The sequence below is a fragment of the Pseudochrobactrum saccharolyticum genome (assembly GCF_008801715.1).
Lineage (GTDB): Bacteria > Pseudomonadota > Alphaproteobacteria > Rhizobiales > Rhizobiaceae > Pseudochrobactrum > Pseudochrobactrum saccharolyticum.
In genome coordinates, this window is record NZ_VZPG01000001.1 from 1207923 (window position 1) to 1265593 (window position 57671).

Genomic DNA, 57671 nt, shown 5'->3' on the forward strand with positions numbered 1-57671 from the left:
CAGAAAGCGCACCGGTTGCTCCGCAGGCTGCCAAGCCTGTTGAAGCCGCAGTTGCAAAACCTGTTGCACCTAAACCTGCAGCGCCTGCTGCTGCCCGTCCGGCAGCACCGGCTGCTACAACCCGTCCGGGTGCCCCTGCGGGCAATCGTCCGGCCGGTGGTGGCTATAACAAGCCGCAGGGTTCCCGTCCGGGTGGCCGCAATGAACAGCGCAACCGTTCCAATGACCGTCCGGGCATGGTGTTGAACACCCTGTCCTCTTCGGAAATGGATGCACGTCGCCGCGCCCTTCAGGATGCGGTAATCCGTGATGCGGAAGACCGCAAACGCGCAGAAGCAGAAGCTATCCGCCGCGCGGAAGAAGAAAAGCGCCGTGAAATCGAGCGTCTGGAATCTGAGCGCCGTCAGGCTGAAGAAGATGCACGCCGCAAGGCAGAAGCTGAAGCCAAGGCTAAAGCTGAAGCTGAAGCACGCAAGCGCGAACCGGCTGCACCTGTGCGTCCTGCTACTGCACGTCCAAGCGGCGATCGTCCTTCGGGTGATCGCTCTGGCGGCCAGAACCGTGGCCCTGCTGGTCAGAACCGTCCAAATCAGGGCGGCTACAACCGCACCGGCGGCGCACCTGCCCCGCGCGATATTAATGCTGAAGCACCGCTGGCCGACAAAAAGCCGACCCAGCAGGTTCTGAACCGCAAGCCGCAGAATGATGATGATGATGATCGTCGTGGTGGTGCAGGCGTACGTCGTAACGTACCTGCGAAGCCGGAAGTGCGCGCTACAAAGCCGACCAAGGCTGAAGAAGATCGCCGTCGCGGCAAACTGACCCTGAACAGCAATCTGGAAGACGAAGGCCGTTCGCGTTCGCTTTCGGCTATGCGTCGCCGTCAAGAAAAGTTCAAGCGCTCGCAGATGCAGGAAGTCCGTGAAAAGATCTCCCGTGAAGTGACTATTCCTGAAACCATTACCATTCAGGAACTGGCACAGCGTATGACGGAACGTGCCGTTGATATCATCAAATACCTGATGAAACAGGGTCAGATGATGAAGCCGGGCGATGTGATCGATTCCGATCTGGCACAGCTGATCGCGGAAGAATTCGGCCATACCGTTAAACGCGTTGCGGAATCTGACGTTGAAGAAGGTATCTTCAACGTGGAAGACAATCTCAGCGCAATGCTGCCGCGTCCGCCGGTTGTTACCATTATGGGTCACGTTGACCATGGTAAGACCTCGCTGCTCGATGCAATTCGTCAGGCAAATGTGGTCTCGGGTGAAGCCGGTGGTATTACCCAGCATATTGGTGCTTATCAGGTTGAACAGAACGGCCAGAAAATCACCTTTATCGATACGCCTGGTCACGCCGCCTTTACGCAGATGCGTGCCCGTGGTGCGCAGGCAACGGATATCGCCATTCTGGTAGTTGCCGCTGATGACAGCGTGATGCCGCAGACGATTGAATCGATCAACCACGCCAAAGCGGCCGGTGTTCCGATCATCGTGGCGATCAACAAGATCGATAAGCCGACCGCTGATCCGCAAAAAGTACGCAATGCCCTGCTGCAGCACGATGTGTTTGTGGAAACCATGGGCGGTGAAGTGCTTGATGTGGAAGTTTCTGCCAAGAACAAAATCAACCTCGACAAGCTGCTTGAAGCCGTTCTGTTGCAGGCTGAAATTCTTGATCTTAAAGCCGATCCTGAGCGTACAGCTGAAGGTGTGGTTATTGAAGCTCAGCTTGACCGCGGTCGCGGTGCGGTTGCAACCGTTCTGGTTCAGAAAGGTACATTGCATCCGGGCGAGATCATCATCGCCGGCAGTGCATGGGGTCGCGTTCGCGCCCTCGTCAATGACCATGGCGACCATGTGAAAGAAGCATCCCCTGCAATGCCGGTGGAAATTCTCGGTCTGTCCGGCACGCCGCAGGCTGGTGACCGCTTTGCGGTTGTTGCCAACGAAGCGAAAGCCCGTGAAATTTCTGAATACCGTCAGCGTCTTGCCCGCGATAAGGCCGTTGCCCGTCAGGCAGGCTCGCGCGGTTCTCTTGAGCAGATGATGTCTAATCTGCAGTCGAGCGGTCTCAAAGAGTTCCCGCTGGTTATCAAGGGTGACGTGCAGGGTTCGGTTGAAGCGATTATCGCTTCGCTCGACAAGCTCGGCACTGATGAAGTTCGCGCACGTATCGTTCATTCGGGTGCCGGTGGTATCACAGAGAGCGATATCTCGCTGGCTGAAGCATCCAATGCTGCCATCATCGGCTTCAACGTCCGCGCCAATAAACAGGCCCGTGATGCAGCCGAACAGCAGGGTATCGAAATCCGCTACTACAACATCATCTATGATCTGATTGATGATGTGAAAGCAGCGATGTCCGGTCTTCTGCCGCCAGAACGTCGTGAAACCTTCATCGGTAACGCTGAAATTCTCGAAGTCTTCAACATCACCAAAGTTGGTAAAGTTGCCGGTTGCCGTGTTGTTGACGGTAAAGTCGAGCGTGGCGCCGGTGTACGCCTTATCCGCGACAACGTGGTTATCCACGAAGGCAAGCTCAAGACACTCAAGCGCTTCAAGGACGAAGTTGCCGAAGTGCCGATGGGTCAGGAATGCGGTATGGCATTTGAAAACTACGAAGATGTACGCGCAGGCGACATCATCGAAGCGTTCCGCGTTGAGATGATCACGCGTACGCTGTAATCAGCAAAGCAGCGGCAGTTATCAGAACTGCCGCTGCTTCATTTCTCGGGCGGTTTACACTCATCTTCAGACATAGTGCCGCTCTGAATTTTTAATTGGCCGCATTGTCATAATTGTCAGGCTGTATCAGTCTGGTTGTGAATAGGATGAAAGCCGCGCAGGCTTTTCCGCAATCATGCAATTTGTACAGTTGCCGACCGATATTTGGCTCAGATTTTGGAGTCCCCATGTCCCGTTTTTCTTCCACAGGACCATCACAGCGTCAGCTGCGCGTCGGCGAGCAGGTTCGTCATGCCGTGGCTCAGGTGCTGTCACGCGGCGAAATCCGTGACGATGTTCTGAATAATACCGTTGTTTCCATCACCGAAGTGCGTATGTCGCCTGACTTGAAAATTGCGACCTGCTTTATCAGCATCGTCGGCAATACAGATGTGCAGACTGTGATTAAAGCACTGGCAAATAATGCGAAATTTCTGCGTGGCCGCGTTGCGCCGCAACTGCGCCAGATGAAATATATGCCGGAATTCCGTTTCCGTCCGGATACCAGTTTCGACAATTTTGCCAAGATCGATGCCTTGCTGCGCTCACCGGAAGTTGCGCGTGATCTGCAGCAGGATGACAGCGATGAATCCGACACAGAAACACATAAAGATAACGAGAATAACGGCTGATGGCACGCAGAGGTAAGAAAAAAGGCCGTCCGGTTTCCGGATGGGTGATTTTTGACAAGCCGAAAGGCATGGGCTCAACCGAGGCCGTTTCCAAAATCAAATGGCTTTTCAGTGCTGAAAAGGCCGGTCATGCCGGTACGCTTGATCCGCTTGCCTCCGGCATGTTGCCGATTGCTCTGGGCGAAGCCACCAAAACCGTACCTTACGTGATGGACGGCACGAAAATCTATTCCTTCACCGTGACCTGGGGCGAAGAACGCTCCACGGATGATCTGGAAGGACCTGTCACCAAAACCTCTGATAAGCGTCCTACAGAAGACGATATTCTGGCGCTTTTGCCAAATTATATCGGTACTATTCAGCAGACCCCGCCGCAATTCTCCGCCATTAAAATTGACGGTGAACGTGCCTATGATCTGGCACGCGGTGGTGAAACAGTTGCTATTCCTTCCCGTGAAGTTGAAATTTTTCAGCTTGAGCTGGTGGAGATCAACGAATCCGGACAGGCCGTGTTTGAAGTTGAATGCGGTAAAGGCACTTATGTGCGCTCGCTCGCCCGCGATATGGGGCGTGATCTCGGCTGCCTCGGTCATATTGCGGAGCTGCGCCGTCTGGAAGTTGCACCTTTCAACGAAGATGACTTCGTGACGCTTGCAGAGCTTGAAGCCGCATGGCCGCCGCTGCCGCCGAAATCTGATGATGAAGATGCGGAACCTGCACCTGCAGCGCCTCGTGATTTCTCTGCCCTTGATGATTTTATCATTGATACCGGTGCAGCACTGGAAGATCTGGTACAGGTTGCCTTGTCCGACGATCAGGCTCACCGTGTGCGCATGGGCAATCCGGTTATCTTACGTGGCCGTGATGCACCATTGGAATCCGATGAGGTCTGCGCCAATCACAAAAACCGTTTGCTGGCTATCGGTTACATTGAACAAGGTATGTTCAAGCCGAAACGCGTTTTCACTTATTAAACTAGAGCATTTCACAGTCAAGTTGGATCAACTTGACGTCGGGATAATGCGACAAACTAAAGAATCTAGAGCGAGCACTGCGATTCAACATAAACGTAAACCGCTCTAGCGATTACAGCTTAGCGCATTTTATTAAAAAGCCTGCATTGCAGGCTTTTTTGAAATGTGTCTGGAAATAAGCCACAGTTTCGATTATATGATCGTCAGGTTCCGTATAAGGCATTCGTCAATGCTGACTGTACAGAACTGAAGTAAACGGCCCCGGCTGGACGACATCTTGGCCACGGGCGACATTTCTCCTCTTAAACAAAAAGGACATTCCGATGTCGATTACTGCTGAACGCAAACAGGCTCTTATCAAAGAATATGCAACCAAAGAAGGCGATACCGGTTCTCCTGAAGTACAGGTAGCCGTTCTTTCGGAACGCATTTCCAACCTGACCGGTCACTTCAAAGGCCACAAGAATGACAACCATTCCCGTCGTGGTCTTCTGAAAATGGTTTCTCAGCGCCGCAACCTGCTCGACTACCTCAAAGGTGTTGACGAAGCGCGCTATCAGAACCTGATCGGCCGTCTCGGCCTGCGCCGCTAAGCGCATCATCCGGCGAAAACCTGTAACGGTTTTCGCCGGAATTTTTACCGGAGCAGGACTTTTCATTAAATCTCTCCGGCAACAGGGTATTTACGGCTCAACAGCCTGAAAACGCTCTGTATTATACAATAATGCATTCTCCGTGCGTGTAAGCGCCAAAACGGGAAAAATGCAGCAGGGCTTTAACAATACTGTCGTAAAAGCCCGATATGGAACTGTATTGAACAGGTTCCGCAGGCAGGATTGCAGGCAGCTCGTCCTTATCCGAGCTTCTTGTTGTCTTGCCCGCTCCCTGTTCCAAACCGGAATATTACATGCGCTGACATCAGCGCAGGACATAAATATTCCAAACCAAGGACAAGATATGTTCAACACTCATAAAGTTGAAATCGAATGGGGCGGCCGTCCGCTCATTCTCGAAACCGGCAAAGTCGCCCGTCAGGCAGACGGCGCGGTTATCGCCACTTACGGTGAAACAATGGTGCTGGCCACCGTCGTTTCGGCTAAAGAGCCAAAGCCGGGTCAGGACTTTTTTCCTCTGACTGTAAACTATCAGGAAAAAGCCTATGCAGCCGGTCGTATTCCTGGCGGTTATTTCAAGCGTGAAGGTCGTCCGAGCGAAAACGAAACTCTGGTTTCCCGCCTGATCGACCGTCCGATCCGCCCGCTGTTTGCTGACGGCTATAAGAACGACACACAGGTTGTAATCACCGTTATTCAGCACGATCTGGAAAACAATCCGGACGTATTGTCGATGGTTGCCGCTTCCGCTGCGCTCACTCTTTCCGGCGTACCTTTCATGGGGCCGATCGGTGGTTCGCGCGTTGGCTACATCAACGGCGAATATGTTCTGAACCCGCATCTCGACGAAATGGCTGAATCCAAACTGGATCTGGTTGTTGCCGGTACCAGCGATGCTGTTCTGATGGTTGAATCCGAAGCGCAGGAACTTTCTGAAGAAGTCATGCTCGGCGCTGTTGTTTTCGGTCAGAAAGGCTTCCAGCCTGTGATCGATGCAATCATCAGCCTTGCTGAAGTTGCTGCAAAAGAACCACGTGACTTCCAGCCGGAAGACCTGTCGGCTCCTGAAGCTGCAATGCTGGCAATCATTGAAGATGATCTGCGCGCAGCTTACAAAATCATCGACAAGCAGGCTCGTTATACCGCTGTTGATGCTGCCAAAGCTAAAGTTAAAGCGCACTTCCTGCCGGAAGATGCGGAAACAACCGAATATACTGCTGAGCAGATCGGTACTGTTTTCAAATCGCTGCAGGCGAAAATCGTTCGCTGGAACATTCTGGATACCGGCAGCCGCATCGACGGCCGCGATCTGGTAACCGTTCGTCAGATCGTATCCGAAGTTGGCGTTCTGCCACGCACACACGGTTCGGCTCTGTTTACTCGCGGTGAAACACAGGCAATCGTTGTTGCAACACTGGGTACCGGTGAAGATGAACAGTTCATCGACACTCTGGCTGGCCTGCAGAAAGAATCCTTCCTGCTGCACTACAACTTCCCGCCATATTCCGTTGGTGAAACCGGTCGTATGGGCTCACCAGGCCGTCGTGAAATCGGTCACGGCAAACTGGCATGGCGCGCAATCCATCCGATGCTGCCTGCCAAAGAACAGTTCCCGTACACTCTGCGTGCAGTTTCTGAAATCACTGAATCCAACGGTTCGTCCTCCATGGCAACCGTATGCGGCACCTCGCTGGCGCTGATGGATGCCGGTGTACCTTTGACCCGTCCTGTAGCCGGCATTGCTATGGGTCTGATCAAAGAAGGTGACCGTTTTGCAGTTCTTTCCGATATCCTTGGTGACGAAGATCACCTCGGCGATATGGACTTCAAGGTAGCCGGTACTGAAAACGGTATCACTGCTCTGCAGATGGACATCAAGATCGACGGTATTACCGAAGAGATCATGAAAACCGCTCTGGAACAGGCTAAAGACGGCCGCGTTCATATTCTCGGTGAAATGGCGAAAGCACTGTCCGGCGCCCGCGCTGAACTCGGTGAATTTGCACCACGCATCGAAGTGATGAACATTCCGACCGACAAAATCCGTGATGTTATCGGTTCCGGCGGTAAAGTTATCCGCGAAATCGTTGAAAAGACCGGTGCCAAAATTAACATCGAAGATGACGGCACAGTCAAAATTGCTTCTTCTTCCGCCAAGGAAATCGAAGCAGCGAAGAAATGGATCCACTCCATTGTTGCTGAACCGGAAATCGGCGAAATCTACGAAGGTACAGTTGTTAAAACTGCTGACTTCGGGGCATTCGTAAACTTCTTCGGCCCGCGCGATGGTCTGGTACATATCTCGCAGCTGGCTGCAGACCGCGTTGCCAAGACCACCGATGTGGTTAAGGAAGGCCAGAAGGTCTGGGTTAAACTGATGGGCTTTGATGAGCGCGGTAAAGTGCGCCTGTCGATGAAAGTCGTTGATCAGGAAACCGGCAAGGAAATCGTTGCCGAGAAGAAAGAAGAAACCGCAGCTGAATAAGCTGATTTCGAGTTTCAAAAAGCCCCGCATAGAAATATGCGGGGCTTTTCATTTAAAGCATGCAGTAATTACAGTCTCAGTTCAGGAGTGCGTTGTTTAAACCGGCTCAGCCTGAGTCTCAGGTTTTATGCCCTTTTGCAGCCAAGCCTCCTGATGGGCACAATCGGTAATTGCCTGTGCCTCACTGACAGCCATAGTCAGCAAATAGGCAAAGAAACTCTGTTTGCTTTTATGGGCCTGTGAAATCATCTCATTCAGTTGCAACAAGCGCGCCTGATGTTGTGGCAGACATGTTGCAAAACATTGCGGCTGACAACATTTACGCGCCATAGTACTACTCCCCTGCGAGCAACACAGCATTACAGATAGTTTGAAACTTTAACCGATAATAAGTTCAATATAATATCTGCCAGAAACCACCTACTGTCATCCTTCTCAGGTAGAAAAGACCAAAGAAATTTTATGATTACCGGCGCCCAAAACACCCTCTTTCTGCCCTTTGAGAATGAAACACTTGATCTGCCGCAGGCGGGAGAAAAATATCTCTGCTTCGGCATCAGTGCCGACACGACACTCAGCACAGAGTGGAAACAGGCGCTGCATTGTATTCAGCCATTGAGGCCGGAATGGCTGGCGCTCAATAAAGCCGGATTTCATGTCACGCCGCAGATCAGCGAAAATGAGACCTATGACGGCGGTATGATTTTGCTCGGCAAACATCGCGGCCGCAATGAGGAATGGCTGGCGACATTGCTGACCCAAGTCAAAGCCGGCGGCTTGATTATTATCGCCGGTGACAAGAAGCTTGGCATTGACAGTTTCCGCAAGCGCAGCGACCAGATTTCAGCCTCCATCGACCGCCTGTCCAAAAACCATGCTGTAGCCTACTGGCTGGCGCGCCCTGAGGCGATTGATGCCGGGATCACACAAAGCCTCATTCCGGAGCAAAAACGCGTAGACGGGCGCTTCTGGACGAAAGCAGGCATGTTCTCCCATGGCGAAGCCGACAAAGGTTCCGCTCTGCTGGTACCGCATCTCAAAAACATCGCCTTCGGTCATGTAGCGGATTTGGGGGCTGGCTGGGGTTATCTCAGCGCCGCCTGTCTCGACAATCCGGCCAAGATCAGCCGTATTGATCTTTATGAAGCGGATTTTGAGGCACTGGAAATTGCCAAAAGCAATCTGGCCGAACTCAACAGTTCAGTACCGCTGCACTACTACTGGCATGACGTCGCTTCCGAGCCGATGACAGAGATTTATGACACGGTCATCAGCAATCCGCCGTTTCATACCGGTCGCAACACTGATATTTCGCTTGGCCAAAGCTTTATTACGGCTGCTGCCAAACGTCTTAAATCCGGCGGGCGTTTCCTGATGGTGGCAAATCGCCAGCTCCCTTATGAAGCTGTCTTGAAACAGCATTTCCGGCAAGTGATGCCACTCACCGATAAAGACGGTTTCAAAGTCATCGAAGCACGAAAATAAAGCAGTTTCAGGAAAAGTGGGAACCGGTTTACCGTCCGAAACTGCGTTAAAATAAATCACAAAAAAGCCGCGCAATGCGCGGCTTTTTTCATATCATATGTAACAGGCTTATTCAGTGCCGGTTGCATCCGAGCTTTTCAGCTCTTCTAATGTCGGCATGGAGACGATGTTGTAACCTGAATCCACAAAGTGAACTTCACCGGTTACACCGCTCGACAGATCCGACAGCAGATAGACTGCGGATTTACCCACATCATCAATATCAACGGTACGGCGCAGCGGCGAATTGCGGCGCTGATACGAGAAGATCGCACGTGCATCACCGATACCGGCACCGGCCAGTGTACGCACAGGGCCAGCCGAAATTGCATTCACGCGGATATTCTGAGGGCCGTAATCGGCAGCCAGATAACGCACCATGGCTTCCAGAGCAGCCTTGGCAACACCCATCACATTATAGTTCGGGATGGTGCGGGTTGAGCCGCCATAGGTCAGTGTGAGGATCGAACCGCCGTCTTTCATCAGCTTCTCAGCACGCTGAGCAACTTCCGTGAAGGAATAAGCAGAGATCACCATTGTACGGCTGAAATTTTCACGGGTGGTGACATCCGCATAACGGCCTTTCAGCTCTGTTTTGTCGGAGAAACCAATAGCGTGAACGATAAAGTCGAGCTTGCCCCATTTTTTCTCGATCTCGTCAAAGACCGCATCAACGGTTGCAATATCTTCCACATCGCAAGGCAGTACGAAATCCGATCCGACCTGCTCCGCCAGCGGTTTCACGCGCTTGCCAAGAGCATCACCCTGATAGGTGAAAGCCAGCTCAGCACCCTGATCGGCAAGATGTTTGGCAATACCCCAAGCAAGAGAATGGTTGTTTGCAACACCCATAATCAGCCCGCGTTTGCCCTTCATTAAATCCTGCATACTCTCTCTCCGTCAGCCCTGATAGCGCTGGAAAACCAGCGTTGCGTTCGTTCCACCAAAACCGAAGGAGTTGGACAGTACCGTGTTAATTTCTGCATTATCGATGCGCTTGCGCACAATCGGCATATCCGCGAAATCCGGATCCAGTTCATCAATATGTGCGCTTTCGCAGATGAAATTATTATGCATCATCAAAAGCGAATAGATTGCTTCCTGAACGCCGGTTGCACCCAGCGAATGACCGGTCAGCGATTTGGTTGCCGCAATCGGCGGGCAGGCATCGCCTGAACCAAAGACTTTACGGATCGCTTCGATTTCCGGTGCATCGCCCGCAGGGGTCGATGTGGCATGCGGATTGATATAATCAATCTTGCCGTTCACGGTTGAAAGCGCCATGCGCATGCAGCGCTCTGCGCCTTCGCCCGACGGGGCAACCATATCGTAGCCATCAGATGTCGCACCATAGCCGACGACTTCACCATAAATCTTGGCACCGCGCGCCAGCGCAGTTTCCAGATCTTCCAGCACCAATACACCGGCGCCACCTGCAATTACAAAACCGTCGCGGTTTTTGTCATAGGCGCGGGATGCACGTTCCGGCGTATCATTATATTTCGAAGACATCGCGCCCATGGCGTCAAACAGTACCGAGAGGGTCCAGTCGAGGTCTTCACAGCCACCGGCAAACATACGGTCCTGTTTGCCATACTGGATCATCTCAACCGCATTGCCGATGCAATGGTTCGAGGTCGCGCAAGCCGAGGAGATCGAATAATTGATGCCCTTGATCTTGAAGAAAGTCGCCATCGTGGCTGATGCGGTCGAGCTCATGGCTTTCGGCACAGCGAAAGGACCAACGCGTTTAGGGCCTTTGTCGCGGGTAATATCAGCGGAATCCACGATTGTGCGGGTGGAAGGGCCGCCGGAGCCCATGATGATACCGGTGCGATCGTTGGAAACCTGTTCTTCGGTCAGGCCTGCATCGGCAATCGCCTGATCCATGGCCACATGGTTCCATGCGGTACCGCGACCGTGAAAACGCATTGCGCGGCGGTCAACCAGCGCTTCAACATCAATCTGCGGTGCGCCCGAGACCTGACAGCGAAAACCGAGTTCCGCCTGATCTTCAGCCCGCCGGATACCCGATCTGGCCTCAAACAAAGAGGTCAGCACCTCTTCGGTATTATTGCCAATCGAGGATACAATCCCCATTCCGGTAACGACAACACGCCGCATTGCGTTCTCCTTTGCACCTGTTCCCTGAATGACACCCTGTTTTTGCGGATGCCGCTACGCGGTTACATAAGTGCGACTTTTACATATTTTGAGAGCGGCCACATAAAAGCTTTCAATTAAATGTGGTCGCGCCCGTGGATAATACTCTTTTTGAGGCTATGCCCGTCGCGGTCTTTACGACTTACGACTCACTGTCTTTCGACAGGCCTACGCGCAGGTCAGTTGCCTTGTAAATTGTTTCACCGTCTGCCTTGAGCCAGCCGTCAGCTGTACCCAGAACCAGACGACCGCGCATCACGCGTTTGAAGTCGATACCATATTGCAGAAGCTTGGTATGAGGACGCACCATGCCTTTGAATTTTACTTCGCCGGTGGACAGCGCCATACCGCGACCCGGTTCACCGAGCCAGCCGAGGAAAAAGCCGGTCAGCTGCCACATGCCGTCAAGGCCGAGACAGCCAGGCATGATCGGATTGCCCTGAAAATGGCAAGGGAAATACCAGTCATCCGGGCTCACATCATATTCAGCGCGGATATAGCCTTTGTCGAACTCGCCACCGGTTTCGGAGATTTCAGTGATACGGTGTACCATCAGCATCGGCGGCAGAGGCAGCTGGGCATTGCCCGGACCAAACATTTCACCGCGAGCGCAGCTGAGAAGCTCCTCATATCCGTAACTTGACTTCTGCTCTGCCATTACCGACTCCAATCATTTATCTGTCTGTTGTCTGGACAGCCCGAAACGAACATATTCGTCAGGCTCAGACAAAATCTTTGCACACCCCTAACACAGAGTGTTTCCTGCTGTAAAACACCTGCAAGAAACTATTTGCCTGTCAAGATATACAGGAATAGCTATTGCCAGTCATTCGTTCAGCGCATATATCAATCTTGTGACAGGATGGGCAACAGCCCTCAAGCATTAATTTTGAACCAATTTGTTTCAAGCTTCTGACAGGTCAGTGATGAATATTCATTCCTCCCATGCCAGCAACGCTTCGATTGAGGAGCGCCTTCGGATCGCCGGTCTCAGACCGACGCGTCAGCGGGTTGCGCTTGCCAGCCTGATTTACGCCCATGGTGATCGCCATCTTTCCGCAGAAGAACTGCATGAAGAAGCTGTTTTTGCTTCCGTGCCGGTTTCTCTTGCCACCGTATATAATACGCTGCACCAGTTTACTGAAGCCGGTATGCTGCGGATTATTTCGGTCGAAGGATCGAAAACCTATTTCGACACCAATATTTCCGACCACCATCATTTTTTTGTCGAAGGCGAAAATATTGTCTTCGATATTCCTGATGGTGAAACCGGCCAGCCTGTCGTCAGCAATCTGCCGAAAGCTCCGGAAGGAATGGAAATCGTTAATGTCGATGTGATTGTGCGCTTACGTCGTAAAGACTGACACACCTGCTTAAAATAATCCGGAAATTTACTGATCTTCCGCTGACGGGGTGATTTCGCGCCCCATCAGTGAGCTTTGCAGCATTGTGGTCACGCGCTCTTCCATGATGCGTGCCAGTTCCTTGCGGCTGGTATCTGCAGACACGCGCATCGGCTCACCAAAGCGGATCTCAACATCAATCGCGCCTTCTTTGAGAATACCTTTGAGATGCGGCATCAGCTGCACTTCGCCCGGCCATGAGGCAATCGGACGGTGAAAACGCCCCATCGGCATTCCGTGAACGCCCGTATAGGCGATAGAAACCGGCTGTACGATCACCTGCTCCTCGCCTGCCTCACGGATGGCCGCATGGGCTGCGCCGAATAATGACGTTTTAAACGGCAGCACGCGGTTACCATCCGATGTTGTTCCTTCCGGAAACAGAACCATCGCATCACCGCCAGCCAGACGCAGGGCAATATCCGAAGCCTGCTGTGCTGTCCGGCCTTTTTTCTCACGTTCAACAAAGACAGTGCGCTGCAAAACCGCAAAAGTGCCGAAAACCGGCCATTTGCGCACTTCGGATTTGGCGATGAAACAGACATTGGCAACGGAAGATAAAACGACAATATCGCTCCATGACACATGATTGGCGACCAGCAGTAACGGGCGATCCTGCACGATCTCGCCTTTTACCTTCACGCGAAATCCCAGCAACCATGCAGCAATCCGATGGAAAAAACGCGGCAGCGATTGCTGCCAGCCCAGACGCGCTTTGACAAACAGATATTGAAACGGCACCAGCGAAATAACCAGACTGACAAACAAGCCGAGTATGACCGCAATGCGTATGGCACCGATCATGATACGCTCATCGCTTCCGGAAATTGCCGGCGCAAAACCAGCGCATTGCTGCGCCCGTGACCGGTTTCATAATAAGCGGGCCGCTGCCCGACCTGAATAAATCCGAGGCGCCGGTAAAGCGCCTGCGCTGCCACATTGCTCTCATCCACCTCAAGGAACAGACTTTCCGCCCGCTCATGATGCAAATGGCGCAAAACAGCTTCCATCAGATCCCGTCCGATGCCACGACGCTGAAAAGCTGATGACACTGCAATGGTCAGAATTTCCGCCTCGCCGGCGACCAGACGCGCCAGTACAAAACCGGCAGCCTGTTTTGGCTTTCCCACAGGACGGGCAATAAAACCGAAAATATTACCTTGCGAGAGCATGCCCGCAAAATCCTCCTCGCTCCATGCATGGTGGAAAGCCGGTGCATGGAGATCCGCAAGCTCAGCGCAATGTGCCTGTATCAGCGCTTCATAAGCAAAACTCTGACGCGAAAAAGGAAGGCCGATCATCCGCGCTCCTGATCCGACTGGCGGCGGGGCAGTGCAAATCCAGTCTGGGGCTTCACATCCGGCCCGCGCATATAAAGCGGCTCAGGGGGCATGCCTGCCTCACGCTGTGCCGCAAGACGCGCAAAAGTACCGATGGATGCATAGGCGGATGCACTGATAATCCGGCGTTCGCTGCCCTCTGCTGTCTGTAATTGCTCTGCGCCACTACCCGCCAATGCATAATCATCACCAAGCTGCTGCAAAACCGGCAGCAACTCTGCCGCGCTGCCTGCAAGCGGTGTTGTGGAGGCGATACCATCGGCATCAAAACCCTGCGTATAAATATCACCGCGATAGGCAGACAGGGCAATCAGGACAGGTTGCGCCGGTGCCCCGACCTGTATTTCATGGCACAGCGCTTCAAAACCGCTCACACCAATCACCGGACAGGATAATGCCAGCCCGAAGCCACGTGCCGCAGAAACACCGACACGCACGCCTGTGAATGAACCGGGGCCGATATTAACCGCGATACGACTAACCTCATTGCGGGAGATTTTTGCAGTCTCAAAACACTGCGCAACATAGTCCAGCAGCAATTCCGCATGGCCTTTGCCAATATCATGGCTGACCTCAGCAAGAAGCTGCTGCGTCTGCGGGTCATAAAGGGCGGCAGCACATAAACTGCCTGCGGTGTCGAGAGCAAGTATAGTCATGGCTTACGACCTAAAACAGAATTCGGTTATCGGCAAGTACAGGCAGTCAGGTTGCGTAAGAATTCTGCCTTGTCAGCTCAAGAGGGCAACACCGATATCTATACAGAATGATGCACAAAAATCTGCTTAAACTCTTTAAATCACTGGGAACAATCCTATCTTTGATACGTTAGGTTTATAGCAGTATCTGCTGCTTCCGGTTTCTTGTGCTGCCACCTCCCGGCAGCCCCTCAGGCAAACGAAAATTTGTCCCTTCATAAAGGAAATCACTATGTCTGCATCCAAACTGAAAAATCATCCGACAAAAAACAATCTGCCGACCAATGCCAAAACCACGGTTATTGCCCTGCTGAACAAAAATCTGGCTGCGATCCTTGATCTTGCGCTGATAACCAAGCAGGCACACTGGAACCTTAAAGGCATTCAGTTCATTGCCGTGCATGAGATGCTGGATACATTCCGCACCGATCTGGATGAACATTCGGATGCAATTGCAGAACGCGCCGTTCAGCTCGGCGGCACTGCGCTTGGCACAAGTCAGACCGTGACTGAAGCGAGCATTCTCAAGCCATATCCGGAAGATATTTACGCCATCAAAGACCATCTTCATGCGCTGATCGATCATTACGGCGCTGTGGCCAATCTGGTGCGCCAGTCCATCAAGGATGCCGCTGAGGCAGGCGACGATGACAGTGCCGATATTTTCACCGCTGCATCCCGCAGCCTCGACAAATCCCTGTGGTTCCTTGAAGCGCATATTCAGGAATAATCAGAACAGATTTCCGAAACACCGCCTGTCCCGGGACAGGCGGTGTTTTAAATTGGTGACGATTTAAAGTGCGTCGGCAATGGCCTGAAAGACAATAATGCTTTCATCTTTCATTTTCTGACCATCCTTGTTGTAATCCGCATAGGCGGAAGTTTTGGCAATCACCACTTTGCGCTCAGGATTGACATAGATAAACTGCCCGTAAATACCGACAGCGACAAAATCCCCCTGCGGTTTCCCCGGTATCCACCACTGATAGCCATAGCCCAGCGGCTTGCCCTGTACAGGATCATCCCTGCCCGGCATCAGATGCGGTGCATCCGGAGTAACGGAAGCATGTACCCATTCAGCCGGCACCAGTTGCTCACCTCTGAAATTACGCCCTTCATTCATATAAAGCAGGCCAAAACGCGCATAATCGCGCAATATTGCATTCAGCCCGCCTGCCGAGACTGCATCACCTTTCGCATCAGCCAGCCAATAAGCATCAGCCTCTGCCCCCAGACGCGACCATAATTTTTCCCAGAAATAATCGGTCATCGGTTTGCCGGTTGCGCCTTCCAGCACCATGGACAGCACCTGCGTATCGGCGGAAACATAAATATTGACTGTACCCTGTTCCCGCACTTTTTGCAGATGAGCGGTGAAATCTTTCACCGAGCCGGTCAGAATCTGGATAATGTAACGCACAATATCGGATGAGAGATCGCCATAATCCTCGTTAAAACCAATGCCTGAAGACATTTGCAGCGCGTTCTTGACGCTCACCCCTTTATAGCCGCCCTCTGCCAGTTGCGGCGCATAATGATCGACGGTCCGATTTATATCAATCAGACCGTCCCGCACAGCATTGCCAATCAGAAACGAGATCGTGGATTTCGACATCGACATGGCGATTGCCTGCGTTGCAGCCGTATTGCCCCGCTCATATCGCTCATAGGCAACAGCACCGTCTTTCAGCACGATGAAACCGGTTGTCTGCGTACGTTCCAGCCAGTCAGCAACCCGTTTTGTCTCTCCCTGATAAATATAGGTTTCGGGCAAAGGTCTTTCATTCTGCGGCAAGGGGCTGGCTTCACCGCTATGTTCTACACGGATAGACGGGTAAATTTTATAAAGTGAGCGGAAATTTGCATCAATCACATCGGGCTTGAATGTATTGGCATATTGATAGACCGCATAATATTCATGGATTTGCTTACGGAAAACAAAGCCAAGCCCTGCCGCGATAATCAGCAACAGTGCCAAACTATATAAGCTAATGCGCAGCGGTCTCTTCATTATGCAGCCCCTTCCGACAGAGTTATCAGCCCGCTTACGATAAACCGGATTAGCGATCCGGCAAGCTGCAATTCCCGAAATCGTTTCAAAAATGACAATAGCCGCCGCTTGTTAAAAAAAGCGGCGGCTATTGTTCTGAAATTATCAGGAATTCAGATCTATCAGGCGACCCATTCGCCTTTGCGCATCACAGGCACGGATGTGCCGTCCTGTGCAATGCCGTCCACGTCGATCTTATTGGAGCCGATCATCCAATCGATATGGATAAAGCTCTTATTGCCGCCCTGTGCCGCAATCTGTTCCGGCGTGAGATCAGCACCATTGATGAAACATTTAGAATAGCACTGACCAAGCGCAATATGGCTGGCAGCATTTTCATCAAACAGCGTATTATAGAACAGCAAACCACTCTGCGAAATCGGTGAGGAATGCGGCACCAGAGCCACTTCACCCAGACGGCGGGCGCCTTCATCCGTATCCAGTACCTTGTTCAGCACTGCCTCGCCCTTGCTGGCTTTGGCCTCAACAATCCGGCCGCCTTCAAAACGCACACGGATATCGTCAATGATCGTACCCTGATGTGACAGCGGTTTGGTGCTGGAAACAGTCCCTTCCACGCGCAGAGCATGCGGCGTTGTGAAGACTTCTTCTGTCGGAATATTCGGATTGCAGGTAATACCGTTTTTAGCGGTCGATGAGCCGCCATGCCATTCATGGCCATCAGCCAGACCAACAGTCAGATCCGTATCCGGTCCGGTGAAATGCAAAGCGCGGAAATTACGCTCATTGAGAATTTTGGTACGTTTGCGCAATTGCGCATTATGATCTGCCCATGCGGCAACCGGATCCGCATTATTCACGCGCGATGCGGCGAAAATTGCTTCGGCCAGTTTATGTGTTGCCACATCCGGCGCATCATCCGGAAAGACCAGCTTTGCCCAGGACGGGTTCGGATAGGAAACGATATTCCAGTTAATGTCGAAACCGGCAATTTTTTCCAGCGCAGGCTGATAGGCCATCGACAGCGCTTTATTGGCGCGTGCAACTTTTCCTGCATCCTGTGCGGAAAGCAGCATCGGATTATCACCGGTGATTGCAAGGCGCGCTGCACCGCCTGCATAGGCTTTGGCCATGCCCTGATACAGCCAGTCGCTGGCATGATCGAAACTCTCATCAGGCGCATATTGGAAACGCGACAGCGCCATGTCTTCATCGGAGAAAAACGGCGTTACCAGCCCTGCACCGGCTTTATAAGCATGTTCCGCAATACGGCGCACCAGCGGCAATGCGATAACCGGCGCGGTAATGACCAGATCCTGCCCTTTACGCAATTGCAGACCGACTTTAACCGCGACCTCGGCCAGCTTATCCAGTTTAACCGGATCGATGATTGCATCCGCGTGATTGTTTTGGCTGAAATCTGACATCACATACTCCGCTTATTTTCATTGATCATCACAGATACTCCTGCAAGAGCCTGTAAGCTAGAGCTTTGACAGGATTTTATATTGTCGCTGTAGCCACCGATGCGGAACAGCGTTAATATGCCATATGAAGTCATATTTATCGGAACAAATCCATGAACCGAAACCCCAATAATGCGCGATCATTTCAAAAGCTGAGTCTTGTTGCAGGACTGTTTGCAATAGCGCTGGCAGGCTGCACGACACTCACGCCCGAGCAGCAGCGTGCTGAGGATGAGAAAACCTGCATGAGCTATGGTTTTAAACCCAAATCTGAAGCCATGGCCAATTGTCTGCTGCAAATTCATCTCGACCGCCGCGCTGATATCCGTGCATGGCAGAATGAACGACCGCAATTTTCCACACCGATGGTTATTTACCAACCGGTGCTTGTGCCGCGCTGATCTTCATTTCTGTAAATAAAAAGCCCGCATCGTGCGGGCTTTTTCATTTCAGTCGATAACAAAATGCGGGATCAGCTTGCCGGCTCAGGACGATCCTGCGTCAGCAACAATGCACCGATTGCATCAACTTTCTGCTTGTTCATATCTTCCGCACCCGCTGCAAAAGCATTCTGCGTTGCAGAGGCTGCAACCGGTTTGGTTTCAAACGGAAGCTGCGCCGGAACCGGTGTGTTTACAGCCGGTGCATGATAGGCAAGCTGCACCGGTGCTTCCGCTGCAACCGGTTGTGCAGCCTGCACATCCTGCGCAGCCTGTCCGGCAGATGCCACCATCACCGGAGCAACGACAGGCAGGCGGTCGCCTTTACCGCCCTTAGCCGTATCCGTTACATCATAAATGCTATCCGGCATGGACTGGTTTCTTGGCTCATAGGCAGCCGCCAGATTATACGGGGTTTCAGGCAGCGGCGATTCCAGCGTACCGTCTCTGCGGCGCTTTTCGTAGAAAGAATTGCCACCGGCAACCAGCACATAATGCATATTTCTATACGGGAATTTCAGACCAGCCGTATGGAAGAACATTGCATTCTTCAGCTTCGGATGGCGTTCGCCTTTCAGCACGGAATCCGCTGCTTCTTTCACATCCGGCAAGGCTTTGGAATTCATGGCACGGGTCATAACGCCCGGTGCAAACTGGTTCTTCTGCCCGACAACGCCGCAAATGGTTTCCGGATATTTTTCCGAGACCAGACGGTTCATCACCACCGTGCCGACTGCAACAAGGCCATCACGGCTGGAGCGGGCAGATTCAAAGAACATTGCGCGCTCAAGGCACTCGCGGTCTCTGGAAGTGTATGTATAGGTCTTTTTGCCATTGCGGACGGTTACACCGGATTCCTTGGCAGGCTGTGCAGCCTTGGCAGATTTTGAACCGGTCGAAGTCGTGGTGCAGCCAGCAAGGATAAACGGCGTGGCAACCAGAGCACCGATAAACAGTGTTTTCGCTAAATAAGAGCGTTTCAACGGTTCATCCTTATCAATAATTTCCCGTACACCCGGGTCACACAGAGATCCTGTGCGCGAGCCCCGGGAAATTCGGGGGCTATTAGGGCTAAATAAAGGCGCAAGGCCCGATTTATATTCGTGTTCCGGTTAACGACAACCGGTTAAAATTTACCCCAAGAAAATGCGCCTCATTAGTTAACGCTTTGTTAACGCATTCTTTTGAGTGACTACTAAAATACGCAAGATTACGTAAAGACTTCACTAACCTTGTGAAATGAAGCAGCTTGCCGGATCATGGCTTTGCAGCAATTCCGGTACGATATTGCCTTATTTCACAACCTGATAGCGCCTCAGACACGGGCGCATCATGCAATTGACAGCCCCGTTGCGTTAGTCATAATTCATTACAGCGCGTTACAAATGGCTGATATTTTGTGAAAGCAATTTGCTTTTATGACGCTAGAGCCTTTGCAGACACGGCTTTTCGCAGAATCAGAAACATAAAAACCGGCGTGAATTTTCTTCACACCGGTTCAGTATTTTTCACAAATATCCGGCCGGTTATCAGCCGAAAGCATAACCGGCACCGCGAACGGTGCGAATCGGATCCACTTCACGACCGGTATTGATCGCCTTGCGCAGACGGCCGATATGCACATCCACCGTGCGGTCATCGACGTAAATATCCCGTCCCCAGATACCATCCAGCAATTGCGTGCGCGAGAAAACGCGCCCCGGTGCCATCATGAAATATTCCAGCAGACGAAACTCTGTCGGCCCGAGTTTGATTTCGCGTTCCTTGCGGTAAACGCGGTGCTGCTGACGGTCGAGAACAATCTCTCCGACTTTCAGCACATGGGAAAGCACACTCGGATTGGCGCGGCGCAGCATCGCCTTGATACGTGCCAGCAGTTCCGGTGTGGAGAATGGTTTGACAACATAATCATCCGCGCCAACGGCCAGACCGCGTACACGCTCGGATTCCTCACCGCGTGCTGTCAGCATGATAATCGGCAGACGCTCTGTCTCTGCACGCTGACGCAGACGGCGGCAAAGTTCGATGCCGGAAACACCAGGCAGCATCCAGTCGAGAACCAAAAGATCAGGGACGTTTTCGCGTAAATAAATTTCGGCTTCATCGCCACGCAGGATCGTATCGACCTGATAGCCTTCAGCCTCAAGATTATAGCGCAGCAATTCGCTGATGGCTTCTTCGTCTTCAACAACCGCTATTCTTGGCGTGTGTGACATTGCGTATCCACTATTCGTTTAGACATAAGGGGGCATTTGCATTCCGGCACAGCCGGAATGCATGACGTTTATTCTGACAGGCAGGGCTGAATGCCCTGCATATCCGCTGCCGGTTAGAACAGCTTAGTTTTTATGCAATTCGTCGAGAACGACGTCATGGCTCAGATCATCTTTCGGACGATCCGGCGGCATCTGATTACCGGTGACAATGTAATAGACTGTCTCGGCAATATTGGTGGCATGATCGCCGATACGCTCAATATTCTTGGCGCAGAACAGAAGATGCGTACAGGCCGTAATATTGCGCGGATCTTCCATCATATAAGTCAGAAGTTCGCGGAACAGCGATGTGTACATCGCATCAATTTCATCATCGCGGTCGCGGACAATATTGATCTGGGTCACAGAACGCGTTGCATAGGCATCCAGCACATCTTTAAGCTGGGTGCGGGCAAGCTCTGCCAGTGTTTCCAGACCGCGATAAAGCTTCACCGACTGGCGTGTTTCCGAAACGGCAACAACACGCTTGGCAATGTTTTTGCCCATATCGCCAACGCGTTCCAGATCCGCTGAGATACGGATCGCGCCGATAATTTCGCGCAGATCCACAGCCATCGGCTGACGCTTGGCGATAATCATAATCGCCTTGTCATCAATTTCACGTTCGCCTGCATCAAGGATCAGATCCTCGGAAATGACCCGCTGTGCCAGCGCATTATCGGCAGTAACAATCGCCTTGATGGACTGCTCCACCATACGCTCCGCATGACCGCCCATTTCGGCGATTTTACGGGCGAGAAACTTCAGTTCTTCATCATAGGACGTAACCGTATGCTGTGACGGCATGGAAATTTCCTTATCCTGTGGCACTGCCAAAGCAGTCTGTAAAACTCCAGAGCATTTCCGGCTTATTTTGCCTCATAGAAAATGCTCTATCTTGTTTGTTTTTACGCGTAAGTTCAGATCAGCCGAAACGACCGGTAATATAGTCCTGCGTACGTTTTTCTTTCGGCGTGGTGAACATCATATCCGTGTCACCGACCTCTACCAGATTGCCCAGATGGAACATGGCTGTGGTCTGCGAAATACGCGCAGCCTGCTGCATCGAGTGGGTCACGATGACAATCGTATAGTCACGGCGCAACTCGTCAATCAGCTCTTCCACTTTCGCGGTTGCGATCGGGTCAAGCGCCGAGCAAGGCTCATCCATCAGAATAACTTCAGGGCTCACCGCAATAGCGCGGGCAATGCAAAGACGCTGCTGCTGGCCGCCGGAAAGACCTGTGCCTGCATCATTGAGGCGGTCTTTCACTTCTTCCCAGAGGCTGGCGCCACGCAGGCTCTTCTCAACGATGACATCCAGATCCGCACGACTGCGGGCCAGACCATGAATGCGCGGGCCGTAAGAAACATTCTCATAGATCGATTTCGGAAACGGATTTGGCTTCTGGAACACCATGCCGACACGGGCACGCAGTTCCACCACGTCGATTTTCGGATCGTAAATATCCTCGCCATCGAGCGTGATAAGACCTTCTACGCGGCAACCCTCAATCGTGTCATTCATACGGTTGAGCGAGCGCAGGAAAGTCGACTTACCGCAACCGGACGGGCCGATCAGCGCGGTCACGCTGTTTTCTTCAATATCCAGATCAACGCCGTGCAAAGCCTGTTTTTCACCGTAGAAAACTTTGACCTTGTCCCCGCGCATTTTGATTTTTTTTGGCAAGGCGTTCATCTTTTCTCCGAGTGTTTTCTCTAAAGTATAATCATTCATCAGGTTCATGATCGCAACTCCGTCCCGATTACCATCTGCGCTCAAAACGGCGGCGCAGAATGATTGCGGCAATATTCATCACAGCGAGGAACAGGAGGAGCACAATAATCGCACCCGATGTCCGCTCTACAAAAGCACGTTCTGCTTCATTAGCCCACATGAAAATCTGTACCGGCAGCGCAGTCGCAGGATCCATAGGGGTAACAGGAGCATTGGCAACAAAGGCGACCATACCGATCAGCAGCAACGGCGCTGTTTCACCCAATGCCTGAGCCAGACCGATAATCGTGCCGGTCAGAATGCCAGGCGCGGCCAGCGGCAGCACATGGTGGAACACAACCTGCGTTTTAGAAGCACCAAGTCCCAGAGCCGCAGCACGGATTGATGGCGGCACCGCACGCAGAGCCGCGCGCGTTGCAATAATAATTGTCGGCAATGTCATCAGCGTCAGCACCAGACCGCCAACCAGCGAGGCCGAACGCGGCATGCCAAAGAAGTTGATGAAAACCGCCAAACCCAGCAGACCAAACACGATGGACGGCACCGCAGCCAGATTGTTGATATTCACTTCAATAATATCGGTGAAGCGGTTTTTACGCGCATATTCTTCCAGATAAATCGAAGCAGCAACACCAATCGGCAGAGCAAAGACCAGCACGATCAGCATCATATAGAGCGAGCCGATCAGCGCCACGCCCAGACCGGAGGTTTCCGGACGGCTGGAAGCACCCATTGTAAACAGACCGGTATTGAAGGACTGACGCATAACGCCTTCATCCTTCAGTGTCTTCATCCAGCCAACCTGAAGATCGGAGACTTTGCGCTTGCTCTGATCAACCGACAGGTCGATCTGACCTTTATTGGCCGAGTCAATATCCGCAGCCGCAAGGAATTTGATTGTCTGGGTTGTGCCGATCAGTTTCGGATCAGCCATCACCATTTCACGCAATTGCAGACGAACGCCATCCGAATAGAAACGTGTCATGTCGCGCATGGCCGGACGATTGGATTTCTCCACACCCAGCTTGTCAGCCAATGCATTGCGTACCAGTAGCGGATAATTCGCTGTAATCAGCACATTCGGATTGCTTGCGCGTTCATTGGACGGATCGATCACCTTCTCATCCAGCAGCACCGGAATTTCGATCGTTGTCTGCCAGAAGGCTGTGTAGCCTTTGGAAAACACCGAGAAAAACAGCGCACAGAGGAAGAAGATGCCGATTGCAATCGCAATCACACCATACATGCGGAAGCGGCGTTCGGCAGCATAGCGGCGCTTGATGCCAATATCACGGCGGGCAGGTGCGGTTGAAGTTGTCTTGGGAGTGAAAACAGCGTCGGTCATTCATATTGCTCCCGATATTTACGCACAATGTAGAGAGCGAAAATATTCATCAGCAGGGTCAGGAAGAAGAGCGTAATACCCAGTGCAAAAGCCACCAGTGTCTGCGGTGAGTTGAACTCAAGGTCACCGGTCAGCTGGTTGACGATTTTAACAGTGATCGTCGTCATTGCTTCAAACGGGTTGAGCGTCAGATTGGCAGCTACACCCGCAGCAAGCACCACGATCATGGTCTCACCGATGGCACGGGAAGCGGTCAGCAGCAGCGCACCGACAATACCCGGCAGCGCAGCAGGCAAGATCACACGCTTGATCGTCTCGGAACGGGTGGCACCCAAGCCCAGAGAACCGTCACGCAGGGAGCGAGGTACGGCAGTGATAATATCGTCGGACAAAGAGGATACGAACGGGATCAGCATCACGCCCATCACCAAACCGGCAGTGAGCACACTCTGCGCCATGATGAAACCCTGCCCACCGGTCAGGGCGGCACTCAGGTCACGCAGGAACGGGCCGACTGTGACCAGCGCGAAGAAACCGTAAACGATTGTCGGAATGCCGGCCAGCACTTCCAGCAGCGGCTTGACGATAGCGCGGGTTTTGGCACCGGCATATTCCGACATATAAATCGCGGCGAACAGACCAACCGGTACCGCGAAGACCATCGCGACCAGCGCGATGTAAAGCGTACCGGCAAGCAGCGGGATCAGACCGAACTGGCCATGGGAATCTGTGGCACCGGCAGCGGCAAAACGCGGATCCCAAACCGTTCCGAAGAAAAATTCGTAGGCCGGAACATCGCTGAAGAAATTGATTGTCTGAAACAGCATCGAGAAGACGATGCCGACAGTGGTAAGAATGGCGATGGTTGACGCAGCGATCAGCCCCCACAGCACAATGCTTTCCACATTGTTGCGGGCGCGGACGCGCGGTGCAATTGTCATCCAGCCAAAGATAAATCCGGCAATAGCCAGAGCAATCGTCAGACCTGCGCGGATATTCGAGGATAAGGCGGCTGCCTTGTTCCATTGTACCGCAACCGGCACCATCACATCCTGACCTTCTGTCGCCAGCGCGATGCCTTTTTCAGCCATCAAAGCGCGAACTTCAGAATAGGTCTGCGGCAGGTTTTCACGGCTCGACGGATCAAGACGCTCAAACCCGTGTGCGAGGCTTTTCACCACGCCGAGCGACAGGCTTTCGCTGTAATTTTCAGTATTGCCGAGAGCATCCTGCAACTGCGATTTGGCAGTCTGCTCCAGATAGACGGTGGCGCTCAGCGACCAGACGACAAATAAAATAATTGCCGGCATGACTGTCAGAGAGAAAACCCACCATCCGTGATAATGCGGACGGGAATGTGGTTTCTCTTTTTTATCTGCCACGTTTTTTACGGTATTCAATTGTGCAACCGCTTTGGCGCGGCCAAGGAAAAATCCTGCGACGCCCAGCACGAAGACAATTGTTAAGACCAGCATGATCGACATTTAAATTCCCTGATCACCGTCCACGACAAAAGACAATCCGGGCGCAGAGCTTGTCTGCACCCGGACATATTCAAATTATTTAACCTGCATTACAGTACCGGCTGCAAATGCATCGCGCTGTTCTTTGCGCTCCGCTTCCGGTGCCGGAACCAGACCATAGTCTGCCAGCGGGCTTTCATCACCAATCATCTGATCGGAAAGGAAGAATTCCACATATTCTTTCAGACCAGGGATCACGCCCAGATGCGCTTTCTTCACGTAGAAGAACAGCGGACGGGAAACCGGATATTCGCCTTTGGCAATGGTTTCAACGCTTGGAACGATATCGTTCACAGTTGCAACCTTCAGCTTGTCAGCATTGTTTTCATAGAAGGACAGGCCGAATACGCCAACGCCGGTTTTATTAGCGCTGATACGGGCGAGTGTTTCGCTGTAGTCACCGTCAATATCAACAGCCTTGCCGTCTTTACGCACAGCGATACAGGTCTTGGCAGCTGCCTTGTCATCTGCACCACCGGCTTTGATGACTTCCAGCGCGCCGCTTTCTTTACAACCGTCAGCGAGCAGCTTTTCTTCGAAAACTTCACGGGTACCGTGCTTTTCGCCCGGAATGTAAGCAGCAATATCCCAATCCGGCAGAGCGGCGTTAACCTGATTCCATTTGGTGTTCGGATTATCTACCAACTTGCCGTCTACAACGATTTTCGCTGCAAGAGCCTTGTAAACATCAACCGGAGCCAGCTTCCAGTCCGGACCGTTAATGTCGGTTGCGAAAACGATACCGTCATAACCGATGCGTACTTCCTGAACATCTTTTACACCTGCATCGATGCAGGACTGCAGTTCAGAAGACTTCATTGCGCGGGATGCATTGGCGATATCGATTGTGTTTTCGCCTACACCTTTACAGAAGTCTTTGATGCCTGCGCCCGAACCGCCGGATTCAATAACAGGGGTTTTGAAATCCGGATAGGTTTCGCCGAAAGTTTCAGCAACGATCTTGGCATATGGCAGAACGGTTGACGAACCGGCAACCTGAATCTGGTCGCGAGCCTGAGCGGCAGTAGCACCGGCTACAGCAGCAATTGCCAATGCAGCAGTCGTTGTAATCAGCTTGTTCATAGGAGCAGCTCCAGTTAGAAGAATGAGGTAACGTTTTGGACGTTACCAGCCATCTACGCGCTCTATATAACAGCTATATGACACTAATATTACAGGTTTGTATCAGTGCTCAATTCAGCATTTTATAATAAAAAAATGCAGTTTCCCGAACGACCAATACAGAGCCAAAAAATTCAGACCTTGAAAGCAAAATGAAAACAATCGGTTAGGATGGCTTCGCTTTTTCCTCACCGGTTTCGTTCTCATCTTCTGTGGTCTGCGCCGACAAGAAATTGCCCACATGGCGCAATGTTTCAAAGTGGTCACAGAAAACTTTTATGACAACCAGAAGCGGCACCGCTATCAGGGCGCCGATGAAGCCCCACAGCCATGACCAGAAGGCAACGGCTACAAAAACCGCAACCGTATTCAGTTCAAGACGCCGGCCGATAATGGTCGGTGTCACAATCTGCCCTTCGAGAATATTACAGGCCAGCACAAAAGCCGGAGCCAGCATGGCATAGGCGATCTGGTCAAAGGACACGATGGCAATGATCCCGACCACGACAATTGTCGTCAATGCGCCGATATAGGGCAGGAAATTAAGCAGCGCCGCCATCACACCGAAGACAAACGGTGTCGGCATCCCCAATGCCCACAGCCCAAGACTGATTGTCAGTCCCAAAAGCCCGTTAATAACCGTGATCGTCAGCAGATAGCTGGAAATAACCTGTTCCACATCATAGACGACACGCAAAGCCCGCTTCTTTTCGCTCAGCTTGCCAAAAGACTGGATGATCTTTTCATAGAACATGGTTCCCGAGGCAAGAATGAACAGTGTCAGGATAAATGTCACTGCAATTGTCGTGCCGCCTGACAAGACATTGCCCGCAGCCTGTGAAAGAATGCCGGGCTGCGCCAGCGAAACTGTCTGCACTTTCGGGTCTTGTCCCATTTGTGCGACCTGATCGACTTGCTTGCTGATATTAAGTAAATGTTCTGCCGGTGCGCGCAAACGGTGCAGTTTCTCTGTCAGCTCCCGCCCGATCTCCGGTGCTTCACTCACCATTTCCGTAACCGGCCCGCTTAAAAGATAGCCGGTCACTCCGATGAAGGAGAAAGAAAAGACCACAAGCAGAGTGGCCGAAATAGCTTCGGAAATGCCGAGTCGTTTTTTGGAGAAACGGACAATCGGTGTCAGCATCAGCGCCAGCAAAATGGCCAGCGTGACCGGCATGAAAAAATCCCGTGCAAAATACAGCGCATAAACCAGCATCATCAGAAAAATACCGGTCAGCATTGCGCGGCCTGTACGCACATATTTCGTCAGATTTTGCAGATTTCCGCTTTCAGGCAAAGGATGCGCCGGATAAATCAGCTCATTTTCAGCATCGGATATCGACGTCTTATTATCATGCGGCATCTGCATCCGCCTCCCCCTCATTCCTATGCGGATTATTCCCGCTATGCCGGTAAATTAAGGGAGACAGCAATGCCGTCAATATAAAGCGATAAATATAGTCCGCCAGCCGGCATGATCCGGCTGGTTCAAAGCAAAAGCATATCTTAATTCAGCACCAGCCAGCCGGAAATCAGGATGACGACAGCACCGGCCAGCATGTGAATTTCCACCGGAGCGTTAAACAGTAATGCCCCATAGAACAGTCCCCAGATAATCTGGCTATATTGAACGGGCGCAACAATCGCGGCAGATCCCAGACGGAACGCTTTAACAATCATCGTCTGCGCAAAAGCAATCAGCCCGCCGCCGAGAAGCGCCAGCCCCAGATCCTGCCACTGCGGTGTAATCAGGCCGTTATAAAGCGCCAGCAATCCGGCAAAACAGGACTGGACAATCAGCAGAGCAACAACCAGCGCCTTATCGGACTCATCGCTTTTGGCACGGCGCAGCAAAACCTGCGCAATGGCGAAAAACAATGCCGAACCCAAAGCGGCCAGATGCCCCGCAGACAATGGTGCCGCGCCCGGCTGCAAAATCCAGATCACACCGGCGAAGCCGAGAAGAACGCCGAACCAGCCCCGCAAGGAGAGGCGCTCTCCCACCATGATAAAAGCGACAATCGCGACAAAAATCGGGGACAAAAAGCCCAAAACATAGGCTTCAGCCAGCGGCAAAGCCGAAAACGCATAATAGATCAGCAGCGTATTCATCGACAACAACAACGCACGGCCAAAGGCCAGTTTTGGATAAACCGGCAGCAAACGCTTTGCCTGCCCGCTGAGACAGCCATGAACAACAATGAAGGACAGAGCAAAAACGGACAGCAAAAATGTTGTCTCATAAACACCGATGCGGGCGCTCAGTGTTTTGACAATTGTATCCGCCCCTGAAAATGCTGTGAAAGCAATAAAGGCGATCAAAGCTGCGCGGAGATTATGCGTTTGCGTATTCATATTGTCACTGCCGTAAAGGTGCCTGGCCTTAAAAATATGGGGCCATAAATGTGCGGGTTTTCGGAGAGTATTCCGGCAGACTGGCGCTCCCCACACTCAGCCCCCTTCACATTCAGCATGTGACGTCAGATCAATTATCGGCACCAAAGCATAGTCTGAAACATAAGGCTCTGTTGCGAGCGCGACGTTACTGTTTCTTTTGAAGAAAGCAAGAGAGCTGTTTCGATTTCAACAATGGCCCGTATCTATTCTTATCAGCAGCTTTGCAGATGCAATTTTATAACATTTTAAAACTCTCATACGCACGAAACTTTCAAGCATTTAAAGAATACAAGCCAATGCCTCATAAATTGCCCGCCAGCCAGTAGACAAAACCGATTTATCGGCATAGGCCGTTTACGTTAAAGTCAAAGAACCTCTCTGTTCAGGCATTTTTCAGGCTGCATCTCCCGATCAGTCAGGCTGTAGTTAAACACATGGTCTGGCTCTGTGCGCCGGATAATATCTGCGGCAGCAGAGTGTTTTTCGTTTCCTTTTTAGAGAACGGCAACACCGGATAAAGCGTATCGCCTGAAACAGAACGGATAAACGTGTCTCCCAAGACGTTTCCGTTTTCAGTTTCTCAGGCCGATATTTCGCTTTGCAAAATCCGGTTTTGCTTTTTGGTGTAAGATTGGATTTGAAATGTCGCCTAAAGACAATGCTTCACCGGCTCATTCGCCGGCGCCGGAGCTCGACCGAAAAACCCGCATAAAATCTATTCTCGGCGGTTCTGCCGGTAATCTTGTTGAGTGGTATGACTGGTATGTCTATGCTGCTTTTACGCTTTATTTTGCGCCTAAATTCTTCCCGTCAGGCAACCAGACAGCCGAGCTTCTGAGTGCTGCTGCCGTGTTTGCAGTCGGCTTCCTGATGCGCCCGATCGGCGCATGGATCATGGGTATTTATGCCGACCGCAAAGGCCGCAAAGCCGGTCTGACCCTTTCTGTTACGCTGATGTGTATCGGCTCGCTGATTATTGCAGTGACACCGGCCTATGAAACAATTGGCGTTATGGCTCCGGCATTGCTGGTTTTTGCCCGCCTGTTGCAGGGTCTGAGTGTGGGTGGTGAATATGGCGCCAGCGCCACTTATTTGAGCGAGATGGCTGGCAAAAGCCGTCGCGGTTTCTTCTCCAGCTTCCAATATGTGACCCTGATTGCCGGTCAGCTGACCGCACTTGGTGTATTGCTGATCCTTCAGCGTCTTCTCACACCGGAACAGCTCGGTGAATGGGGCTGGCGTATTCCGTTCTTCATCGGCGGTCTGCTGGCGATCTTCGTATTCTGGGTTCGCCGTGGTCTTGTGGAAACAAAATCATTCGATAATGCCAAAACCAGCGACAAGCCACGCTCCAGCGGTTTTGCCCTGTTCAAGCATTATCCGAAAGAAGCCTTCACCGTTCTGGCACTGACAGCCGGTGGTACGCTGGCATTCTACACATACACAACCTATCTGCAGAAATTCCTCGTCAACACTTCCGGTTTCAGCAAGGAATCCGCCAGTGAAATCACGGCGCTCGCGCTGCTGATCTTCATGCTGATCCAGCCGCTGGCCGGCGCGCTTTCCGACCGCGTTGGCCGCAAGCCGCTGATGATCGGTTTCGGCGTGATGGGCGTGCTGTTTACCTATCCGATCTTCTCCACCCTCTCGACAACAACCAATCCATATGTGGCTTTCGGTTTGTCGCTGGCAGGTCTGATTATCGTGACCGGTTACACCTCGATCAATGCGGTGGTGAAGGCAGAAATGTTCCCTGCACATATCCGTGCGCTTGGCGTTGCTCTGCCTTATGCGCTGGCCAATACGATTTTCGGTGGTACCGCTGAATGGGTAGCGCTGAAATTCAAACTCTCCGGCTATGAAACATGGTTCTTCTGGTATGTGACAATCATGATCGGTCTTTCGCTGATTATCTATATCCGCATGAAAGAAACCCGTGATCACAGCCTGATCCACGAAGATTGAGAATAATGAGCCGGCCGGAAATCACTTTCCGGCCGGTTTTCTTTAAACTGCTTTTACAGGGTGACCAGCCACATAGGTTTCCACAATCGCACGGTCATCCCCGAGTGTCTGCAACAGGAACAATTCCTGCGCCAAATTGGAACCCGCATCCATACGCAGCCGCATCGCAGATGTGGCACGACTGTCCAAAATCACGAAATCCGCTTCTGTACCCGCATCCAGCGTACCGATCCTGTCTTCCATCGACAGTGCCCGCGCATTGCCCAAAGTCATCATATAGAATGAACTGAGCGGATTGAGCCGCTGGCCACGCAATTGCAGCACTTTATAGCCCTCATCCAGCGTTTTCAGCATCGACCAGCTGGTGCCGCCGCCAATGTCTGTGGCTACGCCAATACGCACACCGGCATCACGCAAACCGTCGCGGTCAAACAAGCCGCTGCCGAGAAACAGATTGGAAGTCGGGCAGAACACCGCCACAGACCGGCTATCAGCCAGCACCTTCACTTCCCGCTCAGACAAATGAATGGAATGCCCGAGCAAGGTCTTATCTCCGAGCAGGCCATAATGCTCATAAATGCCGGTATAATCCGGTGCATCGGGATAGAGCGAACAGGTAAATTCAATCTCGGCATGGTTCTCAGACAGATGGGTCTGTACGTAACATTCCGGATGCTCACGCACCAAAGCCTGCGCCGCCTCAAGCTGCGCCGGTGTTGAAGTAATCGCAAAACGCGGCGTAATCGCATAATCCAACCGCCCTTTGCCACGCCAGCGGGCAATCAGCGCCTTACTGTCATCATAGGAAGATTGTGCCGTATCGCACAAAGCGGCAGGTGCATTGCGATCCATCATCACCTTACCGGCAATGTTGCGCATATTCAGCCGCTCACTGGCGCGAAAAAATACATCCACACTTTGCGGGTGCACAGAACCATAGGCCACAACAGTCGTGGTGCCGTGACGCAATAATTCATCAATAAAGCGTTCGGCAATATGCTCACCGAATTGCTCATCAGCATATTTCTGCTCTTCGATAAAAGTATAATCATTGAGCCAGTCCAGCAGTTCTGCCGCGTAAGACGCAACCACTTGGCTTTGCGGGAAATGGATATGTGTATCAATAAAACCGGGCAGGATCAGATGCGGGCGATGATCGGTTTCCGGTGTGTCCGCTGATTTTTGTGCCGCAACGGTCGCATAATCACCGACGGCTTTAATTAACCCGTCTTCAACAAGCAGTGCGCCGTCTTCATGATAGATATAAGACGCTGTATCGCTGATATCCTGCGGTTCATTGATAAAACTCAGAACACGCCCGCGGATAAGACGCTGATTATACTTTTGTGTCATATTCACAGACATGAAAATACCCTCGCTGAAAAGCAGAAATAATCAATATTACAACATCGTTTTGATCAGGGTTTAGAAGCTGAAGCGGTCTCATACCAGCGCCGCAACAACAGACGCTCCTCCGCACTCATACCGGTGAGATTGGCAGGCGGCATGGCATGGGAGCGCGCTGCATTGAGATAGATTTCTTTGGCATGGGCAGCGATCGCAACATCACTGTCGAGAATGACACCCTTTGGTGGTACCAGAATACCCTCCCATGACGGCTCCGCCGTATGGCACATGGAACAACGCCCCAAAACCGTATCGCGCACCGTCGCAAATTCCGGCGTATTGATGTATTTTTGCTGGAGTGTCGAGGCTTGCGCCTCTCCGGCATTATCCAGCTGTTTCGGCTCGGTGGAAAGCCACATAATCACGATAAACAACAGAACAGTTGCCAGCCATGTCCAAGTCGGACTGCCTTTGCGCGCGTGACGGGTATTGAACCAATGGCGGATTGTTACCCCCATCAGAAACACCAGCGATGCAATAATCCAGTTATATTTCGTGCCGAATGCCAGAGGATTATGGTTCGACAACATCAGGAAGATAACCGGCAGCGTCAGATAGTTATTATGGGTGGAACGCTGCTTGGCGATCACGCCATATTTGGGGTCAGGTGTGCGTCCGGCAATCAGATCCGCGACCACTTTCTTCTGGTTCGGAATGATAATCATGAACACATTCGCGGACATGATGGTGGCGGTGAAAGCGCCCAGATGCAGGAAGGCCGCGCGTCCGGTAAACAGCTGCGTATAGCCCCATGCCATAAGAACCAGCACAAAATAGAGGATCACCATCAATTGGGTGGTATTGCGCCCGAGCGGAGATTTGCACAACAGATCATAAATGATCCAGCCACCGGCAATGGAAGCCAGTGAAATGATGATCGCCGTGGTGCGGGAGACATTCAGCACCTGCGGATCAATCAGATAGAGATCAGCACTGCCGTAATAGACAATGGCCAAAAGCGCAAAGCCTGACAGCCACGTGGCATAGGATTCCCATTTGAACCAGATCAGGTCTTCCGGCATCCGCGACGGTGCCACCAGATATTTCTGAATGTGATAGAAACCGCCACCGTGAACCTGCCATTCCTCACCATAGGCACCGGGCGGCAGATCGGGCGCTTTGCGCAAGCCCAGATCAAGAGCAATGAAATAGAAAGATGAGCCGATCCACGCAATTGCGGTGATAACGTGGAGCCAGCGGGCAGCAAAGCCAAGCCAGTCCCACGCGATTGCCAGTTCAAACATGCATTCCTCCCCGATATGCAGCAGACCGTCTGCCACTATAGGGGAAGAATCAGCTTAAGCGCCAGATGGTTATATGCGGCACAATGAACAGCAGTTAAAACCGCAGCGCAGCTACACGTTCCGGCAGTTTCGTAATGGTTTCCGCATCCACATTGGCAAAGGCAAAGCGCAGGAAGTCCTGTTGCCCTGCACCAAAATAAGCGCCGGGAATGGTGATAATCCCGCAGGTCTTTGCCAGTTTCTCTGACACAGCCGCAGATTCCACTCCTTTGAATGGATGGCGGACAAAGGCGAAATAGGCGCCTACGGAAATGGCTTCCCAGCCTTCCATTTGCGCAATTGCACTACGCAAAGCCTGTGCCCGATGCGCAATTTCGCGGCGGTTTTCATTGCGCCATTCAGTCAGCGGTTCAATCGCCTGCGCAATTGCGGCCTGCGGCGGCAAAGGCGCACAAATCTGCAGATTGTCCATGATCTTAGCAATCTCGCCAATCACAGCTTCCGCCGCAATAATTGCACCAAGGCGATGCCCCGGAATACAGAAGGATTTGGAAAAGCTGTAAAGCTGGATCAGATAATCATTCCAGTCAGCCTCATCGAACAAATGATGTGGCACGGCATCGGCATCTTCGAGAAAATCGCGATAGGTCTCATCGAGAATCAACCATGTGCTATTGGCGCGGCAAATCTCATAAATCTGCTTCAGCACATCTGCTGAATAAACAGCACCAGTCGGATTATTCGGCGTGACCAGCGCCAGAACTTTAATACCGGCATGCAGAACCTGTTTCAGTTCCTGCGGATCAGGCACAAAACCGTTCTGCGCACGGCATGGCATCAGCTCCAGCTTGATACCGAGCATCGCCAGCGAAGTTTCATGGTTGAAATAGAGCGGATTGCTCAGCATCACCGTATCACCGGCACCAGCCAGCGCCATGACGGCTGCGATAAAAGCCTGATTGCAACCGGCAGTAATCTGCACCTGCGCTGCATCGAGTTTGGCTTTATAAAGCTGGCTGACATGCGCGGCATAGGCTTCACGCAGCGCCGGCAGACCTTCAATCGGCCCGTAATTGGCAAAAGCTTTAGAGGATGCCGCTTCACCGGAAAGGCGCAGCATTTCATCATGGGGCGGATAGCCCGGCACAGCCTGTGACAAATCAATCAACGGTCCCAAAGCACCGTCATAGGCCTGCGCCCATGCTTTGACAGCGGGAATTGGCGGTAATGATAAAGCAGAAACTGCCGGATTAATCCGCGGCGCAGCATTGTCACTCATAATAGGCTCCCAGATAATTGAATCCGGCAACACCCTCAGCGCCGGATTTTACTCCTCTGGTCGGGATACCACATAGTAAGCACAAGCCAACATAAAAAGCGCAACGCCTGCGCCTAAATATAATCCGGGCTGGGCGCTCCAGAGAAAAATCGCATAGCCGATCATCATACCGCCGCAAGCGAATTTCTTGGCACGACGCGGAATCGCCCCGCGATCCCGCCATTTAATCACCAGCGGACCGAATTGCGGATGTGCCAGAATGCGCTTTTCAAGCTTGGGTGATGAGCGGGCAAAAAACCATGCTGCCAGAATAATGAAGATTGTCGTCGGCATCACCGGCAGAATTGCACCGATAATCCCCAATCCCAGCATCAGAAAACCGAGACACAGATAAAGAAAGCGTTGCGGACCGGACAGAACAACCGCTTGAGCAGGCGTCTGCTCTTGCTGCACGCTCTCCGGTGTCGTGACCGGCTTTAGCTCAGGCCTGCTCTGGGAATGATCCGATGGAGGAAGCGACATAATACGATCCGATATAATCTTCTGTTCCGGCTTTTGCCTGCCAACGTTTGCTTATCAACGTTTTCCGGCTGAGTTTGCACGTTTTTCAGCAGCAAAACCATCCTCCCCGATTCTGCCTGCCGGTCTTATTGTGCATCCAAAAACGCCTGTATTAAGCTCTAAACCCAAAAGGTGAGACAAGCAATCAGCTTTCAAAAACGTGATCACCGGCCAAAATCACAATTTCGCCACAATATTTACACCTTGGCGGAAAGCTTTTTAAACTTGGCCTGCAAACACAGATTGTACCGGCCGCCCCTTGGACTCAGTCTTGAATCCGAAAATAAACATGTCCAGTTCTTGAAATGCGATCAGACGCAGAGTCATATTTCCATAAAAATAAATAATGACAAATACATTTTCGATTCATAAAAGACAAACTTGAAAATATAAAAGTCTTAACTCATAATATATACTCAATATAACGAAATTTTACAGATTGTTAACCTAAAATTCAATCCAAAATATATTCCATTTGCGACCATTTCAGCGCCACATTTACATTGCAGTTGAGCGCCTGAACTTCTGTTACTTCAGATTATTGATAACGACAGACCGGATGACTGACTGCAATTTATCAGCATTCTGCGCCCGCGCTCTGACACAACCGTCGCGCCCGATATTTTGTACACTGATTGTACAACCTCCGGCTGCTGACACCGGTACGACCTATGACGACGATCCGCACCAAGCGCCTGCCTGCCCTCTTTGCATTTTCCGCCGCTGTCTTTTTAATTTCTGCTTTTTCCAGCAGTCAGGCTGAAGCTGCTGCTGCCAATTGCGGCCGCGCCTCCTGGTATGCACTGACATCAAAAACCGCATCAGGTGAACGCATGAATCCGGCAGGTATGACTGCCGCACACCGCACCCTGCCGCTCGGCAGCAAAGTCCGTGTGACCAATCAGAACAACGGAAAATCGCTCGTGGTACGGATTAACGACCGCGGCCCGTTCATCAAAGGCCGTGTTCTGGATCTTTCCAAAGGCGCAGCGCAAAAACTCGGCTTTGTCGGCGCAGGCCATACCAAGGTTTGCTACAACAAGCTGTAATCAACGCCGAAGCATTTCCTGTTCATCCTGAAACACCGGAAATGCTCTGCCTGTTTGCTTTCACGCATTTCCGGTCGCAAACCGGTTTCCGCTTTTTCGGGAATATTAAAGGGGCAAAACTGCCCCTTAATGCTTGTTAACCATTTCTTAACAAACTCGGGCGCAGCGCGCCCCGCACAATTGACTCTTACCTGTTACCGATATTAACATTTCGTTAATAAGTAGCTGTGGCTGAGGCGTTGTGTATGTTCAGTTTTGTAAAATTTAAAAATCTGACACTGTCAGCCGCAGGCTTGGTAGCAAGTTTGGTATTGGCGTTTGGCTCATCAGCACTTGCAGCCCAGACAGGCAGCCCGTTCATGGCAACCGGCGGTTTGACATCACAGCCAATCGGTCATTACGAATTCTGCAAACGACTGCCAACCGAATGCAATGTTACTTCTGCGCAGACAGCGCCGGTCAAGCTCGATCAGGCAACATGGGCGAAAATTGTTCAGGTCAATATTGAAGTCAACGCGCTGATCCAGCCAATGACTGATATGGAAATCTATGGCGTGGAAGAATACTGGACTTATTCGACTACTGTCGGCGATTGTGAAGAATATGTCCTGCTCAAGCGCCGTGAACTGGCCAAAGCCGGTATTCCGCTGAGTTCATTGCTCATCACTGTTCTGCGTAAGCCGGACGGTGAAGGTCATGCGGTTCTGACCGTGCGTACAGATCGCGGTGATTTCATTCTCGATAATCTGACCGATGCCGTGAAAAACTGGCAGGAAACCGATTATACCTATCTCAAGCGTCAGGCTGCGAACCATACCGGTCGCTGGGTTTCCATTGAAACTCCGGGCAATCTGGTTGTCGGGGCTGTTAAATAAGCCAGCAGCGTAATATAAACGACCTGGTCAGGCACTAAGCATTTCCGTCGATGTGCGATAGGAAACAGCCTCAGCCACATGTGTGCGCTCCACATGCGCCACCGCATCAAGATCAGCCAGCGTACGTGCGACTTTCAAAACACGATGATAGGCACGCGCTGACAGTCGCAATTTCTCACTCACATCATAAAGCAATCTGCGTCCGTCATTGCTGACTGCGGCTACCTCCTCAAGAATATTGGGCGGACAGGCCGCATTGGTCATAATATGCGCCATACCTGATTGCCTGTAACGCGCCTGCTGGATTTGCCGCGCCTGCGCCACACGTTGTGCAACGGAAGCGCTGCTTTCCGCCGGCCCCGTTAAGATCAAATCTGAAGGTTTAAGCGCCGCTACGTCCACACGCAGATCAATACGATCCAGCAATGGCCCTGATATCCGCGCCTGATAATCGCTGCGACAACGCGGCCCCCGCGCACAAGTAAAGCCCGGTTCTCCCGCCATACCGCATTTGCACGGGTTCATCGCCGCTACCAGCTGAAACCGTGCCGGATAGCTGATGCGATGATTGGCACGGGCGATCATACATTCACCTGTTTCCAAGGGCTGACGCATCGAATCCAGCACCTGCGGAGAAAACTCCGGTAATTCATCAAGAAACAGCACCCCGTGATGAGCCATAGATATCTCGCCGGGCTTGGCTTTATGCCCGCCGCCAACCATTGCCGCCATTGATGCCGAATGATGCGGGCTGCGAAACGGCCGCCGGTCTGTGAGCCTGCCGCCGGATAACGTGCCGGAAACTGAGGCAATCATTGAGACATCGAGCATCTCCCGCGGCGACAAGGGCGGCAATATCCCTGGCAGGCGCTGCGCCAGCATCGATTTGCCCGAACCCGGAGGACCGACGAACAGCAAATTATGGTTGCCCGCAGCGGCCACTTCCAGAGCACGCTTAGCCGTCTCCTGCCCCTTCACATCCGCCAGATCAGGAAACATCTCCAGCCCCTCCGAAAAGCTTTGTATGGCCGGTTGCGGACGGGACAATACCTGTGAGCCACGAAAATGATTGGCCAATGCGATCAGACTGCGTGGATTGAGGATCGGCATGTCCGCATCCGCCCATGCGGCCTCCGCCCCGCAAGCCTGCGGGCAGATCAATCCCAGATCATGCATATTGGCGGTTATCGCTGCGGGTAGCACACCGGCAACCGGCGCGATTGTGCCATCCAGCGCCAGTTCTCCGAGCACGACAAAGGATTGCAGACAATCTTCCGGTAGCGCACCGACCGCTACCATCAGCCCCATGGCAATCGGCAGATCATAATGCGAGCCTTCTTTGGGCAAATCCGCCGGTGCCAGATTGATGGTCACTTTCTTCACCGGCATTGACAGGCCGGAGGCATGGAGTGCCGCCTGCACCCGCTCACGGCTCTCAGCCACAGCTTTATCCGGCAAGCCGACAATCGACATGCTCATCTTGCCCGGTGCAGCCATTACCTGCACATCAACAAGCTTGGCCTCTATGCCCTGAAAAGCAACTGTACTGACCCGTGCAATCATTTCATGCCCCCACCCGATATATCATTTTAAGCAGGGGAAATGCGCAACATCAACAAACAAAAACACCGGAACTGCAAATGAGTTTCCGGTGTTTTATTAATTATATCAATTAGTTATAAAGATGAAATTTAAGCGCGCTTGGCTTCAACCACATCCCAGAACAATTGCGCAATATCCGCACCGCCGAAGCGTTTAATCTCGCGGATACCGGTTGGTGAAGTCACGTTAATCTCGGTCATGTAATCACCGATCACATCAATACCGACCAGAATAAAGCCGCGTTCTTTCAGCGATGGTCCGATACGCGCGCAGATTTCTTTCTCGCGCTCTGTCAGATCAGTCGCTTCAGCACGACCGCCGACATGCATATTGGAACGGGCATCACTCTCCGCAGGTACACGGTTGATTGCCCCCACCGGCTCACCGTCAATGAGGATGATACGCTTATCGCCGGAGCGCACATCTTTCAGATAACGCTGGGCAATAAACGGCTCGCGATACATCTGCTCGAACATTTCCAGCAATGATGTCAGATTGCGGTCATCTGTCGTCAGATGGAACACGCCTGCGCCGCCATTGCCATAAAGCGGCTTGATGATGATATCGCCGAATTCCCTGCGGAATTTGAGCACTTCCTGCAAGTCTTTAGTAATCAGTGTTTCCGGCATCAGATCCGGAAATTCTGTGACAAAGATTTTCTCAGGGCTGTTACGCACCCATGCCGGATCATTCACCACCAATGTCTTCGGATGAATACGCTCCAGAAGATGGGTTGTGGTGATATAGTTCATGTCAAAAGGCGGATCCTGACGCAGCAGGATAACGTCCATTTCCGACAAATCCGTATGCACGGCTTCACCGAGTGTGAAATGATCGCCTTCAATATCACGCACCTGCAACGGCTCCAGAGCCGCGCTGACAACACCATCACGCATCGACAGGCGATCCGGTGTGTAATGATAAAGCTCATGGCCACGCTCTGCTGCCGCAAGGCACAAAGCAAAGCTGGTATCACCCGCGATACGAATGGAATTGATATGGTCCATCTGAACCGCAATTTTCAAAGCCATGGTGCCCTCTGTCTCATAATTTCAGTAACTGCTACGCATATTTAATACAAAATACCGGCCAGTAAAGGCCGGTATTTATAATGCTAACTACATTAATGTGATCAGGCTGCATTGCCTTCAACAATTATAACCTCACCATCGGCAACAGTCTGACGAATTGCCACAGCTGCCTGATATTCCGGTGAATTATAACAATCCAATGCATGCTGCATGCTCGGGAATTCAATGATGACATTACGCGCGCGTCCCTGCCCTTCTACCGCATGGGCAGCGCCGCCACGCGCAATGAAATTGGCACCGAAGCGCTCAAAAGCGGGCTTGGCTGTGCTGATATAATCTTTGTAACGCTCAGCATCACGCACATCGACACGGGCAATCCAGTAAGCTTTCGTCATCATTTACTCCCATTCATGATTTTCACACAGCCGCAGCCATTTCTTCCAGAATGCTCTGTGCCGCCGCTTTACGATCTGCAGCACCGACAATCGGACGCGCCACAACCAGATGGCTCGAACCGGCGCGAAGTGCATCTGCCGGTGTCATCACACGTTTCTGGTCACCGGCTTCACTGCCCGCAGGACGGATACCCGGCGTGACAATCGCCATATCCGGCCCGACTATTTTACGGATAGCGGCCGACTCAGCGGCAGAGGCTACAATACCGCCCATACCTGCATCACGTGCCTGCTGTGCACGACGCAACACCAGTTCTTCCGGTGACATAGTGTAACCGGCCTCCAGCATATCCGCCTGATCCATTGAGGTCAGCACAGTCACACCAAGCAGGCAGAGGTCTGAGCCTTTGGCAGCTTCCACAGCGGCACGCATCGCCTTCGGATAGGCGTGCAGCGTCATCATGGTCACACCGCGCTTGGCGATATTTTCCACGCCTTTGGCGATTGTATTGTCGATATCGAGCAGTTTCACATCAAGAAAGACTTTTTTGCCCATTGAAAGCAGGCGTGAAGCAAAATCCAGACCGCCACCCTTTGCCGTTTGCGAAAACACCAGCTGGTAACCGATTTTATAGAACGAAACCGTATCGCCAAGTTCCTCAACGATCTTTTCCGCTGCAATTACATCCGGCACATCAAGGCCAACGATCAACCGGTCGCGCACGCTGCTCACATCCATCATCTGTCTCCGCACTTCATTCTGATCTGAAATTTATCCCTCATCGCACAACAAGCGCTGAGTGAAAAGATCAGATCTTGCTGATAAGGCTGCGACAGACACGGGCAAGGGTCTGCGCCGTGCGTTCATCGCGCAAAGCGCCGTCTTCATTGAATGCCTGATGGGCATGGGGAACAGAACATTGTTCGGAAATAATCTGGGTATTGAGCATCATCATAACCGAGCGCAGATGATACAGACCGCGCATACCGCCAAATCCGCCTGGTGAAGACGAACACAGTGCCACCGTCAGATGCGATGTCGGCTGATACGGCTTACCACCATCTTCATGAATGCGGCTGATCCAATCCAGCGTGTTTTTCAGCAAAGGCGGGATTGAGGAATTATATTCAGGCGAAGCAATCAGCAGGCCTTTATGCGCCGCAAACAACCGTGCAAGCTTATAAGCATTTTCCGGAATGCCCTCTTCCGCTTCCAGATCCTGATCCATAATCGGCAACGGATAATCTTTGAGCGAAATATAGGTTACGTCTGCGCCCTGCCGCGTCAGTTCCTGCACGGCAGCTCCGGCAAGCTGACCGCTATAGGCATTTTTACGGGTGGATCCGGCAAAAACGAGAACTGAGGACATAGGGCTGATCCTTTCAATGACGGCAAAACAAATAGTCAGAACATCACTATTTAGCGCCGCATATAAAAAAGCAACGCCGCATCAACATTCTGATACGGCGTTCTGTGCTGCATTCTACGGTTGGTCGTAAGCTATACCAGAATCCGGCGATAAACCCACAGGCGCGCAGGCGGCAAATTGCGCAGAATAAAATCGAAACCTTCGACACTATAGGCACCGCGCCCGACCGGCAGCGGTGAAACCGGCCCGTAAGAAATCTGCATCACCGGACGGCCGGCAGGAATACGGGTCAGCAAATCGCCAAGAAATGCCAGTCGTTTTTCCATCGGGAAATTAAGCAGCGGCACAGCGGAAATCACGCTGTCAAACTGCTGATCCCGCGCTTCACCAAGCACATTATCAAGATCAAAGGCATCGCCCTGCAGGAAGTTCACACCTGCATAAGTGCTCTGCAAATGGTGGAAAAACTCAGCCGAATATTCAACTGAATACAGGTTCTGCGGCTCAATTCCGCGCTCAAGAATGGCTTTGGTAATCACACCGGTGCCGGGTCCCAGTTCCAGAACCGGCAGCCCCGATGACGGGTTAACAATGCTGGCCATGCGGCGTGCTGTAACACCACTTGTCGGCAGGATGGCACCGACAGCTTTCGGCTTATCGATCCAGCCTTTGAAGAAGCGAATCTCTTCATCGAATTTTTGTGCAAGTTTCTTTGGTATCAGCCCAGCCATCAAATACTCCCATATGTCGCCAGCAGACAAAGAATTGCCGCGTTTCGCGGCGGAAGCAAGGCAAAAACGGAGAGAGATGATATTTTTCTTCGTGAGCCCCATAAAATAGGGCGCATAAAAAAAGCGGCATTTACATGAAATACAAATGCCGCTCCGGTTATTTTCTGCAATAAAAGCGCTCAGAGCATAATTTTAAAGCTCTAATCGCGGATACCTTCAAAGAATTCTTTCATCCGCGAGAAAAAGCCGGTCGATTGCGGGCTGTTTTCCTTTGACGAAATCTGCTCAAACTCTTCGAGCAATTCACGCTGACGCTTGCTCAGATTCTGCGGTGTTTCAATCGCAATCTGGATATAGAGATCACCCGTTGTCTGCTGGCGCAGCACCGGCATGCCCTTACCCTTGAGGCGGAACTGTTTGCCGTTCTGGGTGCCTTCCGGCACTTTCACACGGGTCTGCGTACCATCAAGCGTTGCCACTTCAAACTGACCGCCCAGAGCGGCTGTCGCCATCGAGATCGGCACTTTGCAATAAAGGTCTGATCCGTCGCGCTGGAAGAATTCATGCGGCTTGATCGACAGGAAAATATAAAGATCGCCGCTCGGTCCGCCGCGTGTACCGGCTTCACCTTCACCGGTAAGGCGAATGCGTGTGCCGTCTTCAATCCCTGCCGGAATATTGACCGACAGATTGCGTTCCTGACTGATACGTCCCGCACCGTCACATTTCGGGCACGGATCTTTAATCATCTGGCCACGGCCGTTACAGGTGTGACAGGTACGCTCCACAGAGAAAAAGCCCTGCGCCACGCGCACACGACCGGCGCCGCCGCAAGTTGTACAGGTAACCGGCTGTGTGCCTTTCTTGGCACCGGTCCCCGTGCATTCCTCACAGGAAATAGAACCCGGAACACTGATCTGTGCCGTTTTCCCGGCATAGGCTTCTTCGAGCGTTACTTCCATATTATAGCGCAGATCGGCACCGCGCTCACGGCCGCCGGAGCGACGGTTGCGACCGCCGCCCATAACATCGCCGAAAATATCCTCGAAAATATCAGCAAAGCCACCGGCACCAAAACCGCCGCCGCCAAAGCCACCAAATCCGCCGGCACCGCCGCCGCCATTTTCAAAGGCTGCATGACCGAAACGGTCATAGGCCGCACGTTTTTGCGGGTCTTTCAGCACGTCATAGGCTTCGCCCAGCTCAAGAAATTTGCGCTCTGCTTCCGCATCATTCGGATTGCGATCCGGATGATATTGCATTGCCAGTTTGCGATAGGCCGTTTTAATAACCTTATCATCCGCAGTTCTGACAACGCCGAGCGTTTCGTAGTAATCCACTTTCATAAACCATTCGTCCCGATGGCTGTTGTCTGATGATGCCGCCCCGATCAGAACATTTTCAGACAGTCATTGAAGGTTGTCGCAGCCCTAGAGCGTGTCGCGTTTAATCGTATCCACGGCTCTCGCTCTAACGGTTTGTTTTACGCATGTCTTAAACCCAAAACCGGTACCCACTTTTGGGAGACATGCTCTAGTTTTTAACAAACCAATATCCGGCGCTGACCTGTTCATCCCGTCCGGTTTATGTGGTGACACCGCAAACCGATGTCCAGAGACGGGTAAATTCATATGCCCTGAATTTTGCATTTTGCCGTGAAAGACATGCAAAACCGCAGGCAACTGAATGGACAAAAGCCCGGCACTAAGCCGGGCTTTGCCTTTCAACCTGATAAATCAGGATTTCTTTTTGTCTTCGTCGATTTCTTCGAAATCGGCGTCAACAACATCGTCCTTATCAGCGCGGGCATCAGCGGCTTCATCGCCACCTTCTTCAGCCTGTGCTGATTCATACATAGCCTGACCAAGCTTCATGGAAGCTTCAGCAAGGGTCTGTGTTTTCGCTTTGATGTCTTCCGCATCATCGCCTTCAACAGCGGTTTTCAGTGCAGCAAGAGCTGTTTCGATCGCAGCCTTGTCATCACCGGAAACTTTATCGCCATAGTCTTTCAGCGACTTCTCGGTCGAGTGGATCAGAGCTTCAGCCTGGTTCTTGGCTTCCACAGCTTCACGGCGTGCCTTATCGGCATCCGCATTGGCTTCCGCATCTTTGATCATCTTCTCAATATCAGCATCGGACAGACCGCCGGATGCCTGAATACGGATCTGATGTTCTTTACCGGTGCCTTTATCTTTCGCGGTCACGTTCACAATACCGTTCGCGTCGATGTCAAAAGTCACTTCAATCTGCGGTACGCCGCGTGGTGCAGGCGGAATGCCAACCAGATCAAACTGGCCGAGCATCTTGTTGTCTGCAGCCATTTCACGCTCGCCCTGCGAAACGCGGATCGTCACAGCCGACTGATTATCTTCAGCGGTCGAGAAGGTCTGCGATTTCTTGGTCGGAATGGTTGTGTTACGGTCGATCAGACGGGTGAACACACCACCAAGTGTTTCAATACCGAGCGACAGCGGTGTTACGTCGAGCAGCAGAACGTCTTTAACGTCACCCTGCAGAACACCGGCCTGAATAGCAGCACCCATCGCAACCACTTCATCAGGGTTCACACCCTTATGCGGTTCCTTGCCGAAGAAAGCTTTAACAACTTCCTGAATTTTCGGCATACGGGTCATACCACCGACCAGCACAACTTCACTGATTTCACCGGCTTTGAGGCCAGCGTCGCGCAGCGCAGCTTTACATGGTTCAATGGTGCGCTGAACCAGATCATCCACCAGGCTTTCAAACTTCGCACGCGAAAGTTTGATGGCAAGGTGCTTAGGACCGGTTGCATCAGCGGTAATGAACGGCAGGTTGATTTCGGTCTGCTGAGCAGAAGACAGTTCGATCTTCGCTTTTTCAGCAGCTTCCTTGAGGCGCTGCAGAGCCAGCTTGTCGTTCTTCAGATCAATGCCCTGCTCTTTTTTGAATTCTGCTGCCAGATATTCAACCAGACGCATGTCAAAGTCTTCACCGCCGAGGAAAGTGTCACCATTGGTGGACTTAACTTCGAACACGCCATCGCCGATTTCGAGGATGGACACGTCGAATGTACCACCACCAAGGTCGTAAACAGCAATGGTTTTGGCTTCGCTCTTATCAAGACCATAGGCCAGAGCCGCAGCGGTCGGTTCGTTGATGATACGCAGAACTTCCAGACCGGCAATCTTACCGGCATCTTTGGTTGCCTGACGCTGAGCATCGTTGAAGTAAGCAGGAACTGTAATAACAGCCTGTGTTACATTTTCACCGAGATAGGATTCAGCGGTTTCCTTCATCTTCTGAAGGATCATCGCGGATACCTGCGAAGGCGAATATTTCTTGCCATGGGTTTCTACCCATGCATCGCCATTGTCGCCCTTAACGATCTTGTACGGTACGAGATCTTTGTCTTTGGTGACCATCGGATCATCAAAGCGGCGGCCGATCAGGCGCTTAACAGCAAACAATGTGCCTTCCGGATTGGTAACAGCCTGACGTTTCGCAGGCTGGCCAGCGAGACGTTCGTCACCATCGGTAAAAGCAATAATCGAAGGCGTTGTACGTGCACCTTCAGCATTCTCAATGACCTTCGCAGTCTTACCGTCCATAACGGCGACGCAGGAGTTGGTCGTTCCCAGATCGATACCAATTACTTTAGCCATATTTATTCTTCTCCATTCAGCGAACTGCCGGGACCTCTGCCGAGCATTCCATGTGGCAGCCCCTATCGGGTTTTTGACAAAACGAACCGGCTTTTAAACGCCTGATCGCCACGAGTCGAGGGGTATATAAGAAGGGGGGATTTTCACTGCAAGCCACAAGCCCGCGGTTGCGACAAAAATCCCGCATTTTGATGCGTTTTTTATCTGTTTTGAGCGATTTTGACGGTTTTTTCAGAATTTAAAAAATTATTACAGCACGAAGCATGCCGCACATCTTATCCAAAAACCGGTTTCCGCTTTTTAGGATGCGCTTTATGTCACTGCTTTTCGGCTGCTGCATAAATCCTGTCAATAACATGTTGGTTGGCTTTTGAGTTTTCAAGACTGAAAAGCACTTCTTTCTCTCCGCGGGCAAAGCGCACAAAAGCATCTGCCTGCAGGCTATATTGGTTTATATTGGAAAAAGTCCATTCCTGTGAAGCAGTGTGTGAACTGTCATGCCATGTGACCCGTGCATGATCGTATTTTCCGGCGTTAAACGGTGCATGAACCGTAATCATCCCCTGATCACCATGGAAAACCATCTGCTGACGCCCAGATAGCTGCGTCGCCACATAAAAACTCAGATCAAAATCCGCAAAGCGCGCCAGCACAGTTGCATAACGGTCGGTGCCGAAATCCGGATCGCGTTCAATACGGGCAAAAATCTCCTGCGGTTCCTGCCCTGTCACCATACGCGTCGCCACAGTCGGATAGACCCCGATATCCGGCAAGGCACCGCCGCCAAGCGCAACCTGATTGCGCATATTCGCCGGATCATTATTAAAATATGTGAAGCAACCCTGTACCATGCGCAAACGGCCGATCTGGCCGGAGGAGATCAGTTCACGCACCTTTGCCCATTGCGGATGATAATAGACCATGAAAGCTTCTGAAATCACCACCTGATGGCGATCACGCGCAGCGATCAGACGGTCAATCTCCTCCGCCTTCAAAGCGATTGGCTTTTCACAGAGCACATGTTTGCCCGCCTCTGCCGCTTTCAACGACCATTCAATATGCTGCGATGTCGGCAGCGGAATATAAACGCCGTCAATCTGATCGCTTGCCAGTAATTCTTCATAGGAGCCGAAGCTCAAAGGTGCGTTGAACCGGTCGGCCACAGCACGGGCACGCGCCGCATCACGGCTGGCAATGCCCTGAACCACACCGGTTTCGGATGCCGCGATTGCAGGAAGTACCTGCGTGATACCAATATTGGCGGTCGATAAAATACCCCAGCGGAACATAAGGATACCTTTCCGTTATGAATTGAGTGCGGTCATTTCAGGCCACGGAACAACCGTCACTTCCGGCCAGTTCTTCTGTGCCCGCAGACCTTTGACATGATGTGTTTCACGATTATCAGCCACCGGATTGGGTGTCATCCGAAGCGAGAAAATATCATCCAGACCGAAAGGCGCATAGAGTTTCAAGCTGCCATCCTGTTCAAGCCTTATGCCGACCGCATGGGTTTTCGAAGCAAAGCGGTCAATGCTGTTTTCACTGGAGCGCAAAGGCGGACAAACCAGTCCGAAATGCTTTTCATACCACAAATGCACCCGCGCCTGATTGCGGATTTCCACCGGCAAGGGCACAGCGGAAAACACCCCGTCACCTGTCTTGATGATCCGGTCTTCTGCCTCGTAGGATATGTCGGAAGCATCATAATAAAACAGGTCAATATCTTTGATAGCATGGGTTTCCGGCCTGCCGGTCAGCACATTCCACACCAGATTATACAGCGCGCCGGATACAATATACCAGTCCGGCAGGTTCAGCTGCTGTGCGCGGCTCAGCACATCCTTCAGAAGCGGGCTGTTTCGGATAATATCCAGAAAAATATCTTGCTGCTCCTGTGCGGGCAGTCCGGAAAAACGCAAATGGGACATAGGATTTCCGACGGTTATAATTTGAAAAAATCAATAAAAGCACGAAGCGCCGGCCGCATGTTACGCCGGTTCGGATAATAAATATACATACCCGGAAATTGCTGTGTCCAGTCCGGCAAAACCTCTGTCAGCGCACCTTTCTGTATGTATTCTTCCACATAGGGTTCCAACAGCGAGACCAGCCCTGCACCATCCAGCGCCGCCTGCAACAACAGGTGATTATCATCCAGTATCAGCGGGCCGCTCAGCTTGACATCCAGCCGGTGCCCCTGTTTTTCAAACTCCCAGTGATAAAGACTGCCGGAAGAAAACCGCTTGAGAATACAGCGATGTGTCATCAGATCCTGCGGATGCAGCGGTGTGCCATGACGCTCAAGATAGGCCGGAGAACCGACCACCGGACTTCGCAAGGCTTGGCCGAGCGGTACAGCAATCATATCTTTCTCAAGACTTTCTCCCAAGCGGATACCGGAATCAAAACCGGCAGCGACAATATCCACAAACTGATCTTCAATGTGGATATCCAGCACCACATCTGGAAAGGCCTCACCGAATGCCTGAAATTTCGGTGCCAGAAACAGATGGGCGGCAGAGCGCGGCGTGCTGATCCGCACAGTTCCTGCAGGTCTGGCACGCATATCCTGCACGGCCAGCAATGCGGCATTGATACCACCCAGCGCCGGTGCAAGCTCCGCCAGCAAGCGCTGTCCTGCCTCTGTCAGATGCACGGAACGGGTGGTGCGTGAAAGCAGCGTAATGCCAAGATCAGCCTCAAGCTGGGCAACAGCCTGACTGACGGCTGAGGGTGCAATAGCCAGTTCTTTTGCCGCCGCACGAAAACTGCCATGATCGGCAACTGTGGCGAAAACCGCCAATTGGGAGAGCTGAGAGCGTTTCATTGATCTGTTTTACAGAACAGGGCGTAAAAATAAAACCGGATTATCGAACAATCAAAACAGACATATCTTTTCGTCACCGGATGAAATAAGGAAAATCACCATGAAGATGCGCAAACTCGGCTCTGAACTGACGGTCTCCGCACTTGGTCTTGGCTGCATGGGTATGAGCCATGCCTATGGCGGGCAGGATGAGGCAGAAGCTATCCGCACTCTGCATCATGCGGTGGACAGCGGCGTGACATTCTTTGACACGGCAGAAGTCTACGGCCCCTTTGAAAATGAAAAACTGGTTGGCAAGGCACTGAAACCGCATCGCGATAAAGTGACTATTGCCACGAAATTCGGCTTTAAAATTGAAGGCGGCACATCAAATGGTGTGAACAGCCATCCCGATCATATCCGCGCTGTGGCAGAAGCCTCCTTACAACGCCTTGGTATTGAGGTGATTGATCTGTTCTACCAGCACCGTGTTGATCCGGCTGTGCCGATTGAAGATGTGGTCGGTACATTGAAAGACCTGATTGCTGAAGGAAAAATCCGCACCATAGGCCTGTCTGAAGCGGGGCCAGAAACTCTGCGCCGCGCCTATGCCGTACATCCTATCGCGGCGCTGCAAAGCGAATATTCGCTCTGGGTACGCGATCCGGAAACCACAGTGCTACCGGTCTGCCGTGAGCTGGGCATCGGCTTTGTGCCTTACAGCCCGCTTGGTCGTGGCATGCTGGCAGGCAGTGTCCGCACACAGGCTGATCTGGCAGAGAATGATTTCCGCAAAACCCTGCCGCGTTTCCAGCCGGAAAATCTCGCTGCCAATAATGCACAGATTGATCTGATCGAACAAATTGCAGCCGATAAACAGATCACACCGGCACAGCTGGCGCTGGCATGGGTGCTCAATCAGGCAGAATTTATTGTGCCGATCCCCGGTACCCGCAAAATCAGCCGTCTCGATGAGAATATCAAAGCTGCAGAGATTGATCTCTCGACTGAGGAGCTAAAACAGATCGGCGCGATCATCACGCCCGATCATGTCTCCGGCAAACGCTACACGGATGCTTCGCTGGCCATGACGGGTCTTTAAACAAAATGACACTGTTTCAACGGATGAAACAGCGTCACTCAATCACACCCCCATCACAGACGGCGCAATGAACGGGGTGCCAGTGTCAGCAATGCTGCCAGCGCCATCCCAAAACCAACCCAGAGCGGGGCATGCAGGTCGAAGCCGTTTTCCAGCGCCAGACCACCTGCCCAGGGGCCAAAGCTCAGGCCGATATTAATCACCGACGCATGCATGGCATTAACCAGTGCACCGGGATGGGCAATACGCATGATACGGGCAACAAGCGGAGGATTAAGCGCAATCCCCGTCAGGCCGATCAGAACAACAGAAAGTAATGCCGCCGGTTTTGATTCTGCAAAACACGCAAAAATCAGCATTGCAACAACCATCACCGCGATACCGCCAATCAGAAGTGGCATCGTATAGCGATCTGCAAAACGACCGTTCAGAAAGTTACCTGCAATATTGGCAATTCCATAGAGGGCAAGCAGAAACGGCATGAGATGAACCGGAAACTGTGCCAGATCAGTCATAATCGGAGAGAAATAGCTATAAAAAGCAAAGGACGAGCCGATTGCCAATGCGCTGGTGGCATAAGCTGCCCAGAGAGCAGGGTTGCGCATATCCTGAAGCTCAGTCTGCAATGTTGCCGAGTGACCCGCAGGGCTTTTCTCAATTTTCAGCGCAACAGTCAAAGCGCAGAATAATATCACCAGCACAATCAGCCAGAAGCTGACGCGCCAGCCAAACAGGCTGTCTATCCATGTTGCCAGTGGCACGCCCAATGCTGTCGCCAGCATCAGCCCTGCAAACACCAGCGACACGGCACGCCCCCGCATATTGGCAGCAACCAGACGCGCAGTGATTGCCAGCATCAGGCCAAATCCTGCCGCAGCTGCAATACCGGTGAGCACACGGGCAATCATCATCACCTCAAAACTTGAGGTCGAGGCTGCAACGCTTTGAGCAATGGCATAGAAGATCAGGAGACCAAGCAAGCCGTTTTTATGTTCAACACGCAAAGCCAGAAACAGCAGCGTCACCACCGGCCCGCCAAAAACCATACCCAAAGCATAGAGGGAAATCAGATTGCCGATATCGGCAATGGACCGGCCAAAGGCCTGCTGCAGCGACGGCAACAGACCGGAAATCATCAGTTCGGATGTTGTTAAAGCAAAAACACCCAGCGATAAGCAATAAACAACCAGCGGAATTGCTGGTTTATGCGCTTCAGAACGCGTAATCGTGTTAACAGCAATATTAGTCATTCGCTCCGCAGGCAGCGCGGAATCGCAAATATCAGTCATCGTGAATCTCATTATGTAGTGATGATTACATAATTCATAGCAACTTGAATGCTGCGGTCAAGTGAATTATATAAGACATACTAAAGAAAGGTATGAAATGGCTTTACGCGGCAGACCGCGCAGCTTTGATCGCGAAGATGCGCTGGACAGAGTTATGAAAGTTTTCTGGGAAAAAGGCTATGAATGCGCCCAGATTAACGACTTTACTGCGGCTATTGGCATTACTCCGCCGAGTTTTTATGCCGCTTTTGGCTCCAAGGAGCAGGCCTTCCGTGAGGCGGTGGATCATTACACCGCAACAATCGGCGGAGCGCCTCTGGTTGCGCTGGATAAAGCGAAGACGATTCAGCAGGGCATCCGCGCCATGCTGGAAACTCATGCGGATAAAACCTATGCTTGTTCTGCAGGCGGCTGCATGGTCAGCGTCAGCAGCATCCAGTGCAAGCCGGAAAACAAACAGGTCAAAGAATTTCTCAAAACCATTCGTCAAACGGCTTTCGAGCGGATTTTCGCCCGCTGTGAACGCGCGCTGAAAGACGGCGACCTGCCGCAAGGCACAGACCTGACGCAGATGGCAGAATTCTACCATGCCATGTTGCAGAGCCTGTCCTATGAAGCCCGTGACGGCGGCAGCCGCGAGTCTGTGCAAAGCATTATTGAAATGGCTATGCGCGCCATGCCGGAGCGTGTAACAGTACCGGCCTGACAAACGGGACATCAGAAGAAATGATGAAAACCTATAGTGGCGGCTGTCTGTGTGGCTCCATCCGTTTTGAAGCGCAAAGTGATCCCTTAAAGCTCAAGCCCCATGGTTGCTGCTGCAAGAATTGCCAGCAACATACCGGTTCGCTCACAGCCGTGTGGGTGGAGTTTGCGGCTCAGGCAGTGCGCTGGACAGGGGAAGGCGGGGAACCTGCCACATATCGCTCCTCCCATTATTCCAAACGTGCCTTCTGCTCGTCCTGCGGCAGCTCTGTCGGAGCGATTGATGATGAACCGGTTGTGGCGCTGCTGCTCGGCTGTTTCGACGATAATAATCAACCGGAATTCGCACCGGAATATACGTCTTTTGAAGATATGAAGCCCGACTGGTGGCATCCTGAACGCCGATAGAACCACAATGACCAACCAGACAATCGCCTCCGTCCTCATCCATGTCAGTGATGTTGCTACAGCCTTGCAATGGTATCAGCGGGCTTTTCCGCAGGCTGTGGCAATGCGGCTGGAAGAATTTGATTTCGACTATCTCAAAATCGGTTCTGTTGATCTGGAAATTGTGCCTGCGGATGAAAAAGTGGCCTCAGGTACTGCCGGTTCTGTCGTCTATTGGCAGGTGGAGTATTTCGATAAGGCTGTCGCGCATATGTTGTCAGTCGGCGGAGTTCTTTATCGCGGCCTGATAAATATTCAGGACGGATTGCGCATGTGCCAGATCCGCGATCCGTGGGGCAATTGCATAGGCCTTCGTGGCTAAATACAAAATTATAAAAAACCCGCCGGAATGGCGGGTTTTTTGTTTTCCATATTGGCAAAAATCAGCCGCGTAATGTGCCGCCGGTCTGTTTGGTCACAGCTTCGACGATCCGCTTGGCTACGCCTTCCAGATCTTCATCGGTCAGAGTGCGGTCAAGCGGCTGCAACACCACTTCCACAGCCACAGACTTCTTGCCCTCACCCAGCGATGCGCCGGTGAAAATGTCAAACACCTGTGCACCGGCAATCAGCTTCTTCTCGGCGGAATTCACTGCACGGACAATCGCTGCTGCATCAACAGTGCTGTCGACAACAAAAGCAAAGTCACGCTTCACGCTCTGGAACTGCGACAGTGTCAGAGCAGGTTTGGTCGCACCGGATTTCTGCTTTGGCTCAGGGATCGCATCGATAAACACTTCAAAGCCGCACAGAGCGCCCGAAACATCGAGCAGTTCCAGTGCATCCGGATGGAACTCACCGAAAGTACCGAGCACCACTTTAGGACCGAGTTTCAGCGTGCCGGAACGACCCGGATGATACCATGACGGACCACCGGCTTCGATCTGAATACGGTCAACCGGCGCACCGCAGGCTTCCAGAACCGCCAGCGCATCCGCTTTCGCATCAAACACGCCAACATTTTGCGCATTGCCAGACCAGAAGCGGCCTGCACCTTCAACACCGGCTGTACCGCGACGGATACCGCCAGCCACACGACGCTGATCTTCCGGCTTGTCGCCTTCATAGGTACCCGACACTTCGAACAGCGCCAGATCAGCAAAACCGCGATCCGCATTACGCTGGGCTGCGGACAACAGACCCGGCAGCAGCGAAGGGCGCATATCCGACATATCGGATGCAATCGGATTTGCCAGTTTCAGTTCCGGTTTGCCACCACCGAAAGCTTTGGCCTGTGCTTCCGAAATGAAGGAATAGGTCACCGCTTCCATCATGCCGCGTGTTGTCAGAATACGTTTGGCAAGGCGGGTACGGATCTGCAGAGTGGTCAGGATTTTTGTGTTTACACTGCCCATATTCGGCAGCGGCTGCGGTTCAATCTGATTGATGCCGTGAATACGCATCACTTCTTCAACCAGATCAGCTTTGCCTTCCACATCGCCGCGCCATGACGGCACTTTGACCTGCAAAACAGCCTTGCCATCACCTTCAACCGCGAAGCCGAGGCGTGCCAGAATATCCGCAGATTCCTGATAGGATACTTCAATACCTGTCAGGCGTTTGACTTCCGATACCGGAAATTCAATCGCGCGCGGGCTGTATGGTGTGTAGCCGACAGTTTCTGTTTCGGTTGGCTCACCGCCGCAGAAATCCAGCACCAGTTTCGTTGCCAGTTCAACACCGGATTCCATCATTTCCGGATCAACGCCGCGTTCAAAACGATAGCGTGCATCGGTGATGATACCCAGCTCACGACCGGTACGCGCAATCATACGCGCATCCCAGAGCGCGGATTCAATCAGCACATCCGTGGTGTTTTCATCGCAACCGGAATGTTCACCGCCCATGATGCCGGCAATGGATTCCACGCCTTTTTCATCAGCAATCACATAATGATTTGCAGACAACTTATATTCGCGCTGATCGAGTGCCAGTACGGTTTCACCTTCTTTGGCAGCGCGAACAGTCAGGTTGCCCTGCACTTTGGCAGCATCAAACACATGCAGCGGGCGGCCATAATCGAAGGTCACATAATTGGTGATATCCACCAGTGCATTGATCGGGCGCAGACCGATTGCTGTGAGGCGCTGCTGCAACCATTTCGGGCTCGGGCCGTTTTTAACGCCCTTCACCAGACGCAGCGAGAAACCGTTACAGAACGGCTTGTCCACATCCTGATCGAGAATAACTTTAACCGGTGTAGCGCCTGCACCTTTGACCGGCGCAATCACATCACCTTTCAGCTTGCCGAGACCGGCTGCTGCCAGATCACGGGCAATGCCGTGCACACCGGTGCAATCCGCACGGTTTGGTGTGAGGCCGATTTCGATGACCGGATCATCAATGCCCATATAGGTCGCAAAGCTCATGCCTACCGGCGCATCTTCCGGCAGATCGATAATGCCGTTATGCTCATCAGACAGTTCCAGCTCGCGTTCGGAACACATCATGCCGAAGCTCTCAACACCGCGGATTTTGCCGACAGACAAAGTAACATCCAGGCCCGGCACATAATCGCCAGGCTTGCCAAGGACACCCACCAGACCAGCGCGGGCATTCGGTGCACCGCACACGACCTGTACCGGCTGACCCTCACCGGTATCAACGGTGAGGACGCGCAGCTTATCCGCATCCGGATGCTGAACAGCTGTCAGCACTTTGGCAATTTTAAATGTTTTGAAGGCCGCACGGTCATCAACCCCGTCCACTTCCAGACCGATATCTGTCAGCTTTTCGAGAATTTCTTCCAGCGTGGCGTCGGTTTCAAGGTGATCCTTGAGCCAGGAAAGCGTGAATTTCATCTGTTTATACCTTCCTGTATTTACGCGCTCAGACCGCCGAACAATGTCGGCAGATCAAGCGGGCGGAAACCATAGTGATTGAGCCAGCGCACATCCGCATCAAAGAAAGCGCGCAGATCAGGCATGCCGTATTTCAGCATCGCGATACGGTCGATCCCCATGCCCCATGCAAAGCCCTGATAGACATCCGGATCATAGCCCGCATTGCGCAGTACATTCGGATGCACCATGCCGCAGCCGAGAATTTCCAGCCAGTCATTGCCTTCGCCGAATTTCACATTGCCGCCGGAACGGTCGCACTGAATATCAACTTCCATCGATGGCTCAGTGAAAGGGAAGAAGCTCGGACGCAGACGCATCTTGACTGAAGGCACTTCAAAGAACGCCTTGCAGAACTCTTCCAGCACCCATTTGATATTGGCAACATTCGAGGATTTATCGACAACCAGACCTTCCACCTGATGGAACATCGGTGAGTGGGTGGCATCGGAATCCATACGATAGGTCTTGCCCGGAATAACGATACGGATCGGCTCATCGCGACCTTGGCTTTCACGCAGTTTCGCAAAGCGCTCCATCGTATGTACCTGTACCGGCGAAGTATGGGTGCGCAGCAGCTTGCGCTCACCATTTTCATCCGGCTGGAAGAAGAATGTATCGTGCATTTCACGCGCCGGATGACCTTCAGGGAAGTTCAGCGCCGTGAAATTGTAGTAATCGGTTTCAATGTCCGAACCTTCGGCAATAGAGAAACCCATATCGGCAAAAATTGCCGTAATCTCATCAATCACCTGAGAAATCGGGTGAATACGACCGCGCGATGCAGCGGAAGGGCGCACCGGCAAGGTCACATCGACCTTCTCGCGCTCCAGTTTCTCAGCAATTGCGATTTTACGCAGCTCGGCTTTACGTGACGTCAACGCATCCGTAACACGGTTTTTCAGACCATTAATGGCCGGTCCCTGTGTCTGGCGCTCTTCAGGGCTCATTGCGCCAAGCGATTTCAGCTTTTCAGAAACCGAACCTTTTTTGCCGAGAACGGCAACACGCACGGCCTCAATCGCCTGTTCATCACCGGCAGCGGCAATCTCTGCCAAAATGCCCTGTTCGAGTTGTTCAAGATCGCTCATTATTCAGATCCTTGATAATTGTGCCGTGCAACAACATCTGTTTTTCTCGCATACAGCAACAGGAAAACCGGTTTCCACATTTCGCGATATGCTTTGATATTTCAAACGAAAAACCCGCGCCAGTACCACCAGCGCGGGTTCTCCAAATACAATTTCAAAAGCTTTGGAAGAGCGGCTGGCTTAGTTGACAGCGGACTCAAAAGCGTTTGGAGTTGTGTCTTTCAGATATTCAAGCGCTTTCTTTGCGGATGCAACGAGCGCGCCGAATGCTGCTGGCTCATGAATAGCCAGATCCGACAGAACCTTACGGTCTACTTCGATGTTCGCTTTAGCAAGACCATCGATGAAACGGCCATAGGTCAGGCCATGCATGCGAACAGCAGCATTGATACGCTGAATCCACAGAGCGCGGAAAGTGCGCTTGCGGTTCTTACGATCGCGGTATGCATACTGTTTCGAACGATCGACAGCAGCTTTAGCAGTGCGGATCGTATTTTTACGACGACCGCGGAAACCTTCAGCCTGCTTCAGGACTTTTTTGTGCTTTGCGTGAGCTGTCACGCCGCGTTTAACACGTGCCATAGTATGATATCCTTAAACTAATGCTTACAGGCCGTTCGGCAGGTAATTCTTGACAACAACTTTGGCATCGGCCTCGGAGAGAACCATGGTGCCGCGTGCATCGCGAATGAACTTGTTTGAACGTTTGATCATACCGTGACGCTTGCCAGCTGCAGCAGCCATCACTTTACCAGTACCGGTGATTTTGAACCGTTTCTTGGCAGCAGATTTGGTCTTCATCTTGGGCATTTTGCTACTCCTTAATTTTAGTCCCTGTCGTATCTGCGATACTCCACGCATCTTGTTTTAATCCCCCTCGTGCGCTGCACTCCGGTTCTTATTTTCAAGACGCTTTGTCTGCATAAGACAAAGACTCGATTGTACTTTCAGGCCGACCAAAGCCCGAAAAGCATACAAAACCGCCACGGCATGCCCTGCCGGTCGGTTTGAACAGCGCTTCAATACGCACAAATACAGTAAAAAGCAACTCCAAAGAGTCTAAATAAAAAGCCGCCCGTAGGCGGCTATTTCATTTTACAAAACAGAAACTGTTATTGCTTATCCGCGCGGTGCGAGAACCATCATCATCTGACGGCCTTCAAGCTTTGGCTCTGCTTCAACCTTAGCGATTTCCGCAGTATCTTCCTTAACACGCTGCAACAGCTTCATGCCAAGTTCCTGATGCGCCATTTCACGGCCACGGAAACGCAAAGTAACTTTGACCTTATCTCCGTCTTCAAAGAAACGTCCTGCAGCCTTCAACTTCACTTCATAATCGTGATCGTCGATATTCGGACGCATTTTGAGTTCTTTGATCT

Annotated in this window: 53 protein-coding genes and 2 pseudogenes (1 of these 55 only partly in view); 16 read left to right on the forward strand and 39 right to left on the reverse strand. The window is 52.0% G+C overall.

Annotation, left to right across the window (positions count from 1 at the left end; all coding sequences use genetic code 11):
• Positions 1-77: 77 nt before the first annotated feature.
• The 5 genes and pseudogenes from infB to pnp all read left to right on the forward strand — a co-directional run.
• Positions 78-2690, forward strand: a pseudogene (infB, locus tag F7P81_RS05350) (translation initiation factor IF-2); the annotation flags it as partial.
• 227 nt (positions 2691-2917) lie between these two features.
• Positions 2918-3361 carry a 30S ribosome-binding factor RbfA gene (rbfA, locus tag F7P81_RS05355; RefSeq protein WP_075653979.1) on the forward strand — a complete coding sequence of 148 codons (444 nt, stop codon included), beginning with the start codon at positions 2918-2920 and terminating at the stop codon, positions 3359-3361.
• Positions 3361-4335, forward strand: coding sequence for a tRNA pseudouridine(55) synthase TruB (truB, locus tag F7P81_RS05360; protein ID WP_151158791.1), 975 nt, complete (start codon positions 3361-3363; stop codon positions 4333-4335). Before rbfA ends, truB begins: the two co-directional genes overlap by 1 nt.
• Positions 4336-4658: 323 nt before the next feature.
• A complete protein-coding gene (rpsO, locus tag F7P81_RS05365; RefSeq protein ID WP_022711344.1) occupies positions 4659-4928 on the forward strand; it encodes a 30S ribosomal protein S15 in 270 nt (89 codons plus the stop codon).
• Positions 4929-5292: 364 nt separating this feature from the next.
• Positions 5293-7434: a polyribonucleotide nucleotidyltransferase gene (gene pnp / locus F7P81_RS05370; protein WP_151158792.1), complete on the forward strand. Its 2142-nt coding sequence runs from the start codon at positions 5293-5295 to the stop codon at positions 7432-7434.
• 96 nt (positions 7435-7530) lie between these two features.
• Here the strand turns inward: pnp and F7P81_RS05375 are convergent, their stop codons facing one another.
• A complete protein-coding gene (locus tag F7P81_RS05375) occupies positions 7531-7764 on the reverse strand; it encodes a hypothetical protein (protein ID WP_151158793.1) in 234 nt (77 codons plus the stop codon).
• A gap of 132 nt (positions 7765-7896) precedes the next feature.
• Between F7P81_RS05375 and F7P81_RS05380 the strand changes: the two genes are divergently transcribed.
• A complete protein-coding gene (locus F7P81_RS05380) occupies positions 7897-8919 on the forward strand; it encodes a class I SAM-dependent methyltransferase (RefSeq protein WP_151158794.1) in 1023 nt (340 codons plus the stop codon).
• Positions 8920-9027: 108 nt separating this feature from the next.
• On the opposite strand, the gene fabI is transcribed toward F7P81_RS05380, so the two are convergent.
• The 3 genes from fabI to fabA form a co-directional block, all read right to left on the reverse strand.
• Entirely contained in the window at positions 9028-9846 is an 819-nt protein-coding gene (fabI, locus tag F7P81_RS05385) for an enoyl-ACP reductase FabI (protein WP_075653974.1), read from the reverse strand.
• A 12-nt stretch (positions 9847-9858) separates the two neighbouring features.
• Complete coding sequence (gene fabB, locus F7P81_RS05390) at positions 9859-11082, reverse strand: beta-ketoacyl-ACP synthase I (RefSeq protein ID WP_075653973.1); 1224 nt, start codon at positions 11080-11082, stop codon at positions 9859-9861.
• Positions 11083-11263: 181 nt separating this feature from the next.
• Positions 11264-11779, reverse strand: coding sequence for a 3-hydroxyacyl-[acyl-carrier-protein] dehydratase FabA (gene fabA / locus F7P81_RS05395; RefSeq protein WP_075653972.1), 516 nt, complete (start codon positions 11777-11779; stop codon positions 11264-11266).
• A gap of 268 nt (positions 11780-12047) precedes the next feature.
• Between fabA and irrA the strand changes: the two genes are divergently transcribed.
• Positions 12048-12485 (forward strand): iron response transcriptional regulator IrrA, encoded by a 438-nt coding sequence (gene irrA, locus F7P81_RS05400; RefSeq protein WP_022711350.1) that lies wholly within the window; start codon positions 12048-12050, stop codon positions 12483-12485.
• Between the two features lie 27 nt (positions 12486-12512).
• Here the strand turns inward: irrA and olsA are convergent, their stop codons facing one another.
• The 3 genes from olsA to tsaB are packed head-to-tail and all read right to left on the reverse strand — an operon-like array spanning position 12513 to position 14520.
• Positions 12513-13328, reverse strand: coding sequence for a lyso-ornithine lipid O-acyltransferase (olsA, locus tag F7P81_RS05405; protein ID WP_151158795.1), 816 nt, complete (start codon positions 13326-13328; stop codon positions 12513-12515).
• On the reverse strand, positions 13325-13825 hold the full coding sequence (rimI, locus tag F7P81_RS05410) for a ribosomal protein S18-alanine N-acetyltransferase (RefSeq protein WP_151158796.1): 501 nt from the start codon (positions 13823-13825) through the stop codon (positions 13325-13327). The genes olsA and rimI overlap by 4 nt, the downstream gene beginning before the upstream one ends.
• The gene (gene tsaB / locus F7P81_RS05415; protein ID WP_151158797.1) at positions 13822-14520 is read right to left on the reverse strand and encodes a tRNA (adenosine(37)-N6)-threonylcarbamoyltransferase complex dimerization subunit type 1 TsaB; all 699 of its coding nucleotides are present in this window, start codon (positions 14518-14520) and stop codon (positions 13822-13824) included. Before tsaB ends, rimI begins: the two co-directional genes overlap by 4 nt.
• A 271-nt stretch (positions 14521-14791) precedes the next feature.
• Here tsaB and dps point away from each other — a divergent pair, with 271 nt between their 5' ends.
• Positions 14792-15289, forward strand: a complete 498-nt coding sequence (gene dps, locus F7P81_RS05420) for a DNA starvation/stationary phase protection protein Dps (protein WP_116088682.1) — start codon at positions 14792-14794, stop codon at positions 15287-15289.
• A 63-nt stretch (positions 15290-15352) separates the two neighbouring features.
• Here the strand turns inward: dps and F7P81_RS05425 are convergent, their stop codons facing one another.
• Complete coding sequence (locus tag F7P81_RS05425; protein WP_151158798.1) at positions 15353-16570, reverse strand: serine hydrolase domain-containing protein; 1218 nt, start codon at positions 16568-16570, stop codon at positions 15353-15355.
• 161 nt (positions 16571-16731) lie between these two features.
• Positions 16732-17997 (reverse strand): aminopeptidase, encoded by a 1266-nt coding sequence (locus tag F7P81_RS05430; RefSeq protein WP_121992103.1) that lies wholly within the window; start codon positions 17995-17997, stop codon positions 16732-16734.
• Positions 17998-18149: 152 nt separating this feature from the next.
• Between F7P81_RS05430 and F7P81_RS05435 the strand changes: the two genes are divergently transcribed.
• Positions 18150-18437 carry a hypothetical protein gene (locus tag F7P81_RS05435; RefSeq protein ID WP_151158799.1) on the forward strand — a complete coding sequence of 96 codons (288 nt, stop codon included), beginning with the start codon at positions 18150-18152 and terminating at the stop codon, positions 18435-18437.
• A 71-nt stretch (positions 18438-18508) separates the two neighbouring features.
• Here F7P81_RS05435 and F7P81_RS05440 read toward each other — a convergent pair whose 3' ends face one another.
• From F7P81_RS05440 to F7P81_RS05480, 9 genes are all read right to left on the reverse strand, one after another.
• Entirely contained in the window at positions 18509-19459 is a 951-nt protein-coding gene (locus tag F7P81_RS05440) for a cell wall hydrolase (RefSeq protein WP_246176034.1), read from the reverse strand.
• A gap of 546 nt (positions 19460-20005) precedes the next feature.
• The gene (phoB, locus tag F7P81_RS05445) at positions 20006-20692 is read right to left on the reverse strand and encodes a phosphate regulon transcriptional regulator PhoB (protein WP_022709193.1); all 687 of its coding nucleotides are present in this window, start codon (positions 20690-20692) and stop codon (positions 20006-20008) included.
• Between the two features lie 123 nt (positions 20693-20815).
• On the reverse strand, positions 20816-21538 hold the full coding sequence (gene phoU, locus F7P81_RS05450) for a phosphate signaling complex protein PhoU (RefSeq protein ID WP_022709192.1): 723 nt from the start codon (positions 21536-21538) through the stop codon (positions 20816-20818).
• Between the two features lie 118 nt (positions 21539-21656).
• A complete protein-coding gene (gene pstB / locus F7P81_RS05455) occupies positions 21657-22430 on the reverse strand; it encodes a phosphate ABC transporter ATP-binding protein PstB (protein ID WP_028233202.1) in 774 nt (257 codons plus the stop codon).
• Between the two features lie 67 nt (positions 22431-22497).
• Positions 22498-23814, reverse strand: a complete 1317-nt coding sequence (pstA, locus tag F7P81_RS05460) for a phosphate ABC transporter permease PstA (protein ID WP_022709190.1) — start codon at positions 23812-23814, stop codon at positions 22498-22500.
• Entirely contained in the window at positions 23811-25298 is a 1488-nt protein-coding gene (pstC, locus tag F7P81_RS05465) for a phosphate ABC transporter permease subunit PstC (protein WP_022709189.1), read from the reverse strand. Before pstC ends, pstA begins: the two co-directional genes overlap by 4 nt.
• A gap of 75 nt (positions 25299-25373) precedes the next feature.
• Positions 25374-26420, reverse strand: coding sequence for a PstS family phosphate ABC transporter substrate-binding protein (locus tag F7P81_RS05470; protein ID WP_022709188.1), 1047 nt, complete (start codon positions 26418-26420; stop codon positions 25374-25376).
• A 205-nt stretch (positions 26421-26625) separates the two neighbouring features.
• Positions 26626-27699: an AI-2E family transporter gene (locus F7P81_RS05475; protein WP_246176055.1), complete on the reverse strand. Its 1074-nt coding sequence runs from the start codon at positions 27697-27699 to the stop codon at positions 26626-26628.
• 266 nt (positions 27700-27965) lie between these two features.
• Positions 27966-28814 carry a DMT family transporter gene (locus F7P81_RS05480; protein WP_022709186.1) on the reverse strand — a complete coding sequence of 283 codons (849 nt, stop codon included), beginning with the start codon at positions 28812-28814 and terminating at the stop codon, positions 27966-27968.
• A 684-nt stretch (positions 28815-29498) separates the two neighbouring features.
• Here F7P81_RS05480 and F7P81_RS05485 point away from each other — a divergent pair.
• Entirely contained in the window at positions 29499-30821 is a 1323-nt protein-coding gene (locus F7P81_RS05485) for an MFS transporter (RefSeq protein WP_075653963.1), read from the forward strand.
• Positions 30822-30863: 42 nt separating this feature from the next.
• Here F7P81_RS05485 and guaD read toward each other — a convergent pair whose 3' ends face one another.
• The 4 genes from guaD to F7P81_RS05505 all read right to left on the reverse strand — a co-directional run bounded on the left by guaD (position 30864) and on the right by F7P81_RS05505 (position 35273).
• Positions 30864-32186, reverse strand: a complete 1323-nt coding sequence (gene guaD / locus F7P81_RS05490) for a guanine deaminase (protein WP_246176035.1) — start codon at positions 32184-32186, stop codon at positions 30864-30866.
• A gap of 53 nt (positions 32187-32239) precedes the next feature.
• Positions 32240-33472: a urate hydroxylase PuuD gene (locus tag F7P81_RS05495; RefSeq protein ID WP_151158800.1), complete on the reverse strand. Its 1233-nt coding sequence runs from the start codon at positions 33470-33472 to the stop codon at positions 32240-32242.
• A 94-nt stretch (positions 33473-33566) separates the two neighbouring features.
• The gene (locus F7P81_RS05500) at positions 33567-34751 is read right to left on the reverse strand and encodes an aminotransferase (RefSeq protein WP_151158801.1); all 1185 of its coding nucleotides are present in this window, start codon (positions 34749-34751) and stop codon (positions 33567-33569) included.
• Between the two features lie 48 nt (positions 34752-34799).
• Positions 34800-35273 (reverse strand): YbaN family protein, encoded by a 474-nt coding sequence (locus F7P81_RS05505; protein WP_151158802.1) that lies wholly within the window; start codon positions 35271-35273, stop codon positions 34800-34802.
• Between the two features lie 800 nt (positions 35274-36073).
• Here F7P81_RS05505 and F7P81_RS05510 point away from each other — a divergent pair.
• Both F7P81_RS05510 and F7P81_RS05515 read left to right on the forward strand, forming a co-directional pair.
• Positions 36074-36361, forward strand: a pseudogene (locus F7P81_RS05510) (septal ring lytic transglycosylase RlpA family protein); the annotation flags it as partial.
• 245 nt (positions 36362-36606) lie between these two features.
• On the forward strand, positions 36607-37236 hold the full coding sequence (locus tag F7P81_RS05515) for a transglutaminase-like cysteine peptidase (RefSeq protein WP_151158803.1): 630 nt from the start codon (positions 36607-36609) through the stop codon (positions 37234-37236).
• 27 nt (positions 37237-37263) lie between these two features.
• Here the strand turns inward: F7P81_RS05515 and F7P81_RS05520 are convergent, their stop codons facing one another.
• The 11 genes from F7P81_RS05520 to F7P81_RS05570 all read right to left on the reverse strand — a co-directional run bounded on the left by F7P81_RS05520 (position 37264) and on the right by F7P81_RS05570 (position 48839).
• The gene (locus tag F7P81_RS05520) at positions 37264-38799 is read right to left on the reverse strand and encodes a YifB family Mg chelatase-like AAA ATPase (protein WP_151158804.1); all 1536 of its coding nucleotides are present in this window, start codon (positions 38797-38799) and stop codon (positions 37264-37266) included.
• 128 nt (positions 38800-38927) lie between these two features.
• Entirely contained in the window at positions 38928-39869 is a 942-nt protein-coding gene (gshB, locus tag F7P81_RS05525) for a glutathione synthase (RefSeq protein ID WP_151158805.1), read from the reverse strand.
• A 101-nt stretch (positions 39870-39970) separates the two neighbouring features.
• Positions 39971-40264 (reverse strand): DUF1330 domain-containing protein, encoded by a 294-nt coding sequence (locus tag F7P81_RS05530; RefSeq protein ID WP_028233483.1) that lies wholly within the window; start codon positions 40262-40264, stop codon positions 39971-39973.
• 22 nt (positions 40265-40286) lie between these two features.
• Complete coding sequence (gene pyrF / locus F7P81_RS05535; protein ID WP_374828034.1) at positions 40287-41006, reverse strand: orotidine-5'-phosphate decarboxylase; 720 nt, start codon at positions 41004-41006, stop codon at positions 40287-40289.
• Between the two features lie 67 nt (positions 41007-41073).
• Positions 41074-41634, reverse strand: a complete 561-nt coding sequence (locus F7P81_RS05540) for an NADPH-dependent FMN reductase (protein WP_151158806.1) — start codon at positions 41632-41634, stop codon at positions 41074-41076.
• 131 nt (positions 41635-41765) lie between these two features.
• Complete coding sequence (gene pmtA / locus F7P81_RS05545; RefSeq protein WP_028233481.1) at positions 41766-42365, reverse strand: phospholipid N-methyltransferase PmtA; 600 nt, start codon at positions 42363-42365, stop codon at positions 41766-41768.
• A gap of 200 nt (positions 42366-42565) precedes the next feature.
• A complete protein-coding gene (gene dnaJ / locus F7P81_RS05550; protein WP_022709399.1) occupies positions 42566-43711 on the reverse strand; it encodes a molecular chaperone DnaJ in 1146 nt (381 codons plus the stop codon).
• Positions 43712-44101: 390 nt separating this feature from the next.
• Positions 44102-46009 (reverse strand): molecular chaperone DnaK, encoded by a 1908-nt coding sequence (dnaK, locus tag F7P81_RS05555; protein WP_151158807.1) that lies wholly within the window; start codon positions 46007-46009, stop codon positions 44102-44104.
• A gap of 317 nt (positions 46010-46326) precedes the next feature.
• Positions 46327-47298 (reverse strand): Gfo/Idh/MocA family protein, encoded by a 972-nt coding sequence (locus F7P81_RS05560; RefSeq protein WP_151158808.1) that lies wholly within the window; start codon positions 47296-47298, stop codon positions 46327-46329.
• A gap of 15 nt (positions 47299-47313) precedes the next feature.
• A complete protein-coding gene (locus F7P81_RS05565; protein ID WP_151158809.1) occupies positions 47314-47940 on the reverse strand; it encodes a nucleotidyltransferase family protein in 627 nt (208 codons plus the stop codon).
• 14 nt (positions 47941-47954) lie between these two features.
• The gene (locus F7P81_RS05570) at positions 47955-48839 is read right to left on the reverse strand and encodes a LysR family transcriptional regulator (protein WP_151158810.1); all 885 of its coding nucleotides are present in this window, start codon (positions 48837-48839) and stop codon (positions 47955-47957) included.
• Between the two features lie 100 nt (positions 48840-48939).
• On the opposite strand from F7P81_RS05570, the gene F7P81_RS05575 reads away from it, so the two are divergent.
• Positions 48940-49920 (forward strand): aldo/keto reductase, encoded by a 981-nt coding sequence (locus tag F7P81_RS05575; protein WP_151158811.1) that lies wholly within the window; start codon positions 48940-48942, stop codon positions 49918-49920.
• 53 nt (positions 49921-49973) lie between these two features.
• Here the strand turns inward: F7P81_RS05575 and F7P81_RS05580 are convergent, their stop codons facing one another.
• Complete coding sequence (locus tag F7P81_RS05580) at positions 49974-51170, reverse strand: MFS transporter (protein ID WP_246176036.1); 1197 nt, start codon at positions 51168-51170, stop codon at positions 49974-49976.
• Between the two features lie 136 nt (positions 51171-51306).
• Between F7P81_RS05580 and F7P81_RS05585 the strand changes: the two genes are divergently transcribed.
• From F7P81_RS05585 to F7P81_RS05595, 3 genes are read left to right on the forward strand one after another with little or no spacing between them, the layout of a single operon-like run.
• Positions 51307-51915 carry a TetR/AcrR family transcriptional regulator gene (locus F7P81_RS05585; RefSeq protein WP_151158813.1) on the forward strand — a complete coding sequence of 203 codons (609 nt, stop codon included), beginning with the start codon at positions 51307-51309 and terminating at the stop codon, positions 51913-51915.
• A gap of 20 nt (positions 51916-51935) precedes the next feature.
• A complete protein-coding gene (locus tag F7P81_RS05590) occupies positions 51936-52322 on the forward strand; it encodes a GFA family protein (RefSeq protein WP_151158814.1) in 387 nt (128 codons plus the stop codon).
• A 7-nt stretch (positions 52323-52329) separates the two neighbouring features.
• On the forward strand, positions 52330-52683 hold the full coding sequence (locus tag F7P81_RS05595; protein WP_151158815.1) for a VOC family protein: 354 nt from the start codon (positions 52330-52332) through the stop codon (positions 52681-52683).
• Positions 52684-52744: 61 nt separating this feature from the next.
• Here the strand turns inward: F7P81_RS05595 and pheT are convergent, their stop codons facing one another.
• The 5 genes from pheT to infC form a co-directional block, all read right to left on the reverse strand.
• Positions 52745-55162, reverse strand: coding sequence for a phenylalanine--tRNA ligase subunit beta (gene pheT, locus F7P81_RS05600; RefSeq protein ID WP_151158816.1), 2418 nt, complete (start codon positions 55160-55162; stop codon positions 52745-52747).
• Between the two features lie 20 nt (positions 55163-55182).
• Positions 55183-56292 (reverse strand): phenylalanine--tRNA ligase subunit alpha, encoded by a 1110-nt coding sequence (pheS, locus tag F7P81_RS05605; RefSeq protein ID WP_075653947.1) that lies wholly within the window; start codon positions 56290-56292, stop codon positions 55183-55185.
• Positions 56293-56472: 180 nt separating this feature from the next.
• Entirely contained in the window at positions 56473-56874 is a 402-nt protein-coding gene (gene rplT / locus F7P81_RS05610; RefSeq protein WP_022709387.1) for a 50S ribosomal protein L20, read from the reverse strand.
• 24 nt (positions 56875-56898) lie between these two features.
• Positions 56899-57102, reverse strand: coding sequence for a 50S ribosomal protein L35 (rpmI, locus tag F7P81_RS05615; RefSeq protein ID WP_028233248.1), 204 nt, complete (start codon positions 57100-57102; stop codon positions 56899-56901).
• A 309-nt stretch (positions 57103-57411) separates the two neighbouring features.
• Positions 57412-57671 carry the 3' portion of a translation initiation factor IF-3 gene (infC, locus tag F7P81_RS05620; protein WP_075653946.1) on the reverse strand. It continues 280 nt past the right edge of the window, so only the last 260 of its 540 coding nucleotides appear in the window; the start codon falls outside the window, past its right edge; the stop codon is at positions 57412-57414.

What these genes read in the sequence shown, in the direction of transcription:
- rbfA (WP_075653979.1), top strand. Translation starts at nt 2,918, where the DNA reads ATGTCCCGTTTTTCTTCCACAGGACCATCACAGCGTCAGCTGCGCGTC.
- truB (WP_151158791.1), top strand. Translation starts at nt 3,361, where the DNA reads ATGGCACGCAGAGGTAAGAAAAAAGGCCGTCCGGTTTCCGGATGGGTG.
- rpsO (WP_022711344.1), top strand. Translation starts at nt 4,659, where the DNA reads ATGTCGATTACTGCTGAACGCAAACAGGCTCTTATCAAAGAATATGCA.
- pnp (WP_151158792.1), top strand. Translation starts at nt 5,293, where the DNA reads ATGTTCAACACTCATAAAGTTGAAATCGAATGGGGCGGCCGTCCGCTC.
- F7P81_RS05375 (WP_151158793.1), bottom strand. Translation starts at nt 7,764, where the DNA reads ATGGCGCGTAAATGTTGTCAGCCGCAATGTTTTGCAACATGTCTGCCA.
- F7P81_RS05380 (WP_151158794.1), top strand. Translation starts at nt 7,897, where the DNA reads ATGATTACCGGCGCCCAAAACACCCTCTTTCTGCCCTTTGAGAATGAA.
- fabI (WP_075653974.1), bottom strand. Translation starts at nt 9,846, where the DNA reads ATGCAGGATTTAATGAAGGGCAAACGCGGGCTGATTATGGGTGTTGCA.
- fabB (WP_075653973.1), bottom strand. Translation starts at nt 11,082, where the DNA reads ATGCGGCGTGTTGTCGTTACCGGAATGGGGATTGTATCCTCGATTGGC.
- fabA (WP_075653972.1), bottom strand. Translation starts at nt 11,779, where the DNA reads ATGGCAGAGCAGAAGTCAAGTTACGGATATGAGGAGCTTCTCAGCTGC.
- irrA (WP_022711350.1), top strand. Translation starts at nt 12,048, where the DNA reads ATGAATATTCATTCCTCCCATGCCAGCAACGCTTCGATTGAGGAGCGC.
- olsA (WP_151158795.1), bottom strand. Translation starts at nt 13,328, where the DNA reads ATGATCGGTGCCATACGCATTGCGGTCATACTCGGCTTGTTTGTCAGT.
- rimI (WP_151158796.1), bottom strand. Translation starts at nt 13,825, where the DNA reads ATGATCGGCCTTCCTTTTTCGCGTCAGAGTTTTGCTTATGAAGCGCTG.
- tsaB (WP_151158797.1), bottom strand. Translation starts at nt 14,520, where the DNA reads ATGACTATACTTGCTCTCGACACCGCAGGCAGTTTATGTGCTGCCGCC.
- dps (WP_116088682.1), top strand. Translation starts at nt 14,792, where the DNA reads ATGTCTGCATCCAAACTGAAAAATCATCCGACAAAAAACAATCTGCCG.
- F7P81_RS05425 (WP_151158798.1), bottom strand. Translation starts at nt 16,570, where the DNA reads ATGAAGAGACCGCTGCGCATTAGCTTATATAGTTTGGCACTGTTGCTG.
- F7P81_RS05430 (WP_121992103.1), bottom strand. Translation starts at nt 17,997, where the DNA reads ATGTCAGATTTCAGCCAAAACAATCACGCGGATGCAATCATCGATCCG.
- F7P81_RS05435 (WP_151158799.1), top strand. Translation starts at nt 18,150, where the DNA reads ATGAACCGAAACCCCAATAATGCGCGATCATTTCAAAAGCTGAGTCTT.
- phoB (WP_022709193.1), bottom strand. Translation starts at nt 20,692, where the DNA reads ATGTCACACACGCCAAGAATAGCGGTTGTTGAAGACGAAGAAGCCATC.
- phoU (WP_022709192.1), bottom strand. Translation starts at nt 21,538, where the DNA reads ATGCCGTCACAGCATACGGTTACGTCCTATGATGAAGAACTGAAGTTT.
- pstB (WP_028233202.1), bottom strand. Translation starts at nt 22,430, where the DNA reads ATGAACGCCTTGCCAAAAAAAATCAAAATGCGCGGGGACAAGGTCAAA.
- pstA (WP_022709190.1), bottom strand. Translation starts at nt 23,814, where the DNA reads ATGACCGACGCTGTTTTCACTCCCAAGACAACTTCAACCGCACCTGCC.
- pstC (WP_022709189.1), bottom strand. Translation starts at nt 25,298, where the DNA reads ATGTCGATCATGCTGGTCTTAACAATTGTCTTCGTGCTGGGCGTCGCA.
- F7P81_RS05470 (WP_022709188.1), bottom strand. Translation starts at nt 26,420, where the DNA reads ATGAACAAGCTGATTACAACGACTGCTGCATTGGCAATTGCTGCTGTA.
- F7P81_RS05475 (WP_246176055.1), bottom strand. Translation starts at nt 27,699, where the DNA reads ATGCTGACCGGTATTTTTCTGATGATGCTGGTTTATGCGCTGTATTTT.
- F7P81_RS05480 (WP_022709186.1), bottom strand. Translation starts at nt 28,814, where the DNA reads ATGAATACGCAAACGCATAATCTCCGCGCAGCTTTGATCGCCTTTATT.
- F7P81_RS05485 (WP_075653963.1), top strand. Translation starts at nt 29,499, where the DNA reads ATGTCGCCTAAAGACAATGCTTCACCGGCTCATTCGCCGGCGCCGGAG.
- guaD (WP_246176035.1), bottom strand. Translation starts at nt 32,186, where the DNA reads ATGTCTGTGAATATGACACAAAAGTATAATCAGCGTCTTATCCGCGGG.
- F7P81_RS05495 (WP_151158800.1), bottom strand. Translation starts at nt 33,472, where the DNA reads ATGTTTGAACTGGCAATCGCGTGGGACTGGCTTGGCTTTGCTGCCCGC.
- F7P81_RS05500 (WP_151158801.1), bottom strand. Translation starts at nt 34,751, where the DNA reads ATGAGTGACAATGCTGCGCCGCGGATTAATCCGGCAGTTTCTGCTTTA.
- F7P81_RS05505 (WP_151158802.1), bottom strand. Translation starts at nt 35,273, where the DNA reads ATGTCGCTTCCTCCATCGGATCATTCCCAGAGCAGGCCTGAGCTAAAG.
- F7P81_RS05515 (WP_151158803.1), top strand. Translation starts at nt 36,607, where the DNA reads ATGTTCAGTTTTGTAAAATTTAAAAATCTGACACTGTCAGCCGCAGGC.
- F7P81_RS05520 (WP_151158804.1), bottom strand. Translation starts at nt 38,799, where the DNA reads ATGATTGCACGGGTCAGTACAGTTGCTTTTCAGGGCATAGAGGCCAAG.
- gshB (WP_151158805.1), bottom strand. Translation starts at nt 39,869, where the DNA reads ATGGCTTTGAAAATTGCGGTTCAGATGGACCATATCAATTCCATTCGT.
- F7P81_RS05530 (WP_028233483.1), bottom strand. Translation starts at nt 40,264, where the DNA reads ATGACGAAAGCTTACTGGATTGCCCGTGTCGATGTGCGTGATGCTGAG.
- pyrF (WP_374828034.1), bottom strand. Translation starts at nt 41,006, where the DNA reads ATGATGGATGTGAGCAGCGTGCGCGACCGGTTGATCGTTGGCCTTGAT.
- F7P81_RS05540 (WP_151158806.1), bottom strand. Translation starts at nt 41,634, where the DNA reads ATGTCCTCAGTTCTCGTTTTTGCCGGATCCACCCGTAAAAATGCCTAT.
- pmtA (WP_028233481.1), bottom strand. Translation starts at nt 42,365, where the DNA reads ATGGCTGGGCTGATACCAAAGAAACTTGCACAAAAATTCGATGAAGAG.
- dnaJ (WP_022709399.1), bottom strand. Translation starts at nt 43,711, where the DNA reads ATGAAAGTGGATTACTACGAAACGCTCGGCGTTGTCAGAACTGCGGAT.
- dnaK (WP_151158807.1), bottom strand. Translation starts at nt 46,009, where the DNA reads ATGGCTAAAGTAATTGGTATCGATCTGGGAACGACCAACTCCTGCGTC.
- F7P81_RS05560 (WP_151158808.1), bottom strand. Translation starts at nt 47,298, where the DNA reads ATGTTCCGCTGGGGTATTTTATCGACCGCCAATATTGGTATCACGCAG.
- F7P81_RS05565 (WP_151158809.1), bottom strand. Translation starts at nt 47,940, where the DNA reads ATGTCCCATTTGCGTTTTTCCGGACTGCCCGCACAGGAGCAGCAAGAT.
- F7P81_RS05570 (WP_151158810.1), bottom strand. Translation starts at nt 48,839, where the DNA reads ATGAAACGCTCTCAGCTCTCCCAATTGGCGGTTTTCGCCACAGTTGCC.
- F7P81_RS05575 (WP_151158811.1), top strand. Translation starts at nt 48,940, where the DNA reads ATGAAGATGCGCAAACTCGGCTCTGAACTGACGGTCTCCGCACTTGGT.
- F7P81_RS05580 (WP_246176036.1), bottom strand. Translation starts at nt 51,170, where the DNA reads ATGACTAATATTGCTGTTAACACGATTACGCGTTCTGAAGCGCATAAA.
- F7P81_RS05585 (WP_151158813.1), top strand. Translation starts at nt 51,307, where the DNA reads ATGGCTTTACGCGGCAGACCGCGCAGCTTTGATCGCGAAGATGCGCTG.
- F7P81_RS05590 (WP_151158814.1), top strand. Translation starts at nt 51,936, where the DNA reads ATGATGAAAACCTATAGTGGCGGCTGTCTGTGTGGCTCCATCCGTTTT.
- F7P81_RS05595 (WP_151158815.1), top strand. Translation starts at nt 52,330, where the DNA reads ATGACCAACCAGACAATCGCCTCCGTCCTCATCCATGTCAGTGATGTT.
- pheT (WP_151158816.1), bottom strand. Translation starts at nt 55,162, where the DNA reads ATGAAATTCACGCTTTCCTGGCTCAAGGATCACCTTGAAACCGACGCC.
- pheS (WP_075653947.1), bottom strand. Translation starts at nt 56,292, where the DNA reads ATGAGCGATCTTGAACAACTCGAACAGGGCATTTTGGCAGAGATTGCC.
- rplT (WP_022709387.1), bottom strand. Translation starts at nt 56,874, where the DNA reads ATGGCACGTGTTAAACGCGGCGTGACAGCTCACGCAAAGCACAAAAAA.
- rpmI (WP_028233248.1), bottom strand. Translation starts at nt 57,102, where the DNA reads ATGCCCAAGATGAAGACCAAATCTGCTGCCAAGAAACGGTTCAAAATC.